We start from the raw sequence: 57671 nt of genomic DNA on the forward strand, positions 1-57671 counted from the left end.
ACCTCCAGCATATCGGGAGAGATCCCCGTACCGGTATCCGAAACCGTAAAGCTGATCTGCCCTTCTACGAATTCGATGTCGACTACAATGCCGCCTTGGTCGGTGAACCGAATGGCGTTGCTGACAAGGTTGCTGAGCACCTGCCGCAGGCGCAAGCCGTCAAGCATTGCTGTCTTTGGCAGGTCAGGAGCGATACGCGCAGTCAATGAAATCGCTTTATCCTGCACGAGCGGTTCGAACAATTGGACTATACGTTTAGCCAGCTGCTCAAGATCAACTGGCGCTTCTTTGATATCGAATTCGCCCGCTTCGATCTTGGACATGTCGAGGATGTCATTCAGCAAAGTCTGAAGGGTATTCCCGGAGTCTCTGATCAGTTCGACATAGCGCGCTTGCTGTGTGTCCAATGCGCTGTGCGCCAAAAGGTCTGTGAACCCGATCACGCCGTTCATTGGCGTGCGGATTTCATGACTCATTCTGGCTAGAAACGCACTCTTTGCGCGGGCCATAGCGTCGGCTTTGTTGCGCGCCTTTCGAAGGTCGTTCTGCATAGTCTCTTCGTCAGTTCGATCACAGAACACTCCGAAGAGCGAGATAGGTGAGCCATCCTCGCCAAACTCAACCAAAGCTGTGCTTTGCGTATGGCGTACATTGCCGTCTTCGCGAATTATGCGCGCCCGAAATTCATACGGTTTGCCGGTTTGGCGCGATTGCTCGATCGCATCCTCGACGATGCTGCGATCATCCGGGTGGAAATAGTCGATTGCCTTGTCCAGGGCGGGAGGGGTGCCGACGGGCAAGCCGTGGATAGCGAATGTGCCCGGCGACCAATAGACTTCATCATTGGCGAGGTTGAGCTTCCAGTGGCCGACATGGGCCTTGGTCTCTGTCAGCTCAAGAAGCCGGTTGGCTTCCTCCAACTCGCGCAGCTTGTCCTTCACTTCCAAATCGCTCGGTCCATCTTGCAGCTGGCAGATCGCATCGCGCAAGGCGAACGCGGCTAAGCCGAACGCAATTCCGGTGATTACCGCAGCTGGCGCAACGCTGTCGGACAAGGGATTCCCGGCAAGAGCGATGAGCCCGATGAACCCGATGCAAAGGCACCCAATGCTGGTTAGCAAGGCCCAGCGCGCCTTAGATTGCTGACATACTCCGTTCATGGGTAACGCGTAATTCGGCGCTGCTAAAAAGGCTGCTCAAAGCCGATTAGGGAATGCTACAGATTAAAGAGTTGCGTGCTCCCGCGCTTATCGCTTGCCCCGATGCGCCTTGCCCATCATATTTGTAGTGATGCTGCGCCAGTACGAACTTGTTGAAAGGGTCCTCGATTACGACCCGGACGCCGACGCGGCTGCGCTTAACCGCGCCTATGTCTACACGGTGCAAAAGCACGGAAGTCAGAAACGCGCCAGCGGTGACCCATATTTCTCGCATCCGATCGAGGTCGCAGGCTTGATGACCGACCTGCAACTGGATGAGCAGACGATCATAACCGCGCTCCTCCACGATACGGTCGAAGATACGCTGGTCACGATTGAGGATATTGAGGAGCATTTCGGCACGGACGTCGCGCGGCTGGTCGACGGCGTGACCAAGCTCTCCAAAATCGAAGCGATGCCGGAAAATGAGCGCGCGGCAGAGAACTTGCGCAAATTCCTGCTCGCCATGTCGGAAGACATCCGGGTTCTGCTGGTGAAACTTGCAGACCGTTTGCACAACATGCGCACGCTTCACTTCATCAAGAAGCCTGAGAAGCGCCAGCGTATCGCGCGTGAGACGATGGATATCTATGCGCCGCTCGCAGAGCGCGTCGGCATGTATGAATATATGCGCGAGATGCAGGCACTGGCGTTCAAGGAGTTGGAGCCGGAGGCCTATGCCACGATCACAGACCGGCTCGAAAAGCTGCGCGGATCAGACGCAGGCCAGGTCGATGCGATTGCGCTGACGATTAAGCAGGCACTGGCCGAAGCGGGCCTGAATGTTGAGGTGTCTGGCCGCGAAAAGCATCCCTATTCGATCTGGAACAAGATGTCGGAGCGCCACGTTTCGTTCGAGCAGGTCACTGACATTATGGCCTTCCGAGTGCTGACGGAGAACGAAGCGGATTGCTACGCAGCGCTCGGCGTCCTGCATACGACATGGCAGTCGCTGGGTAAGTTCAAGGACTATATCTCAACCCCCAAGACCAACGGCTATCGCTCGCTTCATACATCGCTGATGTATGAAAACTCGATGCGGGTTGAAGTGCAGATCCGCACTCATGAAATGCACCGCCGCAACGAATTCGGGCTTGCAGCGCATTGGGCCTACAAGCAGGAAGACAAAGCCGACGGGCAAGTCGGTTGGTTGCGCGATCTGATCGAGATCGTCGATGCGAGCCACGATGCCGAAGAGCTGCTCGAGCACACGCGGCTCGCTGTCTATCAGGATCGCATATTTGCCTTCACGCCTAAGGGCGCGCTGTTTCAGCTGCCGAAGGGAGCGACAGCGGTCGACTTTGCCTTTGCCGTCCACACCGACCTTGGCCTCGCGTGCCTTGGCGCGAAGATCAACGGTCGCCACATGCCGCTGCGCACGCAGCTCGCAAATGGTGATGTGGTTGAGATCATCAAAGGGCAGGCGGAAGAGCCGCAGCAAGCCTGGCTCGGATTTGCTGTCACAGGCAAAGCGCGCGCCGCGATCCGCCGTGCGGTGCGGTTGAAAGAACGCGAGGAAATCGCCGCCATCGGCGCCAAGCTGTTCGACACTATCGCTGCACGCGTCCCAGCGAAGATCGGCAAGAAGGCTCTGCGTCTGGCGGTTGAGCGGCTCGAGATGGAGGAGCCGGACGATCTGATGTTCGCCATCGGATCAGGCAAGATCACCGACCGCGAAGTCATGGAGGCTCTCGTCCCTGGCTGCACTGCCGAATTTGAAGAGGATGAGGAGTGGTCAAAGCACGAAAAGCAAATCTCGATCCGTGGCCTGACCCCGGGTGTCGCTTTTGAGCTCGCCGAATGTTGCCACCCTGTCCCCGGCGACCGGATTGTCGGTATCCGCCGCAAGGGCGAGATGGTCATCGTCCATACGATTGATTGTCTTGAGCTTGCCGACGGGGTTGATAGCGATTGGCTCGACCTCAATTGGGGGCACCGCTCGCATGGCGCGATCGGGCGCCTGACCGTCACAATCTATGACCGCCCCGGCACGCTCGCGGAAATGGCCGGCGTGTTCGCTCAGAACAAGATCAACGTGAAAAGCTTGATGCAAACGCAGCTCGACCACCCCTTTACGACCTATGAGATCGACGCAGAGGTCAATGACAAGGCGCACCTCACGCGCATCCTTTCGGCTCTGCGCGCCAGCGATGCCGTTGCTCAGGCTGACCGCATCTAGCATCTGCAATTCGCCGATCTGCGACCAATCCCGCTTGGTTAATGCCGAGTTTACGGCTCCTTAAGCTGCTGCCCCTATGACCCGTGATGGAGTTAATTTGAATCGCCACTAGTCGCGGGGGGCAGTTTCGCCATGAGTTCGCTGGAACACAATTTTGAGCCTGATCTGGCCGTCAACCATGACGACGCCTCAGATCAGGGTGCCAGCTGGCTCGATCGTCACTCGGTCAGCCAGAAGCTGAAGAGTGTGGTCCTCTTGAGCACCATGGTGCTGGTGCTGGTCTCAACCATTCTGATTGGCGGGGTCGCCTATTTCAACGCGCAAGGCGTGACTCAGAAAGCCTATGCCATTGCAGAGGTGCGCATGAACAATGCGACCATCCGCGTCAGTGAAGCGGGAGCCGGCATCTATCGAAGCATGAACGATGGCGTTACCGAAGCCAATATCGCTGCGACCGATGCGGCGATTGAGCAAGCGCAGGTCTATCTGGGCGACTCCATCACCATCGCGTCGGGTGAGCTGCCTGACGACTTTGTCACCTCGCTTCAGGGGTTCGACGACCGCCTCAGCATCATTCAAACCGACCTGGCCCGGGCAGGCACGGACGAAGTGCAGCTTGCTGATGTTGAACAAAGCCTGTTGGCGCTTGAACAGGAGATGAGCCAGTTCGTCTTCGACTTCAACGATGTCTCCTTCGCACGCGCGGACAATCTGTTTGAGCGGATCAGCACCTTCCTCGTCGCAATGAGCGTGTTCTTTGTGGCCGCCGCCATTGCTTCATTCTGGGCCTCGCGGCTCATCGTGCGCAACATCGCGGGCATGATCCGCCAGATGACCGCTGCAATGGAGCGCATCGCCAAGGGCGAAACCGACAGCGCCATTCCGGGCGGTGAACGCCAAGACGAGATCGGCGCGATGGCGCGCGCTCTCGCCGTGTTCCGTCAGTCCTCGCTTGAACTCAGCACGATCAACGAAACGCGCCGCCAAGAGGCCGAAGCGCAGCTTGAGCAGCAGCGCAAGCTGACCGAAGAAATGCAAAGCCTGCGTCAGGATAAGAGCAAGATGCTCGAAGACATGGCTAACGGTTTTGAGGTCTCTGTCGGAGACTTGATCAACGCTGTCTCCGCTGCTTCGATTCAGCTCAAAGCGACCTCTGCGCAAATGGTGTCGCTTGCCGATGGATCGAACGAGCAGGCCAATGGCGCGAGCGAAGCGATGGATCGCGCTGCTGCCAATGTCACCGCTGCGGCTGCCGCAACCGACGAATTTGCTCTGTCGATCAGCGAGATCAGCCAGCAGGCCTCGGCCTCTGCTTCTCTTGCGCGCGATGCCAGCAACCTGGTCAGCACCGCAAACACGCGGATGAGCGAGCTATCGAGCGCGGCTGATGAGATTGGAGAGATCATCGAACTCATCCAGACCATCGCTCAACGCACCAATCTGCTCGCCCTTAACGCCTCTATCGAAGCGGCGCGTGGCGGCGAGGCGGGACGCGGCTTTGCGGTGGTAGCGAGTGAGGTCAAAGAGCTCGCCATGCAGACGAGCAATGCCACCAGCTCCGTTACCGAACGGATCATGGCCATGCAGGAATCCAGCCGTTCGAGCGCAAGCGACCTTGGCTCTATTGTGGAGCGGATAGGCGAGCTTGAGAAAGCGGCTGTGATGATCGCAACGGCGGTCGATCAGCAGTCAGTTTCCGGCGATGAGCTTGCGCGCAACATCGACACTGTGGCCAATGGTTCTGCGCAAATCTCGGACCGGTTGAGCGAGCTGCGCCATGCCAGCGAGGAAACCGGTTCAGCCGCGGATGACGTGGTTGCCAGTGCAGATGCGCTCGGCCAGCACGCCGAAGAGCTACGCACGAAAGCAGGGCGCTTCATCGCCGATGTGCGCCGTTCTGCTCATGAGCTGGAGCTCGGGGACAGTTTTGCCGCTTAAAGCGGGGTGACAGAGACATTGACCGGGTCGTCAACGCCAAGGTCCTCTGCCTTCATCACCTTCTTGCTGATGAGCAGCACCCATTCGCTTTGCTTGCGTTGGGGAAAGACCGATGTCTTCCAGCTTGTCTCACCAATCGTCGCCGTGACTTTAACCGAGCCAAATCCGCGCCTGCGTCCAAACTCCAATTTGTGCATCAGCGCATGGGCGGCCAGCGCCTCGGCTTCTGCGCCCGTGAAGAGGACAAGGTGATAGGTGGCTCCGTCCCCCTGCCAGCGGGTGAGGGGGAGGGTGGCTGAGACGGTTTCCGTCACTCGTCGGCCGCATATTGAAAGGCGCGGATCGGCACGGGGATATTGCAGATATCCGCGCCGCCGGCAGGCACGATGAAGAACGGATCACGGCGATTGGCGCGCGCTTCGGCATAGCGGGCGAAGCTCTCACTTTCGGTTGAGAGATATTCGAAGAGCGGCTGCTCTCCCTCAGGCAAGTCAGAGGCGACGCGGATGCTGAGGATCGGAGTGCGCAAGTCCGCCTCTTCCTCGGTGTAGAAGCCGAGCACACCCGACCCACGTGGGAGCGAGGAGAGGTGCTCCATCCCACTGATGATCCGCCCGACAAGCGCGATGTTGCGGTCCAGATGGCGAGGCGCATGGCCGATGACGGTGTAGAGCTCTGCCCCTGTCCCTGTATCCGGCGAGTAATCGCGGCCAACGCCGACCATGCCGTAGCAGTGAACGGGCCATGCTTCGAGCATATCGCCGAAAGCGATTGGCCAACCCAAATACGAGAAGTTGAATTGGGAATAGGGGTCTTCGCCGTAGAAGTGCTCGACCCGCCGTAATCTAGCGGCCGCTTCCTCGTCTATGGGAGCGTATACCGTCCAACCGGTTGGACCATCGAGGTCTGATTCTCCATAGCGCGCCTTCATTGTTCGCAAGACGAAATCTCGCATTTCGTCGCTGATCGGAACGGTGTACTCATCCTCCCCCATCACGTTCAGCCCCTCGGGGAGAGGTTTCTGCTCCACCTCGCCGCTTTCAGGATTGTCGTAGCCGGGGTCTCCCCATTGCACGACGTAATTGTCCTGCACGCGGTTGACGCTGATCCCGTCATACCACTCGGCTCGCGCTAGAGTTCGGATGTTCTGAACCCAGCCTTGGCTGAAGGGTTCTGGCATGAGTTGGAGGATGACCTTGCGCTCGCGCCCTTTTGCATCCGGAGCCAGCGTCATGACCAGCAAATCCTCAGCCGGGATCGCGACCCATTCCTCCGCAACCGCCGCATTGACAATATCGGTCGGGCTGGGGACGTCTTGGGTCGCTTCTTCAGCCGCCTCCTGCGCAACGGCAGGAACAGCAAGAGGCGCGGCTGCAAAAGCACCAAGGGCGAGGGCGGCCATGCCGCAGAGCAGTGATTTCTTCATGCCGCCCTTAGTGCCACCACCAAGCCGCTTGCGAAAGAGGGCGCATGCCGCTATCCGCCTGCGCTCTGCCAACGGGTCAGGGCCTGAAGGTATGCGGAGACGTGGCCGAGTGGTCGAAGGCGCACGCCTGGAAAGTGTGTATACGGTAACCCCGTATCGTGGGTTCGAATCCCACCGTCTCCGCCACATTCTGTGACAAGCAAGCATGACCCGATGGCTCTCGCGAAAATCCTGGCGTGAGGAACACCGCGGCCTGCGGGATCGAGGAACCCTGCGTACAGATCGTCTGGCGCTTGTTTGCGGCAACGCATTGCGGCACTAGTCAGCGACATGATCAGCAACCAACAAACCGCCCTCCAAGCGCATTTGGACAAAGCCAGCCGCGCGCTAGAGGCGGGCGACTATAAGGCTTGCCATGAATTCTGCATCGCGGCGATCAAGCTTGACCCAAAGCACCCCGAGCCCTTTTTCCTGCTCTCAGTCCTCACTTCCGATCACCTCAATTTCGCCAAGGCGTTAGAGATCGTTGAGCGTGGGATCGCTGCAGGCGGTACGCAGGCTCGCTATCTTGCGCAACGGGCCAAGTGCCTTGCGCTGCTCAACCGCCATGCCGAGGCTGCTGAGCAAGCGGATGCGTCGGTTGAGGCATCACCGGAAGATGTCTTTTCGCTCGAAACGCTAGGCGTGGTCTTCAGTCGGATTGGGGAGCACTCGAAAGCGGTTCCCTTGTTCCAGCGAGCAAGCAAGCTGGCGCCCGGCAATGCTGAGATGTTCTACAATCTGGGGGCCTCGCTGCAATTTTCCGGTGACTTTGATGCAGCACGCGATGCTTATCAGGCGGCGATTGCGATCAAGCCTGACCATCACAAAGCGCATTATGGTGTTGCGAGCCTTCACGACCAAAAGGGTGAGGGCGAGCGGCTTGAGACGCTGAAGTCTCTGTTCGCCGATTGCGAGGCAGCCGATGAAGCGCTGCATCTGGGCCATGCGATTGCAAAGACGCTGGAAGATATGGGCGAGCACGAAGCGGCAATGGACTATCTGCTTCGCGCAAAAATGCGCAAGCGGGCGGAGCTTGGCTATGACTTCTCGCAGGATGCAAAGCTGTTTGATGCCGCTCATCAATTGGCTGGGTTTGACATTCCTCCCAAACCGCCGGGGCAGCACGGGGAGGGGCCGATCTTTATCGTCGGCATGCCGCGCACTGGCACAACACTGGTGGAACGTATCCTGTCATCTCACAGCCGCGTCACTGCGATGGGGGAGCTTGCCTATTTCGGTCTGTTCCTGAAGCAATCGGTGGGCACACCATCACCTTTTGTGCTGGATGCGCCAACGCTTGCGGGCGCTTCTGCCACCCACCTCGCGGCCGTAGGGCAAGGCTATCTGGATGCGACAAAGCGGCTGAGGGCGGACGCGCCCAATTTCATCGACAAGATGCCGCTGAATGTCTTCTATGCTCCACTGCTGCTCGCTGCATTCCCGAACGCGCGCATAATCTGTCTGAGGCGCGGAGCGATGGACACCTGCGTCAGCAATTTCAGGCAATTGTTCAGCACCAGCTACTCCTACTACAATTACTCCTATGACTTGGAGGACACAGGCCGATTCTACCTCGAATTTGAGAGGCTGGTGGAACGATGGAGTGATACTCTGTCCGCTGATCGCTTCACGACTGTAGAGTATGAAGGCGTTGTCGCCCATCTGGAGCACGAGACGCGGCGGCTGCTCGACTTTTGCGGGTTAGCGTTCGAGCCGCAGTGTATCGACTTTCATTCCAACCCTGCGCCAATTGCCACGGCTAGCTCTGTGCAGGTGCGCAAACCCATTTATGCGAGTTCTGTGAACCGCTGGAAGAAGTTCGGCGCAGCCATCGCTCCGCTTGAAGACCTCATGCGTGACGCTGGAAAGCTTTAGACGCCGCAAAGGCGGGCGGATTTCCTGGGTAGAGTGACAAGAGCGTTGCAGAATTGCCGCGCTTTGCCGCAATCGGCCCCCGCTTTGTTGCACCTGCGAAATAAATCTATAATGTGAGAAGCCTCGGGACTGCTTTCTTTCTCTTCTCCAAGGGGGCATGTAATGAAATTACATAAAACAAAAACATTCGGTCGCGCTTTGCTTTTTAGTGGCTCCGCGCTTGCTTTCACCTATGCCGCACCGGCTTTTGCTCAGGACGCCGAAAACGGTGCTGAGGAAGCGGGTACAGGCAACAATATCATCGTCACGGCGACGCGTCGTTCGGAAACGGTGCAGGACATCCCTCTCAACATCGCGGCCATCGGCGGCGAGCAGATTGAAGAGCAGGGCCTGACCGAGCTGGCTGACCTTCTGCCATTCGTGCCGGGCATCAATGTGGTCGACCGAGGCGGTCGTCAGGGTAACCCGGTCATTGTTCGCGGTCTGAACGTTGATCCGATCGGGTCGGGCGACGGCAACAATGATGGCGGCGGCACGGTTGCAACTTATATCGGCGAAATTCCCGTCTTTATCGATTTGAAGCTCAACGACCTTGAGCGTGTCGAGGTGCTGCTTGGCCCACAGGGCACGCTCTATGGCGCCGGCACGCTGGGCGGGGCGATCCGCTATATTCCGGTCAAGCCGCAATTCGGCGAGATGAGCGTGCAGGGCCGGGCAGAGGCGTATCAATACTCGCAAGCCTCCAGCATCAGCTACGAGACAGGCCTTACCGTCAACGTTGGTCTGACCGATACGCTCGCTATTCGTGGCTCGCTCGATTGGTCGGACGATTCCGGCTTTATTGATTACGTCAATGTCGTCGATACGATCGGAGTGACCAATCCGGACACGCCCGAAGGCCTCAACCGGATCAAGGATGCTGATGGAGAGCAAACGCTCTCAGGCCGCATTGCCGCCCGCTGGCAACCGACCCCGGCGCTCGATGCGACGCTGACCTATTATTACCAGAAGGCCGATATTGAAGGCCGCCGGACTTCGCATTTCCGCGGGCTTGTCCCGGGTCTGCTGGATGGCGAAGCCAGCGTTGGCCGCTATGAAAACGCCTTTCGCGTGCGTGAGCCCAATGAGATCGAGAATGATCTTCTGGCGCTTGAAGTGATCGCTGACCTTGGATTTGCAGAGCTGACCTCGGCGACCGGCTGGAGCACGTTCAGCGATGACGGTCAGCGCGACCAGTCGACGCTGCTTATTACGCTGGAATACAGCTACGAATTGTTCCCCAGCTTCACCGCCTTCACCCGCGAAGTCGGGCGCGAGGAGCGGATTAACCAGGAACTGCGGCTGGTCTCGACCCATGGCGGTCCGCTGCAATGGATCGTCGGCGGCTTTTATAACAAGCTTGAGACCGTTGGTTCCTCGTCCGAATTCGTGCCGGGCTACGTTCCTTTCGTAAACCAACCAGCGCTAGATTTCGGGCTGACCGACCGCCCGGACAATCTGGAGTATTTCTCAACGGCGTCATCGCGGCTTGAGGAAATGGCCGTGTTTGGTGAGTTGAGCTACGAGTTCTTTGACGCTGTCACTGTGACGCTCGGTGGTCGTTACTACGACTATGACCTGCAAGCGTTCTCTTCGGTTGACTTCCCGCTGTTCGAGCCGTTGAGCTTTACGCCGCAAACACTTGAAGAAATCGAGGCCAATCCCTTCGATCCCGACCTTGCGCAGCAAGATGATGGCTTCTTGTTCAAGGCCAATGTCGCTTGGGAAGTGAGCCCAGATTTGCTGGTCTATGCAACAGTCAGCGAGGGCTATCGGATTGGCGGCGTGAATGGCGTAGGCGATTGCGATCCGCTTGAGTTCGACGATCAGGGCAACATCATCAGCACGCAAGGCGCGTGCGCGTTGGCGCCAGGTGATGAGTTCGATGCCGGGAATAATCAGGTTGGCATTTCGGAACGCGACGAACGTCAGTTCACTCCGGATACGACCAGGAACTATGAGCTTGGCTTCAAGTCGACCTTTGCTGACGGTGCTGCAACGTTCAACGCTGCAATCTTCTATATTGATTGGAATGGGCCGCAGCTTTCATCGGCAACCGTGAACGCCAACATTCCGATCACTGTCAATGGTGAAGGTGCGGAGTCCAAGGGGGTCGAGCTGTCTGCCAGCTGGCAGCCGACCGATCGCCTGAACTTCCGCGGTAGCTTTAGCTATACCGACGCAGAACTCACCGCCGATGTTCCATCTCTTATTCGGACAATCACTCCTCCGGGCTTCGGAGCTGCCTTTGAAGACGGTGTTTCGGGCGACCGCCTGCCGGGCTCGCCTGAGACGCAGTTCGCGCTGTTCGGCTCATATGAGCATCCGATGAGCAATGGCGACAGCCTGATCTTCAACTCCAGCTACACGTGGCAGGGCAATGTCCTGACCCGAGCAGGGGCACGCGGGCAGAGCTTGACGCTCGACAGCTTTGGCGTCGCCAATGCAGCCATCACCTATGAGGCAGACTCATGGGCAGTGACGGCGTTTGCCAACAACCTGTTTGATGAGTTTGCAGAAACCGGCGCTGTCGGGACCGAGCTTAACAACCAGATCGTTCAGGATTTCGATGGCAACCCGGTTTACGTCCGGGGCTTTTCGACCAACATCTTGCCGCCTTTCTCGGCTGGTGTTCGGGTGACTATCGATTTCGGCGGGTAAGTCGAGATGGCGGGATGCACAGCCGATTGCCTCCCGCCCTACACATCAAAATCAGGCGGTTCGCAGGCCAGCGGGCCGCCTGATTTCGTTTGGACGTGTGGCTTGACCGGCGACGCGACTCCCCCGATGGCGGCGTCACAGCAAAGGCAAAACAGGGTGTCCTTCATGCACAGCTTCTTCCTCCGGCTCGCTGCGTTTTTCGTTGCCATCTGCGGCTTCGCAATACCGGCCCATGCGCAGAGCTTCTTTGCTGGTGAGTTCGATCCCGCAATCCCAACGGTGACGCAGGTGCTTGGGCACGAGCCGGGCACACGGATTTCCACCTCTGCGGAGACGCTTACCTACCTCGAAGCCCTGGCTGCCGCCGCTCCCAACCGGATGAAGATCGTGCAATATGGGGAAAGCTGGCAGGGCAGGCCGCTCAACTATGTGATCCTCACCAGCGCCGCAAACATGGCGCGGCTCGATGCGATCCAAGCCGATTTGGCGACCATTGCCTCAGGCAGGCCCGGCAACGGATCAGCTTTACCGGTCACTTGGCTTGCCTATTCTGTGCACGGCAACGAGGTCTCTTGCACGGACGCTGCGATCATGATGGCCTATCACCTGCTGGCCGCGCAGGATGATCCGCGCGTGCAGGAGATGATGGAGAAGTCCATCATTATCATTGATCCCGTCCAGAACCCCGACGGCCGCGATCGCTTCATTGCCAACTTCCGCTCCAATGTCGGGATTGAGCCGCGCTCCGACCGTCAGGCGGCAGAGCATGATGAAGGCTGGCCCTCTGGCCGCGTCAATCACTACATGTTCGATCTTAACCGTGACTGGTTTGCGCTGAGCCAACCAGAAACGCGGGCCAAGGTCACCGCTATGCTCGCATGGAACCCTGTTGTGGTCGCTGACGTGCACGAAATGGGTGGGGACCAGACCTACTTTTTCAACCCCGCGGCTGAACCGATTAGCCCGAATATCACGGCTGCGCAGCGCCGGGCCTATACGCTGATCGGGCGCAGTAATGCGCGGTACTTTGACGAGATGGGTGAGCCTTACTTCACCCGCGAAATCTTTGACCTCTTCTATCCCGGATATGGCGACACCTGGAACACCCACCAAGGCGCAATTGGGATGACGTTTGAGCAAGGATCGCCTCGTGGGCTCGTCTTTGAGCGACGCGATGGCAGCGTGCTCACCTACGCAGAAGCTGTGCGCAATCACTTCGTGGCGAGCTTCTCGACTGCTGATGTTGTGGCGAAGAATGCAGATGGTCTTCTTTCAGACTACGCCTCCTACCGCCGTGAAAACGCGCAAGGGGCAGCCGGCCGTGGCGCCTATGTGATCGACCTGGCAACGCGTCGCTGGAATGCCGAAGCGCTTGGTCGGCGGCTGGTGTCTCAGGGTGTTACGGTGCTGCGCTCTGACAACGCGGCCACCATCTGCGGACGCTCTTATCCGCAAGGCTATCTCGCCGTCCCGCAGGCGCAACCCGCTGCCCGTTTGGTGCGCGCCTTGCTCGATCGCAACACCGAGCTCCCCCGCGAATTCGTTGAGGAGCAAGAGCGTCGGCGCTCGCAAGATCTCGAGCATGAGCTCTATGATGTCACCGCGTGGTCAGTGGGTCTGATGTCGGGTGTCGACGTTACACTGTGCGGGTCGACGCCGCGAGGAACCGCGCTGGACGGTGCAACGCCCATAGCTTCGGTTTCAAGCGGTGCAGGAGAGTTCGCCATCGCAGTGCCTTGGACCGATAGCGGTCAGGCGCGCCTGGTCACTCTGGCAGTCCGCGAAGGCCTTGTCGGACGCGTTACTGACGAAGCCTTCACCACGGCGGGACGGACCTTCCCGCGCGGCACCGTGATCTTCGCTGCCGGCGCCAATCAAGAGGGCGCTTTGGCACAGTTGGAAGCTATCTCAGCCAAGGTCGGGGGTGAAACGGTCCGTTTGGGATCAAGCTGGGTTGAAGAGGGCCCCAATCTTGGCTCCAGCGCATTCCGCACACTCGACCTGCCCAATGTTGCGATTGCCTGGGACGAAGGCGTCTCGCAGCTCAGCGCGGGCTCCTTGCGCTTCGTGCTGGAGCAGCGATTTGGTCTGCCAGTGACACCGATCCGAACCAACCGGCTGCGCAGTGCAGACCTGTCGGATTACGACGTTGTGCTCCTGCCCGAAGGCTCACCGGCTCGCATTCTTGGTGAGAGCGGCATGACGAACCTGCGCGAATTCGTGGAACGTGGCGGGGTGCTGGTGGCAGTAGGCAGCAGCCTCAATTCCCTCATCAGCGGCGATGATCCATTGCTTGCCGTCAAGCGCGAAGCGGCCTTGGGCGCGGAACCCTCGGACGGTGAGGACAAGGATGAAAGCGCGCTTGCGAAGGCGAGCGAAGTGGAAAGTGCAGACGATTATCGTGCTTTGATCCAAGACGCAGATGCGCTGCCTGATACTCTGCCAGGAGCACTGCTCAATGTTGTTGCCGATACCAATTCGTTCCTGTCGGCAGGGTATGATGATGGCGCAGTGGTCAATGCGACGGGTTCAGCGGTCTACACTCCGCTGAACCTCGCGGATGGGGTCAACGCTTTACGCTTTGCTTCTGCCGATGATCTGATCGCGAGTGGGTATGTCTGGTCCGAGAACCAGCGCCAACTCGCTTTCAAGCCCTATCTTATGGCGCAGCGTTCTGGCTCAGGACTGACCATTGCATTCGCCCACGATCCCACAACGCGCGGTTATTTGGATGGACTTGACCTGCTCCTGGCCAACGCGGTTCTGATCGCGCCAGCGCGGGTTCGGTAAAAGCCATAGCCAGGAAGATCTGCGGAGACAGGGAAAACGGCGGGGCATCCTGAGGGCGAATACCGAGCGAGCCGCTTATCCAAACAGCCGCATCGATTGGAACAGGTGAATGGGATCATGTCCCTTACGTTTGATTGAGAAGAGTTTGTGTTGGACTATTTCTTCCGCCAGATAGTGTGACAGAACTAATTGGCGCGATGTATTTTGCCAATACATTCGAGTGAATTTCTGGAATGATCGTCTAGGCTGTATTGATAGATATATAGATACGGGAGATATTTTTTGTCACCCAATCATTTTTCGGTGGCGATATTGAATTTTTATTTGCCAGTATCAGTTTTGATTTTGTGATGAATCGTAAAATCATGTTTCGGCTCTTTATATAGAAAGACTTCTGTGAAAATACTCATGGCGTGAGGTTTTTCGTGAAGGGGCCCGATGAGTAACGGCAGAGCTCAGTTTGACGCAGACCAGGTGTTGGTGATTCTTGAGAGGTTGAGTGCGCGCTGCCTACCCAGCTTTTCGCCTAGCGCGTCGCCAAGCCGTGTCATGGGAATTTTGTGACATCGATATTGAGAAGGGTTTCAGCGCTTAGCCCACTCAGACTCCGGATTGGATTGTGATCACCCCTTTTGCATCCAAAACAGAGCCTGAGTGGGCGCCTATTGAGAGACGTTTTGACAAACGGACGTTCAAAAATCGCACCACGCTTGTTTGGGCCTAAGCGCCAGAATGATCTTACATTGCTGCCATCGCTCGTCCCGACGGATTGGACAGGCAATATAATGAGCGTATTGGCAGCCGAGCGAAGAAGGGAACAGGGAACCTAAGATGCGTGTCGCTCTGGCTGATGATGAGCAAGAATTGCGCGACCAAGTCGCTGGAATTGTTGTGCGCGCAGGACATCATGTGGACGCGTTCCGTGATGGGGTAAGCCTGCAAAACGCCCTTAAGCGGGAAACATATGATGTTGTTCTGCTGGATTGGAACATGCCTGGGCTCGACGGGTTGGCGGTTTTGCAGTGGGCCAATGAGAACATGGAGAGCCCGCCTCCCTTCATCATGGTCACAAGTCGCAGCGAGACAGACGACGTGGTTAGAGCTCTTGAGGCCGGTGCCGTCGACTACATTATCAAGCCCGAGGAAGATGAGATCATCCGCGCCCGGCTTCAGGCTGCGGGTCGCAGATTTGGCGGCAAAGAGATCGAGCCTCACGTGCAGTTCGGCAAATACAAGCTTGACCGCAAGGCAAGGACGGTGACATTCTCCGACAAGGAAATCACATTGACAGCAAAGGAATTCGACCTTGCCGACCTGTTGTTCCAGAATATCGATAAACCGCTGTCGAGGCGATATTTGTTCTCAAGAGTATGGGGCGGGGAAGTGGACCTCGAAACGCGTACCATAGACGTCCACATTTCACGCTTGAGATCCAAACTAGAATTGCAACCGGGCAATGGCTTTGTTGTGCGAACGGTGTTCGGTTTCGGCTACCGGATGGACAAGTACATTGAACCGGATTTCGCATCGGAGTAACCAGCAGGCGTGGCTAGGTTCCTCAACTTGCATGTCGCGATTGCTCGCATCCTCCAGCTTGGAAGCTGTGCGTGCTTGATGGGGTGTGCTGTCACGTCGCCCCTTGCGACAACACAGATCAACGGCACGCGCGTCGCTGCGGTTTCTGAAGTCGACTTTCCTGAGCCCGAGGCCGAGCAGACTGAGGCCAGCCAACTTCGCATGGCACTTGTGCAAGAGCTTGGTCGGCGAGATGTTTCTGTCACGTCCGATGCCAACATACTGGCTCAAATGTCCTATTCAGCCAGCCCAAGCTCGATCGGCATCTACGCGAACCAGTCAGACAATTCTGACAGTGAGGCGGTGCCAATGACCGATACGCGAACATCGCGTTGGTATGACCGCTGCAAGACAGTGCGCGTGCGTGCTTCGCTTGCTCTGTTTGAAAAGGACAGCGGGGAGTTGCGGAGCTCCAGTACTGTGCAAGCGACGATCTGCGACGGCGATACCGCAGATCATGACGAAGTCGCGCAGCAGCTAATCGACAATGTGCTAGCGCGCTGACTTCAGCTTGACGGGTTCGCGTTCAAGATAATCTGAAAGCAAGTACCCTCACCAGCGATGGATCGCGCCGAAATCTGGGCTCCATGTTCGTCAATGACCCGCTTTACGTAGGCAAGCCCCAGCCCCGCGCTTACACCAGAGCTGGACTGACGAGAGCCAAACCGCGCGAAAGTGTCTTCCAATCGGTCTTTGGAGAGACCCGGGCCAAAGTCTTCTACCTCAATCTGCAAATGAGTACCGCCGATCCTTTCTAGCGATAAGCGGACTTTGCCACCCTCCGGCGAGAACTTGATGGCATTGTCGAGCAGGTTGTCGATCGCCCTTGCCATGGATGACGGCTCGATCTGGCAGAATTCCGGCTCCTCGGGGATGGTGCTGAGGATTGCTATGCCCTTTCGGCTCGCAGCCGCATAGGCTCTGTCAACCGCCTCCAGCAGCTGAGCGCAAAGGTCACAATCCTGCGGTTTGATACCGTCATGTTCCAGCCTTGCGATCTGGACGAAATCATCCGCTAATTTGAGCGTTCGCCGCGCCAACCTGCCAATCCTGGTCAATCGCTCTTCATTGGCAAGCGCCTGTCCCGCCGAGCCTGTAAGCCCAACAATCGCGGCCTGGGGAGTGCGCATGTCGTGCGATAGGAACTCTAGCGCTTCACGTCTTTGTCGTTCCTTTTCGCGCAGGATCGATATGTCTCGAAGCGAGATGACTTCGTGCCCGTCGAGCATCGCGACCTTTGACCGTGCGACCAAAAAGGTGCGTGTATCTTTCAGCGCAAGCTCTTCTGAGTTGCTGCTCAAATTGGCGTCTATTGCCGACACGAGCTCAGGAAACGATTGCCCCACAATGCTTTCCTCGCTCCCAAACAGGGCTTCGGCTCGCGCGTTGAGCATGACCAACCCGCCAGTTGCATCGAAGACCAGGATTGCATCAGGAGAAGCGGCAAATGTGTAGCGCAAGAATGACAGGCGCTCTCTCGTCTCGCCCATCAATCCGCGAACGGCGGAGACTTGGCGTGCCACCGTGTCGAAGCCCAGTTTGGGCTCACTGCCAGGCAGGGTCACAAGGTCCGTCAGAGTATGAGCTTCGCGTTCCAGGAAGCGACTGACCGCGCTGAGGCGTCTCCACCCCCAAATCGGATAGGCGAGCAAAAGGCCGACCACGGCGGGGAATACCGGGAATGATAGCTTCAAGACCACGACAGATCCCAGCGACAGCAAGATGAGCCCAAAAATGAGCGCGAGCGCTATGCCGAGCGTTCGATTTGGAGAGGCGCGCCAGAAACAGAGGAAAAGCAACAGGATGGGCAGGATCAAGAGTGGTGCCACAAGTCCTGCGGGCGCCTCACGGATCATGCGGCGTTCTACAATGGCATTGAGCAGATTGGCCTGAATCTCGACACCAGGCATAATCCGGCCGCCATAGGCAGAAACCGCATAGCGATCTCCCAGGCCCTGCGCGGTCGATCCTATCAAAACCAGCTTGCCTTCGATGAAGTCTCCGCTGACCCGCTGCGCTATGATGTCGGCGGCAGAGATTGTTCGAAACGAACCGGAAGGCAGCATCGGGACGATCTCGCCAGTGATATCCTCACTGCTTCCGCCTGAGGCAAGGTGGGCGACTTTGGCCAAGTGGCTGTACGATTGACCGCTCGCTTCAAATTCCAGGTCGAAACGGCGTACCACCCCGTCTGGATCCGGGATGACCGCCGCATGTCCAGTGGCTGTCGCAGCAGACGCGAAGTTTGGGTAAGGATAAATCGGTTGGAGCTCTCCGATTGTTCCGGGGGCGGGGCCAAATGTATAAGGCAGTACGACCTTGCCAGCTCGCTCTATGGCGCTGGTAAGTTGCGTGTCGCCGGGCTCACCTGCTGGCTCAAGGAACAAGATGTCGAACACGATGAGAGCAGGATCATCTGAGGCCAGCTTATCGACAAGGTCCGCGTGCTTGGCTCTGTCCCATGGCCAATTGCCAACCTCAGCAAGGCTGCGATCATCAATCGCGACCACCACAATGTCTTCCGATGCATCGTTCGGCATCAGCCTTGACGAGAAATCAAGCCACGTCGCATCGAGGCGCTGGGTCCATTGCTGTTGCCAAGCGCCTGCTACCAGCAGAAGCGTGGCTAAGAGCAACACGCTCCATTCGATGAAGAGGCGACTTTTCTTCATGCTAGATATTAGCGCGATGTATCGCCGAGCGCTACTAGTCGGCGGAGAACTCCAGAACTGGACCCCAGGTTTTTATGACATCGCCTTCATCAATGACGAGGCTTGCGACCCTCCAGCGGTATTTGCCTGAAGAGAGGTTGGAAACCAGGAGTGTATTTTGTGTCAGGGCCAACTCATCCACGATCAGAACACCGGGTTGATCAGCAGACCAAAGCTGAAATGCATAGGTGATCTCTGGTTCCGCCATCCGGTTCCAGGAAAACTTGAACGCGTCCGCAAGCTCCGAGCGTTCGACTTTTGCCTCGACGGAAATCTGCTTGCGGCGAAACGAATATATCCGTGCCGCCCCTTCGAGCCCTGACGGCGAAATGCTGCGCAAGCCAACGAAGTATCGACCATCCGGAATGTTCTCGAACGAAGGTTCAATGCTAGCGCCCACTACCTCGGCAATCACTTCCTCAAAGCCGCCATCCGGGGATATTTGCGTACGGTAACCAGCCGCCCCATCGACCGGATCGATGCCGAAACTAACCTGTTCATCGACCTTGATTGTGCCGTGGTTAAGCAGCTCCGGTCCAGGCAGAAGCGCTTCAACTTCGCCTAACCCTTCGCTTGTGGCTGATATCCCAAACCCAGCAGCCGTATCGACATCGCCTGCGCCGCTGGCGACGTTGACTGACCCTTCAATCACTTCCGACAGGCCAACGTTTTGACCTTCATCGAAGGCGACTCTGAACTCAGTTCCGCGCACCGCGGTCACCGTTACCGGCGTCCCAACCCGGTATCTGCCATTGCCAACGACCTCCGGCGCGACAAACTCGCCGCGGCCTTGCAACACCCTGAGTTCCACATCGATCTCATCGCTGATCAAATAGCGCCGGGCATCGACAATGATCGCGCGCGAGTTTGAAGGGATTGCAATGCGGGCCGCGCCATCTCCGGAAATGGAGACAAAACTGTTCGATCCGGTGGATATTTGTGTGCCTTCGCCCAGCTCGAGCCCAAGTCGAGGCTGCAATGCGGCTGTGCCCCTAGAAAGGCTGACATCGCCCGAAAAGCTCTGCAACACCAATCGAACTGGGCGGTGTTTTAAGAGCGATCTTGGGATGACAAGCTCGCTACCGATTTGGAGTCGGCGAGGATTGGATATCCTGTTTAGCTCCTGCACCTTTCGCGCCGCAGCGAGATCCACAAAATAGTCTAAAGCCAATTCGTATAGCGTATCGTTCGGCTTGACTGAGTACCTAATGGCATCATCACCTGCAGCATGAGATTGCACGCTGCACACAGCAAGTGCGAGTGCGAAGAATGCGTTTAGCCAGCGAATACTCATTGTGGTCCCCGTCGTTACATCTCTGGCAAACGCTTAAAATTGTTAACAATTCTCACGGCCACTTGGTTTCGGTTGCTTCGCGTTGCCTTGGCCCGTGCATATGAAAGCAAGCCTCGAAATACTTGGCAAGGACGTTGGTGTGCCTGATGGTCAGAAGCCCGCCGGCCTCTTCGTAACAAGAACCCGGGACGCTTGTGCTGCCTCATGTTTCAGCGCCCCAGGCTCTATCGCAAACTCTGTATTTGGTCAGCTGACTTCAGAGAGCAGAGCGCCCCGCGTTCCGCTCTGAAGACCTGCGCGACAATCCGCGCGCGCGGCACTGTTTAGCTGAGCCAACCTCAATACGAAGTTTTACCTAATGACGGGCCGCGATCAATCTAACCCTTGTAAAAGGTTGTTGCGCAGCGACGCGCTTTTGCGGAGGCTGGCGCCTAAGGTGCTGGACAAGTCTCCCTTGGCAATTTCTTGTACTATGAGTTCCAATCCCGCATCATTTATCACATAGTGAGAACTTACGGGCGAGAGCCACGGACTTTGCAGGCCTTCGCTGCCGAAGGTATCCAGATCGAGAAGAGAGTTCCCCTGTTCGGCTGTGAGCAGGCTGTGAACTTCATACTGCTTTGATCGCACAATGTCTGAACGATGTTGAGGCCGAGCCCCTGTCCATCGGCCCCGTCGCGGCGCTGTCCGCTTTCCAAGGCATTGGACAGGGCTTGTTCAGTCATTCCACACCCGTTGTCGTAGACGTCTAACCGCAGCTTGCTCTCAATGCGACGGCAGCCAACCAAGATGCTATCAGCGTTAGAGTGGTTTATCGCGTTGACCACCAGATTGCTCGCCATTCTCATTACGGCGATGGGATTGGCTGTCACATTTTGCGAGCAGGGTACGCAGCTCAAAACACATCCCTTGGTAGCGGCATCTTCAGCAAACATGCGCAGTATGTTCTCTAGCACGATCTGGATTGGGAAGGTCTCTGCTTCACCAATTGATTGCGGCGCGCCGGCGAGAGACGGATCGTCGCCCGGAGCCGCATCGTCACGCCTCGCAATCCCCTCAATTAGAGTGAGCGCCGCCTTCAGCCGTTTCTCTTCATCGGCATCCATGTGCTGCCGATTGTCGATCGCATTGCGCAATGCGCCCAGCGGCTGCATCAGATCGTGTCCCATTGCAGCGATTTCGCGCCGTGAGTGCTCGGCATCGCGCCGTGCCCGATCAAAGCGCAAACGGCTGGTCTCCAGATCGCGGCTGAGGCGCAGCGATTCCTGCGCTGCGGCCAATTGCTGCTTCAGCGCCACATCGCGGTCGCGTTGCAGGAGGAACACTTTGAGCACGATAGCGATCGCGAAAAAGACGCTTTCAGCGAGGAACGCTGAGTGAATCAGATCAAGCGAAAAATGCCGGTCCGTTGCTCCGGCAATCAACTTGTTGATCTGATCGAAAAACCCGCTTGCGAGAATCGTGGCTGTGCCCAGCAACACAGGAATTGATCCGTGCCAACCACTGCGGGCCGCGCGGATTGCTATGCTTGCTTGAAGCCCCAGCATTAACACTACCAAGACCTGCGTAATGAGCCTTCCTGTCATCCCCGGATAAAGCGCTATGGGAATGAGTGTGAACACCGAAGCAAGAAGGATAAATTTCAGAACAGCGTCACTTTTGGGAAAGTTCTGGCGCGTTTCGAAGAACTCGCGGCAGAACAGGACTTGGAAGATCAGCCCTACTTGCAGCCCGAAATCTTCGGCAAAGGGGATGAAGGCGCCATCCGGAATGATTGGCATGCTGCCTTCGGCAAGGCCCACAAGAAAGAAGCCCGTTATGCCATAGGCGGCATAGGCTCCCGCCAAACGCCAGCCGATGACATTGCCCATGACCAATGCAATGACGATGATTGTGAACCAGATTCCGTTCATCATCCACTGCCACGAATTGCGTTCGTTGAGCCATGTGGCAAAGGCTTCGGGCGTTGAAATGCTGATTGGCGACTGAGAGCTGAAGCGCGGCGCTTGACGGACCAGGATATCCGCGATCTCTCCCGGCTGAAGCGAAATTCTACTCGCGACATAGGGGCTGATGGAATTGCGCGGGCATAGCTCTTCGTCGCAGCGAAAGATCAGGACCGCCGCGCCTGACTGATCCAGCTGATAGCCGCGCAGATCTATCGTTCCAACCGGTCGGCCTGTATCGATGACCCATTCGCCAGCTATGTCTGAGGCGTTGGTGACACGAAAGTGAAACCAGACATCAGGCTCCCCCGGTTGAACAGCTTCAAAACCCAGATTCTTGGTCGTCACAAGCGAGAATTCATCAAGCCGCCCGGCAATCTCATTCACGCTAAGCTCGCGCGAATAATCGAGGAAGTAGCGTGCCTTACCTCTCGCAGGTTCAACCAGAAACTGACCGCGCTCTAGGTCAATGGTGGGTGCGCTTTGCGCTCTGACGGGAGAGCCGTATGTGGCGATTAGACCCAGGCAGAACAGAGCAAGCAGCGCGGCGGAAATCGCGCGCTGCAGCGCTGTCAAAAGGCTCTGACGGCGAGGCTCACTCATCCTGCAACGATAAAGCTGCCAGAGGGCTGTGGATATGGGGTGAGCAACCCGTTCATCATCACAGCTGCTGAAATTCGTCGAGCAGACCCTGACGCAGCGCATAAATCATCAAGCCCGAAATAGAGCGCACATTCAGCTTTGCCATCAGGCTTCCGCGATGTTTCTCCACCGTTTTAACGCTGATGCTGAGGCGGTCGGCGATCTCGGGATTAGTGTTGCCCTGCGTGATCAGTGACAGAACTTCGCGCTCACGCGCAGTCAGGGGTTGGCGCTCGGTCGCGCTTTCAAGGATCTTGGCTGCTTCAAGCGAGATGTATCGGCCCCCTGAAAGGATCGTTTCAAGGCCCTTGATCATCTCTTCAGACGGCTCGCTTTTCAGGAACAGCCCTTCAACCCCCGCATCGACCCAGCTCGCCAGCAATTGGGAGGATGTGAAGCCGGTGAGCACTGCGACCTTCACATCGGGCAGCCAGCGTTTGACTTCGGTGTAAACCTCGATCCCGCGGGCATAGGGCATGGCGGCGTCCAAGATTATCAGATCAGGCTTGAGCGTCTTGGCCGTCCCAATCGCCTCCATCCCGTCGCTAGCTTCGCCAACCACTTCCCAGCCTTCGACGGCTTTGAACTGTTCGCGCAGGCCTTGGCGGACGAATTCATGATCGTCGCAAATCAGAATGCGATGTTGTGACAAAAAGCCCCCTGTTGTTGCGGCATTGCCCCCCGCTTCGAAACAAGCATAGGTTCAAGTGCCTGCAAAGGTCCACCAATTCGTTGTGAATGCTGGGCGCTGCTGCTCCCGTCGCAGAGTCAACGAAGTGCATGGAAAATGGGGTATTCACCCGATAGCTCCTACGTAGGAGCCCTCATAAACCCTCGCTCAATGTCGCGGATTTTCAGCCGCGTTTGACAATTGGGGGTTTTAAGATGGCGAGCATTCTTCAGGCAAAACGCACTGGCAAGCAAGGCAAGACCGGCAAGCGGTCAAAGTGCAGTCTGAAGGCCGAATTGTTCACCCGCACATCGCATGTGACGCGATCCATTCTGGGCGCAGCGGCTCTGGCAGCTGTGCCCTTGCTGACGCTGACCGCTCCGGAGATCGCTCACGCCCAGACGACTGATGCGCAGGCGGGTGTCGGCGACACGGTACAAGACCCCGCTACCGGTGACGCGCTGACGATTATCGCGGTGTTCGATGGCGCGGTGCTGGTTGAAGATTACCGCCTGGTCCTGATCGACCCGCAGGTCGGCGCAATGGTTCCTGATCCCAATGATGCGAGCCAGTTCCTTGACGTCACGGCGGTCACCAACAACGCCACCACCGGCCTTCCAGAAACGGTCACGCTGAGCGACGGGCGCACGATCTCCGTCGCGCGCGAAGTGTCGGGGCAGGTCGTCCGCGATGCGACGCCAGATGCAGGCTCCAGTCTGACAGCGACGCCGCTGCCTAGGCCATCCGCGACCGTCAATCGTGTCTCTGTGTCCCGCAATGGCGGCGATGGCGCCAACGGCGAGGATGCGAGTATCGGCAACCTCAACACTCCTTCTCCCGGATCGACCGGGAACACGCGCACTCCAGTAATTCGGACATCGTTAGCCAACATCACTTCAGATGGTGGCATATTCGGTCGATTGTCGGGCGTCGCGGTCTATGCCAATGGCGGCGATGGAGGCGATGGAGGCGACGGAGGCTCTTTCCTTGGCTTTACGAGTGCGGGCCGCAATGGCGGATCAGGTGCTGTGGGGCCAGCTTTTACCTTCACCAATTCAGGCACTATCGCGCTTTCGGAGAACGGCCTTTTCGGGATTATCGTCTCCAGCACTGGCGGCAATGGCGGTCGCGGTGGCGATGGCGCCTTTGGCTTCACCTCTAACGCAGGCAATGGCGGGACTGCCGGTGTGGGCGGAAGAGTAGCTGTGATTAACACAGCTACTGGCAATATCACGACCTATGGACGATCCAGTCACGGCATTTATGTTCGCAGTCGTGCGGGCACAGGCGGTTCGGGCGGTGACGCAGATCTGTCGTTCGATTCCGAGGCAGGGGATGCAGGCCGCGGAGCAAATGGCAGCACGGCCCAAGCCACGAATTTAGGCGCAATCTTCACCTTTGGCGACAACGCCCATGGCATTCTGGGCCAATCCATCGGCGGTTCGGGTGGCGGAGGCGGTGACGCAACCGGCCTTGTCTCCTTCGCCGGTTCTGCGGCGGCTGGCGGCAACGGTGGCTTTGTTGAGCTCGACAATCGCGGCTTGATTGTCACTGAAGGTGTCAATGCAGTCGGGATGCTCGCTCAGAGTCTTGGCGGCGGCGGGGGCGATTCCGGCAATTCCGGCGGATTTGTTGCCATTGGTGCGTCAGGTGGCTCCGGCAGCAATGGCGGCATTGTCTCTACCTTCAACATCGGGGGATCAATTCTGACCTCTGGTGACCGCTCGCATGGCGTTTTGGCGCAATCGGTTGGTGGAGGAGGCGGCTCTGGCGGTATCGCAGGCGGAGTCGTTTCGATTGGCTCTCGTGGCTCCGGCGGCGGATCAGGTGGCGGCGTTACCTTCTTCAACAGTTCAGGAGCTTTGATCTCAACCCAAGGAGACGCGGCCCACGGCGTGCTGGCACAATCGCTTGGCGGCGGCGGGGGAAGCGGCGGTTCTGCCGGTGGCGTTGTCGCAATCGGTGGGTCGGGCGGCAGTGGCGGATCGGCGAGCACTGTTGGCATCACGAATGATGCAACGATTTTGACCAGTGGAGACGATTCCAAAGCGATCCTTGCGCAATCCATTGGCGGCGGCGGCGGTGATGGGGCGAGCGCTGGAGGCGTCGTTGGCATCGGCGGAAGTGGCTCCGGTGCAGGCAATGGCAGCACCGTAACCGTCACAATGGGGACGAACGGCCTGATCCAGACGTCGGGCGCTTCCTCCGATGGTATTCTGGCTCAATCCATCGGCGGCGGAGGCGGCAATGGTGCATCCTCGGGCGGCTTGGTTTCTGTCGGCGGTAGTGGATCGCGGGCGGGCAGCGGCTCAAGAGTCACCATTAGCAATGGTGGCCGGATTGAGACGCAAGGCGCGTTCTCGCGCGGTATTCTGGCGCAGAGCATTGGTGGCGGCGGCGGCGCTGGCGGGGCGTCGGGCGGTCTTGTCAGTATCGGTGGAGCATCCTCACGCGGGGGCACTGGCAGCACGGTGAGCATCGCCAATAGCGGATTGGTCGCAACCGAGGGCGTGTTCTCAAACTCTGTGCAAGGACAAAGCATCGGCGGTGGCGGCGGAACCGGTGGCTCATCTGGTGGCGTACTGGTCGTAATTGGGGGCAGAGGTAGCGGCGCAGGCAGCGCTGGCACAGTGAACATCACCAATCGCGGCCAATTGGAGACCACCGGAGACTTCTCCAACGGCATCTTCGCTCAAAGTGTCGGCGGCGGCGGTGGTGAAGGCGGTCAAGCGACCTCTGGATCGGCCTTTGTTGGCGTCGCTATAGGGGGACGCGGATCGGGCGGCGGCAATGGCGGGACAGTCACTGTCACAGGTGAAAGCTCGACTGAGACGATTGACGGCGTTGACCGCGACCTTCTGCCCTTGATCCGCACAATGGGCGATTTCTCCAACGGCATCTTTGCCCAAAGCGTTGGCGGAGGCGGCGGCAATGGCGGCGCGTCGGTCCAAGGTACAGTGGGCGCATTCGTCGGCGTATCGGTTTCAATCGGAGGCACTTCAGGAGGCGGTGGCACTGGCGGCAGTGTCAACGTGCTGGGCGATCACATCATCCTTACAGATGGCAGTTTCTCTCACGGTATTCTGGCTCAAAGCGTTGGCGGCGGAGGCGGCAATGGGGGGAGCGCGATCTCCGCCGCCGCATCAGGTGGAGCGGGCATCTCCGGCTCTGTCTCGGTCGCGGTGGGCGGCTCCGGCGGCTCTGGCGGAGCGGGCGGCGTCGTCAATCTGGATGCAGGAGGGTTTAGCGGCACCAGCGGTGCATTTTCTCACGCATTGCTCGCACAAAGCGTTGGCGGCGGCGGCGGCAATGGCGGCTTCAGCATCTCGGCAGCATTGGCCGGGAGCGATTCCTTTGCGGTTGCGATCCCTGTCGGCGTGGGCGGCTCTGGCGGCAGCGGTGGCACTGGCGGCGAAGTGCGGATCAACTATGCGGGCGATCTGCTGACCGAGGGCGCATTCTCTCACGCTCAATTGGCGCAAAGCGTTGGCGGCGGCGGCGGCAATGGCGGCTTCAACGTTAGCGCGGGTGTAACCGCTTCGGGTGCGGTCAATGGCAGCGTCGCAGTGGGCGTCGGCGGTATTGGCGGCAATGGCGGCAATGGCGGCCTTGTAGATAGCGATATCACTGGCGATGCTGCCACGACGGGAGACTTTGCGACGGCTCTGGTCACGCAATCGGTTGGCGGAAGCGGCGGTACAGGCGGCCTCAATGTCAGCGGCACGATAACCATTGGCGGCGGCGGCTCTGGCGGTATCGCCGTGGGCGTCGGTGGCGGTGGAGGCGGCGCAGGCTCAGGCGGCACCGCGAACAGCGCGCTGACGGGCAACGTCCTGACCATGGGTGATTTCGCCAGCGCTATCCTGACGCAGAGCGTTGGCGGAGGCGGCGGTAATGGCGGCCTCAATGTCTCAGGCACGATCGCCGCGGGAGGTTCTTTTGGCCTCGGCATCAATGTCGGCATCGGCGGTGCTGGCGGCAGCGGAGGTAATGGCGGCGCTGTCACAGCAAGTGTGGATGGCGATATCGAGACCACCGGCCAAGGCTCGACCGCGTTTCTTGCGCAATCACTGGGCGGCGGGGGCGGTAATGGCGCTCTGAATGTCTCTGGCGGTATTAGCGCGGCTGGCACAGGTGCAGGCACGATCTCGGTTGGCATTGGCGGCAGCGGCGGCAGCGCGGGCACAGGCGGAACGGTCGCTGCGACAATCAACGGCACGACCATTACCAGCGGCGAGAATGCCGAGGCGATCATCGCGCAAAGCATCGGAGGCAGCGGCGGTAACGGCGCGATCAATGTCAGCGCTGGGCTCACACTCACGTCTTTGGGCGGCAATCTGGGGGTCGGTATCGGCGGATCAGGCGGCACTGGCGGATCAGGCGGCGCTGCATCACTGACCGTGACCGGCGACACGCAAACGCTGGGTTCTGACTCCACCGCAGTGTTGGTGCAAAGTCTTGGCGGCGGAGGCGGCAATGGCGGCCTCAACGTGACCGGCGGCGTGACGCTTTCAACCGGCTTCTCCGGCTCGATCGGCGTAGGCGTGGGCGGCAAAGGCGGCGGCGGCGGAGCGGGTGGCAGCGCCACGCTCAATCTGGATGGCATGGTCCTTACCACTGGCGATCAATCCGCTGGTGTGATCGCACAATCGCTTGGTGGAGGCGGCGGTAATGGCGGCCTGAACGTCACCGGAAATCTCTCAGCATCAAGCGCTGGCACGGGCTCTCTGGCAGTGGGCGTTGGTGGCTTTGGCGGCACGGGCGGCACAGGCGGCTCGGCAAATGCCGATGTCGAAGGCCTTGTCCAAACCTCGGGCGAGGAATCCGCAGGCGTCCTGGTGCAGAGCCTTGGCGGCGGAGGCGGCAATGGCGCGCTCAACGTCTCTGGCGCGGTGGCGCTTTCCAGCAGCACCGCCATCGGGCCGAGCGTGGGCATTGGCGGCTTTGGCGGCAGTGGAGGCAATGGTGCAGGTGCGACCCTTACTCGCATTGGCGACACGGTCACTCGCGGCGCACTTTCCAACGCGATCACCGTGCAGAGCATCGGTGGCGGGGGCGGCAATGGCGGCGCGAATATTGCCGCTGGGCTGACTTTTGGCGGCACGGGATCTTACTCAGGAGCCGTTGGCATTGGTGGCTTTGGTTCCTCGGCTGGCAATGGCGGAGAGGTCACAACAGACATCAACGGCAGCGCGGTGGCGACCGGCTTCCTCGACAGCGCTGACGCTTTCGACTTTGGCGTAGGCGGCCTCCTTCTGAACCTTCGTGCCGGCGGCTCGCACGGTGTCTTTGCGCAAAGCGTTGGCGGAGCAGGCGGAACCGGCGGTATCAACATCTCAGGCGGCATCGCTCTGGGCGGCGGAGGCGCGAAGTCGCTCTCTGTTGGGATCGGTGGCTTCGGCGCTGGCGGCGGCGATGGCGGCACAGTCAACGTGACCGCGCGCGGAGATATGTTTGCAGGCACTGGCGATGCGATGTCGGCTGTGACCGGGCAGAGCATTGGCGGCGGCGGCGGCGACGGAGCGCTCAACATTGCTGGCGGCATTGCCATGAACGGCACGCTCAGCGTTGGCGTTGGCGGGTTTGGCAGCGCAGGCGGGGAGGGCGGCGAGGTAACCGTCCTTGTCGAAGGCGACATGATGGCGTCTGGCCTTTCCGCAGCGGGCTTGCGCGCACAAAGCGTTGGCGGCGGAGGCGGCAATGGCGGCACCAATATCTCTGGTGGGATCGGCATCAGCGGCGCGACCAGTGTGCCCGCGCTTGCCTTTGGTCTGGGCGGATCGGGCGGCGATGGCAGCGCGGGCGGCAGCGTCACCGCGTCACATGCAGGCATCATCTCGGTCTCAGGAGCAGGCAGCTCAGGCATCGATGCCCAAAGCGTTGGCGGCGGCGGTGGCAATGGCGGCCTGAATGTCGCAGCAGCCGCAGGCGGCGCGCGAAGCTTCAACCTTGGGATTGGCGTCGGCGGCAGCGGAGGCAATGGCTCCACTGGCGGTTCTGTCACAGTCGACAGCGATGGCGACATCTTTGTCGATGCGGATGGCGATGACACCTCCATCGCGCGCGGAAATGGGCGCGGCATCTCTGCGCAATCCATCGGCGGAGGCGGCGGCAATGCCGGCTTCAACATTGCAGGCGCGGGCACCAATCGCGGGGCTCCGCTCACGCTGGGAATTGGCGGATCTGGCGGCGATGGCGGAGCGGCAGGAGCTGTCGTGGTCAATCGCGGCGCCAATGCGGCAAGCGTTATCAATGTCACGGGCGACAACGCCATCGGCTTGCTTGCACAAAGCATCGGCGGCGGCGGCGGCAATGCCGGAGGCAACCTGCTGCTCTCCGGCAGCTTGCGCGCGCGCTTTGACGTGCAACTGGCCATCGGAGGCGCTGGCGGAAGCGGTGCGGATGGCGGCGCAGTCACTGTCAATCACACAGGCAATATCGCGCTGGCGGGCGACGATTCTCGCGCAATTATGGCGCAGAGCATCGGCGGCGGTGGCGGCAACGCTGCGGTCAATATCAACGCATCGCTGGTCGGCGATCGAGAGGTGCGCGCAGGCGAGGCCGCGGGAACCAAAACCCTCGACCTGCAAATCGGCGGCGGTCCGGGAGCGGGCAGCGCTGGCGGCAACGTCATCGTCAATCACGATGGAAACCTTGGCACGACGGGCGCTCGCTCGGTTGCGATCATGGCGCAAAGCATTGGCGGCGGCGGCGGTAACGCGGCTGAGGCCTACACGCAGAACTTCAACGATGCGGGACAGCTCTCAATCCAGATAGGCCGGATCGGCGGCACGGGCGGCGTGGGCGGAGCGGTCACCGTCGACGCAGCGGGCTTTATCGCGACTTCGGGCGAAGATGCGCATGGCATTCACGCTCAGAGCATCGGCGGGGGTGGAGGTAACTCCGAAACAATCGCGATCAGCCTCGAAGGCGACCGCTCTTCGCAATCGGGCAGCAATCAGGAAAGCGCGACACAGTCGTTCAACGTCGAGTTTGCGCTGGGTCTTGAAGGCGGTGTTGGCGCGTCCTCTGGCATTGTCACGGTCGAGAATGCGGCCACGATCCAAACTGCAGGACTGGGTGCTCACGGCATTTATGCGCAGTCGATTGGCGGCGGTGGCGGCAATGGCGGTGCGGCGATCATCGATCGCTTCTCCGAAATCCCGCTGCCGCTTCCCGGCGATGAAGATGCCGAAGGAGAGTACTCTATCGGCGTCCAGATTGGCGGCGATGGCGGATCGGGGTCGTTCGGTGGTGCGGTCAACGTTATCAATGCAGGCACGATCCTGACCCAGGGAGATAGCGCAAATGCGATCCGCGCGATCTCCACTGGCGGTGGCGGCGGTGATGCTGGAGCCGCGTTCAATGTCGACACGCCGGGCGGCGGAGACAGCATTTCGCTCGCTTTTGCTCTGGGCGGGACGGGCGGTCCGGGCTCCGACGGCGGAGCCGTGACAGTCACCAATCTGGGCATCCTCCAGACCGAGGGTGAAGCTGCATCCGCAATCTTTGCGCAGAGCATTGGCGGGGGCGGCGGCAATGCTGGCCTTGGCGGGAACTTCTCCAACCTTAGCCCTGACACTTCCAACACGGCGACAGTGATCGCGCTGAACATTGGTGGCGAAGGCGGCACCGGCGGTTCCGGTGGCAGCGTCAATGTCTCCAACGGATCGGCCGACGATACCTCCGCCAGCATCCTCACAACCGGGGACCAGTCCCACGGCATCTTTGCGCAGAGTATTGGCGGCGGAGGCGGCAATGGCGGCTCTACCCTGTCAGGCAATTTCGCCAACAGTTCGAGCGCCTATCAGTTGGCAGTCAACATTGGCGGGATTGGTGGCTCTGGCGGGATTGGCGGCGATGTCGTGGTCTCCAACTTCGGGGCGATTGAGACCCGGGGCGAGGAAGCCCATGGCATCTTCGCACAGAGCATTGGCGGCGGTGGCGGCAATGGCGGGCTCAGCCTGTCATCTGGCAACCTTTACGCCAAGCGCGCTTTCCCGCGGCAGGCGCTGATCGCCATCGGCGGCGGCGGCGGTGAAGGCAATGATGCGGGCGATGTCACGGTCACCAATAGCGGAACGATCATGACGTCAGGCGCGAATGCCAACGGCATTTTCGCTCAGTCGCTGGGCGGCGGTGGGGGCAATATGAGCCTTGGCCTTGGCGTAACCTTTGATCCGCGCGTTAACGTGCCCGTGAACCTGCTGGCCAATACAGTCGGCTTCCTGCTGGGCGCTGATCCGGGCGATGGCGGCCAAGGAGGCCGTGTCACGGTGAACCAGCTTGGCGACGTTTTCGTCTCTGGCGAAGGCGCGCGCGGCGTTGTTGGTGAGAGCATCAATGGCGGCGGAGGCGGCTTTACGATCGACCTCAGCGACATTGCAGGATTCCTGTCGGGCGACTTGCTTCCCGGCGCGCTCGAAATTGAGCCGGTTAGCGATCTGCCCGCTCTCACCTTGTTCGGCGGCGCTGCGGGGCAAGGCGATGCGAATGCAGAGCTCGTGACCCTCAATCTGGTCGGCAATGTGCAGGTTCTGGGCGACAATGGCGCTGGCCTGTTCCAGCAGTCTGTCGGCGGCGGTGGAGGCCAATTTGACCTCACCGCCAGCTTTGCTGAGGTCGATGATCCGCAGGCGGTTGCTCTGCCGGTGACTTCGGGTCTTGGCGGGCGCGACAGCTCCAATGTGAATGGCGGCGATGTTGCCAGCAATCAGGCCGGCAATGCGATCACGGACGGTGTAAACACGCCTGCAGTCTTCTTGCAATCGGTTGGTGGCGGCGGCGGCCGCGCGGTGCTCGACTTTACTGGCCAAGCCGACCAGATCGGCGCGATCAAACTGATGCTGGGCGGCACGGGTCAAACCAACGCAGCAGGCGGCAATGTCAGCCACGTTCATGAAGGCATCATTGGCACTATGGGCGCCAATTCGGTCGGCTTGCTTGTGCAGAGCATTGGTGGCGGCGGCGGCGTCACGCAGTTTGCCTTTGCTGCGCCAGTGCCTGAGGACACCACCAGCACGACAATGTCGCAGGACACCGCGCGCACTCTGGCCGCTGTGGGCGATATGCCCGAGGCAGCTCTGACGCTTGGCGCTGCGGGTGGCTCTGGCCTTGATGGCGGCGACATCGCGATCACGCAAAGCGGCGACAACATGACGATGGGCGATGCATCGCCAGCGATCCTGCTTCAATCCATCGGTGCAGGTGGCGGTCAGATTGCCACAGACGGCGTGCACATCGCTGACGTGACGCTAGGCGGCAGCGACGGCGCGAGCGGAGATGGCGGAGCGGTTGCGTTCACGATTGACGGCATGGTCGCGACCCAAGGCGATCGCTCTGACGGTGTGGTCCTGCAATCCATCGGCGGCGGCGGCGGTATCGTCAGCGGCGCGGATGCAGCCACTCAAGTTACGCTGTCAGCTGACAATAGCGGCTCAGGCGGAGCCATCGCGCTCAACCTCAACGGCGACATCATCGTCGAAGGCGCTGGCGGGCGAGCCATTGTCGCTCAGTCGCTGGGCGGCGGGGGCGGTCTTGTCACCGGTCTGTTTGCTGGCACCGCCGGTGGAACCGGCGCAGGCGGCACGATCGACCTGTTGCTCAACGGCAATATCAGCGTCACTTCTGCTGGCGAGACTGCGGTCCTTGCGCAAAGCCTTGGCACCGACGGTGGCGGCGATATCACGGTCGAGTTGACCGAGGACAATGCGATCATCGTGGGAGAAGACGGGGTTGCCATCGCCTTTGAAGGCGGCGCGCAAAACACCTTCATCAATCGCGGAATGGTTGTCTCCCCCGATGGATTGGACAGCCTGATCATGACCGGCACGACCGGCGATGACCGGATTGTGAACTTCGCTACGCTGATCGGCGGTGTTGCCCTGGGCGGCGGGATCAACGCTTTCGACAACCGCGAAGGGGCTATCGCTCTGACCGGGGCAAGCTTTGACCTGGGCGGTCCGGACAGCCAGTTCACCAATGCCGGAACTCTGGCAGCGGGCGGTACGGACACGATTGTGCAGACCCAGCTAGGTGGCGGTTTTGCGCAAACGGACACGGGCATCAGCTTTTTCGAGGTTGATCTGGCAGATGATACGCATGACGCGATCAACGCAACCGGCGCCGTGAGTGTGGCAGGAGGGCTCGATGCGCGGCTGCTCAACATTTCCGACTTCACGCCGGGGATGAAAGCGTTCCAGATCATCACAGGAGACAGCGGAGCCAGCATCGATAGTGCCGATCTACGCGCTGACTCCTCGGTCGTGTTCAACCTGCTGGGTGTTGAAGCAAACGGGACGGCTGTCGAGCTGCTCTACGACATGACCTTTGCGCCTGCTGAGGCGCTCGGCAATCAGGGTGATTTCGGGCAATATCTTGACCGGGTCCAGACCGAAGGCGTGCCTACCGATTTGGCACCGACTTTCAACCAGCTAATCGCGGTGCAGGAAGTTGCCGAATACACCGATCTGCTCACTCAGCTGGGCGGCGATTTCTTCGCCCAGCAAGACGTTCTGACGGTCGGCATGTCTCAGGACTTTGCGAGCGAGATCGCCAATTGCGGCGGAACCGGCTTTGCCTCTGTCTCAACCGACAAGACAACCTGTGTCTGGGTCGAAGCGGATCTGAGTGACGCGACGCTCGACCCTGTTCCAGGATCGCCGGGCAGTACGGCAGATATCCTCTCCTTCTCTGGCGGGGCGCATTACGCAGTGTCAGACAAGGTCAGTCTTGCTCTGGGTGTTGGGTATGACGATCTCGACATGGTCGGCTACGACACCAATTGGGGAGCAACCGGATCGGTGTTCCACGCCGGGATTGGAGCGACCTACGATCTGGGCGCAACCCGGTTCGGAGCCTTTGCGACTTACACGCAATCAGGGTTTGATAGTGTCCGGATGCAACCTGGCTTCGGAGTTGCGGCCAGCAGTTCACGCGATGTGACAGCCTTTGGCGCCCAGCTGAACGTGTCGCATCAGCTCGATCTCGGCGGTCTGGAAGTGCTTCCTCTGTTGAGCGCCGGTATCACCAGCCTCAGCGGCGGGGACACGGTCGAAACCGGAGCAACAGCCAATAACCTCTCCATCGAGCAGAGCAGCGGGACCTACAGCTGGGTCATGCCTCAGCTGCGTGTGGGCTACGCCGCCAGCCTGTCGGAAGAGTGGAGTATCCGACCGTTTATCGGAGGGGCACTGCGCTACAACCTGTCTGATCCAACAGTCGCGGCCGTAGGACGTTTCGCGCTGGATACGAGCGGCGTTGCCCCGTTCATGGCGACAAGGACGCTCGATCGCAGCGTCTTGGAAGGAGAAGCGGGGCTGGAGCTGTTCAACACAGGCGGGGTCCGCGCGGCGGTTTCGTACCGGCTTCAGCAATCGAGCACGCGCGATGCGAGCAGCGCACAAGTCAGCCTCGTGGTACCGTTCTGAAGTCAGCTCGCACGTGTTTGGCTGGGTTGGCCCTCCCGTTCCAGCCTATCCAAACACCTTTTGCCCGAAGGTGACCCGGTCGGCCATCGCCATGGTTGTCATCTGAGCGTTCACTCGGATGCAACTGGGCATGACGCTGGCGTCGGTGACAAGCACGTTAGTGGTGCCATGAACCCTCTGGTCGAGGTCTACCACGCCTTTGGCCGGGTCAGAGTTGATTGCGTTCCCGCCATGCGGGTGGCTGGATGACAGCACCACATCGTCAGGCTCACGGATGTGATCACGGTAGAAGGCGTCGATGTCCGCGTCGCTCATGCCGGGAGCTAGGGTTTCGCCATGCAGCAGAGCTGGATAGACCTCTTCAGCCCCACCAGCGAAATGGATCTTGGTGAGAGCGGATAGCGCCCTGCGCAGGGTTGCAAGATCACTCTCTTGCAACTTGAAGCTCAGCTTGCCTTTCTTGATCTCACCCAATCGGTCGGCGGGAAACAGCGCGCCTGCCGACGCCAAACGGTTGTAATTTCGCATGCGACGGAAGTGCTCATCGAACCAGCCCGGCACTAGGGTCGCCATGCTCATGGGCGGCTGGAAGTGGCTCTCGATCAGAAAGTCGCCGCGATCGATGTAGGTCGCCATCTGGTCCTCGTCCCATGCATTCACAGGGTCGGGCATCAGAGCAGGGACAGGGCAAGCGATGTTGAGTGAAATGCCCTTGCCGGTTCCCGCAATTCCGCTTGCAGATAGGATATTGGTCGAAGCGATAGCACCTGCAGCGACAACTACACCCTTGGTCACGCGGACCGTTTTGGCGCGGTAGTCTGGCAGCACAATTTGCACCGATGATGCCACACGCCGACCATCAGCGGCGGGCGCTCCCCAATTGATCTTGGCGACCTCTCCACCGGCAAAGATGCGTGCCTTTCGATTGGCAAAGAGTGTGGCGTGATGGAGGAAGCTTTCCGGCATGGCGCGCTTGCGACCATAGGGGCAGCCGGTGTTGCAATAGCCGCAGGAGATGCAAGCATTATGCTCGCCTTTCGCACCCCAATTCTTGCGGAACCATCCTGAGGTCGCGCGCTGGTCAAAAGGGTCGCTTGAACCCGCGCGATAGGCTTCCCAACCTTCGAGCAACCGTGTCCCGTTGTTCAGCCCAAGCCGCCGGTCAATTTCGTGCACGCCCAGCCGCGTCTCGACGCGTGTATAGGACGTATCGAGAGCTGCGGCATCAATGCCAGCTCCCAAGGACGCCCAGGTTTCCAGCACCTTGTTAGCGTCCGGATGGGTTTCGCCTTCGCGCTCAAGCCGCAGGCAAATGCCGTTATTGATGACCGTAGAGCCGCCCACAGTGCGGCCTTGGAACAGCACAATATCCCGGTCTCGCGTGGTCTGGATTGCGCCGTCTTTGTAAAGGCCCGATGACATGCGCGCTTCATGCGGGCTTATCTGAGTGCTGGGCAGATACGCCCCCGCCTCGACAATCAGCACCTCATAGCCCTGATCTGCGAGGTTAGCCGCCGCCACCGCGCCGCCTGCGCCCGAGCCAATTACAACCACTTCAACGCTGTCTGGTATCGCGTCTTCGCTCACGAATACCGAGCCTGGCAGGTCGTTGTCGGAGTGCTGTTCAATCGCTGGATCGTCCGGTGTGCCCGCCCGTTCGCGGTGGCGCGGCAGGGTGAAGCCAATCGAGTCCAGCACTGGATTTGAACGGTTCGCATCTTCGCCGTGAGGATCGTTGGGATCGGGTCTCGCCGCGTCCTCCCAATGACCGTAATAGCCAGCATAGACGATGCCTCTGACACGAGCCATGTCCTGAAAGATGTCGACGCGGCTGTTCTTCAAGCGCCGCTCAATCCGCCAAATGCGAAGCCGTCGTGGTGCGAAGTGCCAGAAAGGCCCTCCCAGCACGACCCAGGTTGCCAGCACGGAAAGTCCGGTTTCGAACGGCGTTCGCCCCGCCATATTGGCGAACATGTCCTGGAGATTGTCGACGACCTGCCGTGATGTGATCGCCATGTCGCGCGGTTCAACCAGCATGGTTTCCGCCAACCTTTTCCAGATCGCAGCGATAAGTGGATTGAACGGTTTGGCTTGAATCATGCGAGAACCCCCTGTCGGCTTGCTACCGGCAATCAGCATGACCGGATTGTAGGCTTTCGTCGATATCAGCGTCTTTGAGGGCACAGCGGTGCATTCGACGTAGGGCCACGGCTACTTTGCTAACTCTCTGCGAACATGGCGAAAGCTGTTGCACTTTGTACGGGGTTGGTCGATGCTCCTGCGCGAGGGTCTTTCACAAACAGGGTTGTTCTGTGTTGAAAGAGCAGGTCGTATGATTTTGGAACTCGCCGCTATCCCAGATGCGGAGGCGCTGATCGCATTGACCCGCAAGGTTGAGGCGCTTGAATGGCGCGATGGTGGCAGCACGGCTGGCGCAGTTGCAAAGGCGGTCAAGCGCAACAATCAGGCGGTGCTGGACGGCGAGGCTGGCGAGGCCGTGCGCGCCGCGATCATGCCTAGCATCACCTCGAACCCAGCGCTCAAAATGGCGGCGCGTCCGCGGCGTTTTTCGCGCATTATGATTAGCAAGACGGCTGTGGGCGATCACTATGGTCCGCATGTCGACAACGCTCTGATGGGGCAGGGCGATGCAAGGATGCGCTCTGATCTGTCCTTCACCCTGTTTCTGACTCCACCGGATCAGTATGACGGAGGCGAGTTGGTCATTCACGGACAGTCGCACTCGACCAGTGTCAAGGCGCAGGCGGGGCATCTGGTTCTTTATCCCTCTTCCAGCATCCATGAAGTCACCCCGGTCACTCGGGGAGAGCGGACCGTCGCCGTTGGATGGATTGAGAGCCTGATCGCAGACCCCACCCAGCGCGAATTGCTGTTCGATCTGGAAAGTGCGCGCTCGGCCTTGCGTCAGTCGCTGCCGCAAGATGCGCGCGGGCTGCTCAAGCTCGACAAGGCCATTGCCAATCTCAACCGGATGTGGAGCCTGCCGTGACCCGCCATTGCCTCTCACAATCCTCGCGGAGATTGTAAGCCGTCATGTCGCTGAACATCATCACCTTTGGCGGGCTGACCCTCACGCAGGATGGAGAGGAGGTCGCGCTTCCCTCTTCGCGCAAGACCCGCGCTTTGCTGGCCTATCTGATCGCAGAAGGGGGACGCCCTTCGCGCCAGTCTTTGTGCGAGCTGTTCTGGGATGCGCCCGATGATCCGCTCGCCTCGCTACGCTGGTCGCTCTCTAAATTGCGCAGCGCCGTCAACTCAGGCGACGCTGAGCGATTGAGTGCTGATCGCAAGGCTGCGTGGTTTGCGCCTGTCGATGCGGATGTGGACGTCAGTCGCCTGAAGGAGATGGCTGCCACCGCAACATGCAGCGAGGAAGAGGCCGATGCGATCTGGGCGGCGACGACTGGGGTTTGGCTGGAGGATTGTGAACTGCCCAACCAGCCCGAGTTTGGCATATGGCTCGATGGGCAGCGCAGCGAACTTGTCCGCACTCGCGCTCTTCTGGCGCGACGCTTTGCCCGAGATCACGGTCTGGCCTGGCAGATGCGTGACAAGTGGGCCGAGCGGTGGCTGAGCCTAACGCCCTATTCGCGCGATGCTGCGACCAGTGCGTTTGAAGCCAAGCACTTTTCCTCAGGACAGGCCGCTGCTGTCGCGTTGGCAGACTATCTGCGCCGTACGTTTGAAGAAGCGGGGATCACCCCGCCCGATTTCGAGATCGATCCATCGGCCGATACGCGCGGGGCAACTGCGCCAGCGGGGCAACGCATCCGCTTGATTGAGGGCAAGGACAAAGTCTGTATCGCTTGGGCAAGTGTGGGCGAGGCCAGTCATCCGCCGCTGGTTAAAGCGGCCAACTGGCTCAACCACCTCGAACTCGACTGGGACGCCCCGATCTGGAGCCCTCTCTTCCGCGAACTCTCCCGCACCCACCGCGTCATTCGCTATGATGAGCGCGGTTGCGGACTGTCGGATTGGGACGTGGAAACGCTGACCTTTGACGATTTTGTCGAGGATCTAGAGCAGGTTGTTGAAGCTGCGGGGCTTGAGCGCTTTCCCCTGCTCGGCATTAGCCAGGGCGCAGCGGTATCCATCGAATATGCAGCGCGCCATCCAGAGCGTGTGTCCAAGCTGATTCTGTTCGGTGCCTATGATTGCGGGTGGCGTCACACCGCGCCGGAGGACGAAGTGCGCGCGCGCGAAGCGGTGATGGTCCTTACCGAAACCGGGTGGGGCAGCGACAATCCTGCGTATCGCCATCTTTTCTCACAGACCTTTATGCCCGATGCGAGCGCGGAAGAGCTCGACTGGTTCGACGAGTTTCAGCGCCAGACGACCTCTCCGCAAAATGCCGTCCGCTTTCTTGAAGCGTTCTCGACGATTGACGTGCGAGACCGCCTGAAAGACGTCCAATGCCCGACACTTGTGGTGCATTCGCGCGGAGATCAACGCATTCCTTTTGCGACCGCCCGGTCGATTGCCGCGCGCATTCCGGATGCAGAGATCGCGGGAGTGGACAGCAATAACCACTTGTTGTTGGGGCGTGAAAAGGCCTCCCAGCAATTCACGGACATTGTGCGAAGCTTCCTCGCTCAAACGTAATTTTGCGTAGATTCCACGCTTTTGAGCGGGGATTCCAACGCTGGCTACAACGTTCGCTACCACGCTTCTTTGAGACAGTGATCCTCGGTTTTGGAGGTCTGCATTCCGCAGGCTCCACCAAAGAGGGTCTTATCATGGAAACGAAACAGGCAGTCTCGCCTGAGCAATCGTCGCAATCTGCTCAAAATTCTAAACCACAAGCTACTGCTGGGCAGCCTGCCCAACAGCCCGCACAGCGCCATCGCGTTGCGCCCAGCCAAGCAACGGCGACCGCGCCCAAGGCGGATTTCTCGCTTTCGGGCGGGCTGATCCAATTGCTGGGCAAGCTCAACGCCTCGCTGGCGTTCACGTCCTACCAGTCTGGCTATCTTTATATGCTGGGTATGGGGCCGCAGGGCGGGGCGCAGCTCCACCAGTCGGGTATGCCAAAACCGATGGGTCTGGCAGCGGACGGCGAAGGCGCTTTGGTGCTCTCAACCGGCGCGCAGATCATGCGGCTCGCCAATGTGCTGGAGCCCGATCAGCGCATCAACCAGCTCTACGACGGCTGCTTCATGCCGCGCATGAACTACGTCACCGGACAGCTTGATGCGCATGATGTCGGCGTGGCCAGCGACGGGGAGATCATCTTCGTCAACACCGCCTTCAACTGCCTTGCCAAGCCATCTTTGCGCCATTCGTTTGAAGTGGTGTGGAAGCCCGATTTCATCAGCGACATCGTTAAGGAAGATCGCTGCCACCTGAACGGGCTCGCCATGCGTGATGGCAAGCCGGCCTTCGTCACCGCTGTCTCTAAGTCAGACACGATTGACGGCTGGCGCGACCGCCGCGCGGATGGCGGGGTTGTCATCGACGTCGAGAGCGGCGCGGTCATTTGCGAAGGGCTCTCCATGCCGCATTCGCCGCGTTGGCATGATGGAAAATTGTGGCTGCTCAATTCGGGCACGGGTGAGCTTGGCTATGTAGAGATGCCCAAGGCCACCAAATCCAAGAAGCCGAAGATGGGCACGTTCAAGCCGGTTGCCTTTTGCCCTGGCTTCCTGCGCGGCCTGTCCTTCCACGATGGCCTCGCCTTCGTCGGCCTGTCGCGCCCGCGCTACAAACGCTTCGAAGGCCTCGCGCTCGATCAGCGGCTGAAGGATGCAGATAGCGAGCCATGGTGCGGTGTGCAGGTCATCGACCTTGCCAAAGGCACTTGCGTCGAATGGTTCCGCATCGATGGCGACATTGGCGAGCTTTACGATGTCGAGCTGGTCCACGGGCACCGCTGCCCGATGACGGTCTCGCCCACTTCGGTCGATGCCGCGACGCTCATCACTTTTGATCAGACCGGTTCTCCAGACGGTCAAGAGCAGCCTGCCTAATCCTCCGGCGCAAAGGCTGCGGTCCAGCTCGCTCCGGTGTGTGCCCCTGCGCCGGGGCGGGCTGAACCCAAATCCAAATACTCCCAATCAAACCCATCTAATCCGAGAGTTCCAATGGCCAAGAAAATCCAATCGCAAGCCCATTCACTTTCTCTGACCTCGATCAATCGGGGGGCGGAGAATGTCTTGCGTTGGAGCCGTTCCGCCGTGCTTCGCGGTGGCCGTATGACCAAGCATAAGGGGGTGGTCGCAAGCTACTCGCCTGAGCTGGGTCTGGTCACATACGGAGCAGGGCAAACCCTCGTAGCAGGCGGTGAGCCGGCCACCTTGACCCTCGGTTTGGCTCGCCGTCTGTTGCGTTGGGGCGCCGCGCCTGTCGCCTTGTTGGCGGCGGGCGCGCCCGTCCTAGCGCCCTCCAGCGCGCAAGCGCAGGCAGAGGATGCGTGTGTCGAGGTCAATCCGGGCGAGTTCGTGTGCGAGGACAACGGCGATCCGGCGACGGTTGAGCAAGATTTTTTTCCAAATGGCGATGATCTGACCATTACGATCCAGGATGGGTTCGAAGTGGATGGAGCCGCGCCCGATGGTTTCAATATTGTCGGTGCCGGCGATCTGGTGATCGTACAGGAAAGCGGATCAAGCACTATTCGCGGTGCAACATATGGCATCGACATACACGACAGCTATGGGAGCATTGATGTCACAACTGGGGGCGATGTTACCGGCGTCTCAAGCGACGGGATTTATGCCTCGAACAACTTCGGTGCCGGGAACGACTCCTTCATCAGTCTAGACACGACTGCTGGCACTGTAACTGGCGGTAGAACTGGAATTTACGCCAAACATTTTGGCACTGGCGATCTGTCAGTTATAACGGCAGATGTTGACGGCGAGAACGGCTACGGCGTCGTCGCGGTCAACGCAGTGAGCGCTGGCAACATTACCGTCGACACATCGGCGGGCGCGGTCACGTCAGGCGATCGCGGGGTTGTGGTCTTTAACAATGGCACCGGCGCGATTTCGGTAACGACGGGTGATGTGACATCCGGGCTAGGCGCGGTGCGCGCGATCAACCGCGGCGGCGGTACAGATCTGTCGGTCGACACCACCGCAGGCCTGATCAATGCGACCACCAACGGAATTCTAGCGGTCAACGAAGGCAGCGGCTCTTTGAGCATTGTGTCGGGCGCAATCGAGGCGGGTGGCCGCGGCATTTTTGCCGATAGTGATGGAACTGACCTCACGATTGACAGCACTGCCGGCGCGATAAGAGCCTCCACTACCGGCATCGAAGCCCGGAACAATGGTACAGGCGCAACCACCATCACCACCGGCGATGTCGATGGCGAAGGTATTGACGGCATTGAAGTGATCAACGCGGCTGGTTCTGGCGATATTGAGATCGACACCACCGCTGGCACTGTGTTCGGTCAATATGGCGGCATCGTCACTCAGAACCAAGGCGATGGCGCGACCACGATTATCACTGCCGATGTGGACACGGGCGCTGGTGAAGGCGGCATCGTTGACGGGATCAATGCAGTAAATGGCAGCACTGCAACCGATCTGACGATCGACAGCAGCGCGGGGACGGTGACGGGCCAAGACCGGGGCATTTTCGCCCTCAACAATGGTACCGGCGATACCACAATCACCACCGGCGATGTCGATGGTGAAAACGGCAATGGCATTCAGGCGATCAACGCTGCTGACGGTGAAAACCTCACCATCGACAGTAGCGCTGGCGCTGTTATCGGCGCCGATCGCGGCATCTTTGCACGTCAGAATGGCACTGGCGAAACAACTATAATTACCGGTGATGTAACTGGCACGGGCCGATACGGCATTGATGTTCAGAACCAATACAGGTCCGGTGACATCACCGTGGATAGCAGCGGCGGCTCTGTATTTGGTCAATCCAGAGGCATCTTCGTGCTCAACGATGGCTCGGGCAACGCCTCGGTCACAACGGGCGATGTAAGCAGTATTACCCGAGACGGCATCTTTGTTCAAAACAGTACGGCAACGAACAACATCACCATCGATAGCAGCGCTGGCACAGTCAGCAGCGCTTCAGACAATGGTATAGCGGCACGGAATTTTGGCACCGGCGATACTTCGATCACTACGGCTGACGTTGATGGCGAGGGCGGCAATGGCATTGATGCTGTGAACAGCGCCAGCGCGGGCGATTTGACAATTGACAGCAGCGCGGGCGCAGTCGTTGGCGCTTACACTGGGGTCAGAGCCATCAACCAGGGCACGGGCGCGACGACCGTCATCACCGCGGGCGTTGATAGCGAATATGGCGAAACCGGCGATCGTGATGGTATTTTTGTCAGCAATTACGCGAACACCACCGGCCTGACCGTCGACAGCTCTGCAGGCCGCGTAGCCGGTCAAACATACGGCATCCGCACGATCAATGACGGCACCGGCGACACTTCTATCACTACGGCCAATGTCGTTGGCGGCGCGCGTGATGGAATTTATGCCATCAATGCTTTCAATGCTGGCAACCTTACCATCGATAGCAGCGCAGGAAATGTGCGCGGCAGTTCTATAGGCATCGAGGCGCTCAATTACGGGAACGGCGATGTCTCGATCACGACCGGGAATGTCACGGGCACCAACTCGGATGGGATCTATGTTTACAATGCCTTTGCAACGGGTTCTGTGACAGTTGACACCAGTGCCGGTGCAGTGTCCGGCGGTGATGACGGGATCCAGGTCATTCACTCTGGCTATGGCGATCTTACGATCACGACTGCCGATGTTAGCGGCTCGGGCGATGATGGTATCTTCGTGCGCAGCGATTATGGTGATATCAGCATCGACAGCACCGCAGGCTCGGTTTCCGGCGCGCGAAATGGCATCGATGTCGCGCAACATGATCCGTCTTTTGGAGGCTACTCTATTGCCATCACGACCGCTGATGTGACCGCAGCATCTGGAGTGGGCATCAGCGCGCTGAACGATTACGGCTCTGGCGACATCAGTATCGATTCAAGCGCTGGCGCAGTTACTGGCAGCAATATCGGTATCTTCACGTCTAATCGCGGCTATGGATCCACCACCATCACCACAGGCGATGTGACGAGCGAGGGCAGTTCGGGTATTATCGCTGATACATTTGGCCTAGATGGTTTTGGCGCTGGCGGAATTGCAATTGACAGCTCTGCAGGCAGCGTCACGGGAGCGGTTGCTGGCATTGTGGCCGACAACGCAGGCTTCGGCGATCTTTCGATCACCACTGCGGATGTCACCGGCCAGGCAGCAACTGGTATTTTTGCAAGAAACGTCCACGCATCGACGGGCGACCTCACCATCAACTCCAGCGCAGGTGCGGTGTCTGGCATTTACGGCGGAATTGATGCGCAAAACAATGGAGCCGGCTCCACCAACATCACCACAGGCGATGTAAGCTCCTATGGCGAGAATGGTGACGCCATCGCTGTCAGCAATTCAGGCACCAATCTTACTCTCGATACAACGGGCGGACGAGTTTACACCTACTACGGCAATGCCATTGATGCGACCAATTCAGGCACGGGTTCAACAACAATCACGACAGCTGATGTTGTTTCCATTACCGGGAGCACAGCTCTAACGGTCACGAACTACGGAACTGATGTTACGGTTGATACCTCGGCGGGCTCAGTTGCCGGAAACGGACAGAATTCTAGCGGCATCGCCGTGACAAACCGGGGGACGGGCGCTGCCACGATTACCACAGCGGATGTGACCGGCGACACAGCTGGCGGCACCGGGCACGGCGTTGACATTTACAACGGGATTGATGGCGGTGAGCTGATCCTCGATACAAGCGCGGGCGCGGTTGTGGGCGCGCAAAACGGCATCCGCGTGCGCCATTATGGCGATGATGAGAACGCGACCATCACAACAGCCGATGTCACAGGTCTGGGCGCCGACGGCATCAATGTGCGCGATGATGGTGAAGCCGGCAACGGCGCGGATATCACGATCAACACCACTCTTGGCACTGTCACCGGCGCTGAGGATGGGATTGATGCGTTCAACTTCGACACTGGCGATCTGTCCATCACAACCGCCAATGTCGACGGCGAAGCGGGTGATGGCATCCGAGCTATCAATCAAGGCTTGGCAACGGGCGATCTCACCATCGACAGCAGCGCGGGAAGCGTCACCGGTGGCAATGACGGGATTGTTGCGCGCAACAATGGCGGCGGCGATACCACTATCACAACCGCCGATGTAACCAGTGTCATAGGCTACGGCATCGAGGTCGAGACTGACAGCAATGCAGGTGACCTCACCATCAATACGCTCGCTGGCACCGTCATTGGCGGCGATGACGGCATTTATGTGCAGCACGAAGGAACGGGCGCGCTCTCCATCACTACGGCTGATGTGACCGGCTATGGTGAGCATGGTATTCGGGCTTATGGCTATGGCACTGATCTGGTCATAGACACCACTGCGGGCACAATCGTTGGGACCACCGACGATGCTATTTACGCCAGAAACTATGGTACCGGTGAGCTCATCGTCACCACGGGCGATCTGAATGGCGATGACTATGGCGTCTATGCTTATAATTCAGAGGATGGCACCAATCTCACTGTCGATACCAGCGCTGGCTCCGTTATCGGAAATTTTGAAGGCATCGAGATCGACAATGACGGCACGGGCTCTGCGACGCTGATCACAGCCGATGTGACCGGGGTTCGCGATGAGGGTATTGAGGCATTTAACGACGGCACGGACCTTACGATCAACACCGCAGCTGGCAGCGTCTTTGGCCAAGGCTCTGCTTTGCGCGCCCGTAACACGGGTTCCGGGGTTCTCTCCATAACGACAGCCGACGCGACCGGCGCCACTCAAGTCGCGCTTGAAGTTGAGAATTATGGCACCGATTTGCTGATCAACACCACAGCAGGCACAGTAACCGGCGGTCAGAACGGAATCTCCGCCCGCAACGACGGCACGGGCGATACCACTATCACGACTGGCGATGTGACCGGCGAAACCGGCAACGGTATTAGAGCGACCAATGGCGCAAGCACAGGCGATCTGACCATCGACAGCAGCGCGGGCGACGTGACCGGCCAAGAGTCCGGCATTCTGGCGACGGGCAACGGCATTTCGGGTTCAATCTCGGTCGTTGCAGGGAATGTTACCGGTCAAACGGACTATGGCATCCGGGCTGAAAACCAGAGCGGCGCTGAGGCGATTACCATCGATAGCAGCGCGGGCAGTGTAACCGGCTCGCGAGCTGGCATTCTTGTTCGAAGCCTCGGCTCTGGCGAGGTCTCGATCACCAGTGGTGATGTCGAAAGTCTAAACGCTGACGCGATCAATCTTGTCCAGTCCGGCAGCGCTGATGTCAGTATTGATACATCAGCAGGCGCCGTTCGCGGCCAGCAAGACGGTATCCAAGCCAGCATTTATGGTGGCGGAGGCGTGTCGATCACGGCTGGCGATGTCGTGAGCGAGACTGGATATGGCATTGACGTTGCGGTAGGCGAAGGCGGCGGCGGTGTTGAAATCGATACCAGTGCGGGATCGGTTGTCGCCGGGCCCAACTCCTATTCCGCCGGTGTTCGCGTGTTGAATGCGGGTCTCGAAGACACCAGCATCATCACTGGCGATGTGACTTCCGGCGACGGCTCGGGCGAGGGCGGTGCTGGCATCTTTGTGGCGAATTTTGGATTTACGGGCAGCCTTACCATCGACAGCAGCGCTGGCACAGTGACCGGCGATACCTCGGGTGTTTTAGCAATCCATAATGGCACTGGCTCGGCGAGCGTCACAACCGCCAATGTGGTTGGCCTGACCGGAGATGGTGTGGAGTTTGTGACAGGCACCGATTCCGGCACGCTCGACATCGACACCAGCGATGGTGCGACCATCGGTGCAAATCGCGGTATCTATGCATACCACGGCGGCTCGGGCGATCTGACCATCACGGTCGGCAATGTGACGGGCCAGGGCGCGGAAGGCATTCTCGCGACCACCAACCAAGCGACAGCCGCTATCTTTGTGAGCGGAGGCGAGGGCGTAGACAGCAATGTTGTCGGCGCGACGCACGGAATCCGTCTTGAGACGACAAACATTACAGCGGTGGTTGCAATTGACGCGGATGGCAATTTTACCGACTTCCAAACAGCTGACATCACCGTAAGCGGCCTTGATAGCGTTACCGGGCAAAACGGCGATGCGCTCAATCTGACCACAGCTGCTGGAAATATCTTTGTCAGCGATATCGGCACCATTACCGGGATTGGCGGGAACGGTATCTTCGCCAGCTCCACCCTGGGCGGCAACATCACCATCGACAATGTTGGCTTCGATGGCGGGATCACCGCGACCGATGGCATCGGGATTGCGGCCTATTCCACCGGTGGCACGATCACTATCGGCACTTCGGGGCCGGTGACCGGAGACACATATGGTGTCGAGGGAGATGCCGACTTAGCTGGCGACATCATCATCAACACCACCAATTACGATGTGACCGCAGCGGTGGGTATCCGCGCGGTCAATGAAGGTGACGGCGATGTGCAGATCACCACCGCCAATGTCACCGGTACAGCCGGAGACGGGATCGAGGCTTCGACTGCTAATGGCAGCGTTGCAATCGACTCCACCGCCGGGACCGTCTCGGGCCTTACCAACGGTATCTTTGTCTCGGCCAACAATGCTGAGACTGTGAGTGTTACCACCGGTGACGTCACGGCCACGACCGGGGGCGGCATCAACGTCCAAGGCTATGGCGATACGGAAACGATCCAGATCGACACCAGCGCGGGCGCTGTGAATGCGGGCGGCTCAGGCATTGAGGCGGGCGGCTTCAATGCGACGATTGCGGTTACCACAGCGGACGTAACCGCGCAGACGGGCTCTGGCGTTGTTGTGAACACTGGCACCGGTTCTGAAGGTGTGTCCATCGATAGCACCGCTGGCGCCGTTTCGGCCGGACAGGACGGCATTATTGCTTTGCATGGCGGAAGCGGCGACGTGTCCGTCGTGACCGGTGATGTGACAGGCACCTCCGGTAACGCAATTGATGTGGCTCATGATGCGTCCGGCGATATTCTGATCGATAGCTCCGCAGGCGCTGTCAGCGGCGGCGCTAGCGGCATCGCCGTGCTGGCAACGGGCAATCCCCTGCTGGGATCAGGCGGTCCGCAAACTATCGCGATCACAACCGCAGATGTGTCAGCGGGGAGCGGGGATGGAATCTACCTGAACAATGCCACTGTTGCTGGGGCAGTTACTATCGACACCAGCGCTGGCGATGTCATTGCGGGCGACAATGGTATCCGCGTCATTGGAGGTGCATCGAGTATCTCGATCATCGCTGCCAATGTGACGGCGGATATTGGCGATGGCGTTTCGCTGAACGACTATTTCGATGAAGTCGATATCGACACCAGCGCAGGCGCGATCTCTGGCGGCAATCGCGGGATTTCGGTCACCAACCGCTCTGGCACGGATATCACAATCACCACCGCTGATGTCACAGGTATCGCTGCCGAAGGCATCTTCGCATCAGACGATGTAGATGGTCCCGGCGAAGGTGGCAGCGTGCGCATCGATAGCTCGGCAGGCGCTGTCAGCGGCGGAACGACGGGCATTCGCGCAATCAATGCGGATGCGGGTGACCTGACGATCATCGCAGGAGATGTGACAGGCACCGGTGGAGACGGGATCTACGCCCTCAACCGCGATGCGACCAGCGGCGATCTCGCCATCGACAGCTCTGCAGGCAGCGTCGAAGGGGGCGCGAACGGCATAGCCGCGTTCAACCAAGGATCCGGCGATGTCAGCATCGTGACCGGCGATGTGACCGGCGGCGAATACGGCATCATAGCCTTCGCCAGCGCGCAAGCGGGTGATGTCATTATCGACACCACCGCTGGCGCGGTTGAGGCCGGGGAAAGCGGGATCAGCTCTTTCAATTATGGTTTGGGCGATACTGTTATCGTCACCGCAGACGTCACTGCGACACAAGATGGAGACGCCGGCGTCTTTGCTTTGCACCTGAGCGACACAGGTGAGGCGAACGTCACAATCGATACGACCCTTGGTACGGTAACCGCGCAAGGCTACGGCGTGGCCGGGGCAGTACTGTCAAATGATGGTGGTACTCTTGCGATTACGACCGGCGATGTAAATGCGCTTGGCGCGTCGAATTACGGCTATGACGCGGGCGTACTGGGGATCACGAATGCCGCAGACCTGGTGATCGATACCACCGCTGGGCAGGTAAACTCCGGTGGCGCGGGTGTGATTGGATCCAGCGGAACTGGCTCGATTTCCATCACGACGGGCGATGTCACAGCCGAAACAGGAGACGCCATCCAGGCTACCTCAACTGACGGCGGCGGCGTCACCATCGACAGTACAGCAGGCGCAGTCTCAGGCGGCAGCGATGGCGTATATGCTGAGATCGAAGACGGCGGAAATGTCTCGGTCGTCGTCGCAGATGTGACGGGCGTTTCCGGCAGCGGCATCGACATCGACGTTGCTGGTGCCAGTGATGTGACGGTCAACAGCGCGGCAGGCGCTGTGTCTGGCGGAGCTGCTGGTATTGCAGTGGACCACAACGGTGCTGGCTCTGCCACAATCACCACCGCTGATGTCACAGGTGGAACAGGCTCCGGCATCTTTGTGCTCGCCGGTTCAGACACTTCGGGCGTTGCTATCGATAGTTCCGCAGGGTCCGTATCGGGCGGGGGTGAAGGTATTACCGCGATCAATTCGGGCAGCGGCGATATGGTGATCAGCACCGCTGACGTGACGGGTGCGGGAAACGGTATCTTCGCCAACAACCTAACGGCTGATGGCGGTGATCTGACCATCAACAGCTCAGCCGGAACGGTTCTGGGCGAGGCAGGCTCCGGTATTGTTGCGCTCAGCAGCGGGGCGGGGACTATCAGTGTCACCACCACCGATGTGAGCGGTGATGTTACTGGGATACTCGCGCAAAATCTCGGTGCAGCGAGCGGTGATCTCGTGATCGACAGCAGCGCTGGCGCTGTGTTCGGCGGCGAAGACGGCATCATCGTCGATCACTTGGGCACAGGCACTTTGTCCATCACCACGGCCGATGTGACGGGTGAGAGCGATAACGGCATCAATGCCGATAGCCGCGGCAATGGCTTCTTCATCGACACCAGCGCAGGCTCCATCATCGCAGGTGATGAAGGGATTGAGGCCTATCACAACGGCAGCGGAGACCTCTCAATTGTCACCGCTGATGTCACTGGCGCGGGCGCTTATGGCATCTATGCCTTTAGCGCGGGCTCCACGACGAACCTCACCATCAACACGACCTTGGGTGCGGTTTTCGGAGGCGAGGAAGGGATTGACGTTGATAACAACGGCTCTGGCCTTTTGTCGATCACCACCGGCGATGTGACCGGGGGTATCGAAGAAGGGATCGACGCGGAAGCGGGCGGCGCAGGTCTTGTCATCGACACCAGCCTTGGCACAGTGAGCGGTGGGCGCAACGGCATCCGCGCTGAAAATGAGGGCTCAGGCGTTCTGTCCATTACCACGGCGGATGTCACAGGCTCAGGTCTTGATGGCATTGCGGCCTATCAAGAGTCCGGCACGGACCTGCTGATCGATACAGTCGCTGGCACTGTCAGCGGCGTGCGCAGCGGCATCCGGGCGCGCACCTTTGGTGGCGAGGGTGTTCTCAGCATCACCTCTGGCGATGTGAACGCGTCGGACGGCAAGGGCATTGATGTCGCCAACTTCGAAGGCGACACGATCATCGACAGCAGCGCTGGCCTTGTCTCGGGCGGCACGGATGGCGTCTATTCACGCCATCTTGGAACCGGCTCAACCACCATCACCACCGGCAATGTTGGCGGTGAAACTGGCGCTGGCATCATGGCGCTAGTCGACGCTGGCGCTGCCGGCCTGACCATCGACAGCACCGCTGGAAGCGTCAGCGGCGGCACTGCAGGCGTTGCGGCTCTCAACGAAGGCGTTGGCGCAGTCGCGATCTCTACAGGAGATGTCGACGGTGGCATGGTAGGCATCTACGTCCAAAACGGCGATGCGAGCACGGGTCTCACTATCGACAGCCTCGCAGGTTCTGTCGAAGGCGGTGTGAGCGGTGTCTTTGTTCGCGGGACAGGTGCTGGCGCAACTAGCATTACCACGGCTGATGTGACCGGCGCAGGCGGCGCAGGTGTTGATGCAGAAGTGACTGGCACGGACCTCACCGTCGACACGAGCGCGGGCTCGGTCATCGGCGCAGGCAATGGTGTGAGAGCGCGCAACAATGGCTCTGGCATCTTGTCTGTCACGACTGGTGATGTGACGGCCATGGGCGACCGCGGCATCCGGGCCTTTGGCGGCGGGACTGACGTGATTGTCGACAGCAGCGCAGGCAGCGTCATGGCGGCAGATATTGGGATTAGAGCGGTCAATTATGGCTCTGGTGCAACGACTGTCACCACCGGCGATGTCGGTTCGGTCAATGCGGAAGGCATCTCCGTCACCACGCAAGGCGCGACGAGCGGCCTTGCCATCGACAGCTCCGCGGGTAGCGCGGTTGGCGCGACCTCAGGCATTGAGGCTGAACATGGCGGTTCGGGCGATCTGACGATTGCGACGGGCGCTGTGACGGGCGTTGGCGCGGATGGCATCTTTGCCTCTTCGCGCGGCGCTTCGATGGTGATCTCCACGACTGGAGGCACTGTATTTGGCGGCGACGATGGCATTGATGCTCGCAACAATGGCACCGGCGCCCTCGCCATCGTCACCGCTGATGTGCAAGGCACAGGCGATGCCGGGATCAAGGCGGTCAGCGATGCGGGTGCTGTCAGCATCGACAGCTCGGCTGGCACCGTGATCGGCAACAGCGCCGGTATCTTTGCCGACCAGCAGGCCGATGCGGACCTTACTCTCTTCGTCAACGAAGTGATGGGCGCGGTCGGCATCGACACGCAGGCCACGACTGGCGCGACGTCTATCACCTTGTCCTCCACAGCGATCGTGATGAGCACGACCGGCTTTGGCATCGACGCACGCTCGGCCGGAGGCGCGATCACCATCGAGGGCTCTTCGGGCACGATCTCTGGAGCTACGGACGGCGCTTATGTCCGCTCCGGCGGCGGCGCGGTTGTCATCGACGATATCGACGTCGTGCAGGGCCTCGCCGGAGATGGCCTCGACCTTGGCTCAGCAGGCGGCGCGATCAGCGTCACCGCGCTCGACATGGTTGTGGGTGTTACGGGCAACGGCATCCTCGCCAATGCGGCGGGCGGAGACATTTCTGTTTCCGGCAATGGCGACATCATGGGCACCCTGTCCGGTATCGATGCGGCCACCACGGGCGATGGGACGATCACCTTTGACCTGACGGCGACCACCTTCGGCGAGGGCAATGGCGTTGCGGTTGCGACCGAAGGCGGAGCGGTCTCCATCACCAATAGCGGCACTCTTTCAGGCGGCGACTTCGCGGTCTTCGCCAGCACCGAGGCAACCGGACCGATTGCGCTGTTAAACGACGGCACATTGGGCGAGGCGATCAGCTTCGCAGGCAGCGCGGACAGTTTTGCCAATAACGATCTGTTCGTGGCAGCAGGCGTGAGCGACTTTGGCGAGGGCGTTGATGCTCTGGTCAATGCGGGCACTGTCTCGGTCGCTGACACAGCCGACTTCCAGCGGCTTGAAAGCTTCACCAATGCAGGGCTCGTCACTCTGGTGAATGACACGGTTGGCGGGTCGATAATGACCTCGGGCAACTTCATCGGAGAAGGCGGCACGGTCGCACTCGACGTCGACTTTGCTGATGGCGCTTCGGATGCAATCATCATTGGCGGAGCCGCGACTGGCCAGACAGAGCTTGCGCTTAACCTGCTCAATACGCAGGCGACGCTCGCCAATGACATCGTGCTGGTCAATGCAGGTGCGGGGACGTCGGCGGATGCCTTCTCCATCTCTGCTCAGCAGCAGGCGGTTACGCCGTTCCTGTCCTTCCAGCTCGATTTCGATGCGGCAACCAACGACTTCCTGTTCGGTCTGTCGCTGGAGCCGCGCGTGTTCGAAGCCGGCAAGCTGGTCGAGGGCGCGCAGTCGCTTTCATATCGCAGCAGCGATGCGTGGTCAGACCACCGTGCGGGTGCGCGCTTCTCATCTGCTGAGGATACGCCTGCCTGGATGGTGCTCTACGCCATCGACGCTAGCCGGGATGAGGCATTCGCCGATCCGACCGGTGTGGCCACGGGCGATGAAGTGCTCGATTATTCGCAGGACTACTTCGGTATCCAAGCGGGTAAGGAGAAACGCATCAGCGACACGCTGACATTCGGTCTGACCGGCGGTTATCTGAACTCTCAGCTCGCGATCGCCAACAGCCCGACGCGGGTCGAATACGAAGCGATCAACTTTGGTCTTGCGCTGTCGTATGAGAAAGGCGGTCTGTTTGCCGAGGCGTTGGCCAAGTATGACGACTTTAGCGGCGACGTCACCGACCGTTTGGCGGGCGGCCTCAATGGGCGGCTCAACGGATCGGCTCTGGGTGGCCGGTTCGAGCTGGGTTATCGCACGCAAGGCACCGGCATCTACATCGAACCGAGCGTCAGCGTCGACTATCAGGATACCAGTCTCGATAGCCTCGACCTTGGCGGCCAGTTGTTCGACTTCGACGGATTTGAAGGCTTGCGCGGTTCGGCAGGGCTTCGCATTGGCGGAGAAGGCCAGCTGGGTGAGCGCGCGACAATCGAGTACTTCCTCGATGGCCGAGCAGTGCACGAATTTGAAGGCGACGGGATCACTCGTTTCGACTTCGCAACCGACGGCACCGCATTCCAGAACGAAGCGATCGACACATACGCTCAAGTCGAAGCAGGCGTGAATCTGAATACAGACGGGCCGGTCTCTGGCTTCTTCCAGGTCGAGGCGGATTTCTCCTCCGACTACACTGCCTTTGGCGGCAGCATGGGAGTGAGGATACGGTTCTAGAGGAAGGTGGCGGGCGCTTGTTCAGCGATCCGGTCCCTGTGATGGAGTATGCTCCACTCTCCGGCCAAGAGCGGCACGACCGGCCGGACGCACCGAGCGGCGGTTTCCTGGCAGGGCTGGGCGTGCCGGGTCTTGTCTCTGTCATTGTCCCGGCCTTCAATCGTGAAAAGCTGGTGGTGGGCACGCTCAATTCGTTGAAGCAGCAATCCTACGCGCCGCTACAGATCATTGTGGTCGATGACGGATCGAGCGACCGAACCAGCGACGTCGTTCGCGGATGGCACAGCGCAAACGAGCACCTTTGGCTTGATCTCATCCGTCAGCCCAACCGCGGGGTCGCCGCCGCGCGCAATGCTGGCTTGAGAGCGGCCAAGGGCGCATTTCTATACTTCCTCGATTCCGATGACGTGGTTGAGCCCAAGGCATTGTCCACGCTTATGCGGGCGCTTGAAAGCGCGCGGCAGGCTCCTTTTGCGCTGGGGCGCGTAACCAACACCGACCTGGAAGGGCAGCCTATACCCGGTGACTTTTCAGGTATCACCCACATGCGCGACGGCAATATTCTACGCAATCACTGGCTTTTGTTTGCTGCCCTTTACCGGCGCGAGACCATTCGGCGTGCCGGACCCTTCAACGAAAGCCTAATCATGGGCGAGGATACCGAGCTCAATTGGCGGGTGGTGTTCGAAAGCGGCGTAGGCGTGCGGTGCGATATCGTCACCGGCCAGCGCCGCCATCATGGCCAAGGGCACCTGTATCTCGACAGCAGCGTTGACGAAAGAATGCGCCGCAGTCTTGAGATGCACGAAGCACTGGCGGACTGGATTGGAGAACGGCCCGATCTGCAACGCCAGGTGACGATCAATGGCCTGTTCGGAATGAACAATTTCTACCACCGTTTGGGCCGTGATGAAAGCGATGCGCTGTGGCAGCGGGTTGAGAAGCTGTTTGCGCAGCTGTCGCCGCAAAACCCGCGTGCGACTGCCGTTTTCCAATGGTTCGCCCGGCCGGAAAACCGCCCGAAGTTCCGCTTTCTCTATCGCCTCTACCGAATGCCGAGGCGCGCCCTTGTCCTGACGGTTAAGCCGTGTTTGCAATGGCTCGTCACTCGCCCATCGGTAGAAAAGGCGCTTGCGGGAAACTGGTTGGTCACTTGGGCCAAGGGGCAGGGGCCGCTGTTCAAATGAGCCGGCTGCTTGCCTTTGGCGGTATCCTGCCAGAGATACGCTCGCTGATCGCCACCCTACCGGTAGCGCATCGGCGCGGCGCGGCTACCATTGTCATCTTGGCCGTGGTCGCAGGGGTTAGCGAAGTGTTCGCTATCGGCGCTCTGATCCCGTTTCTTGCCGCGGTAGCGCAAAGCCAGGGCTCTGCTGCTATCGGTTCACTGGGAGCTGCGAGCATGATGGCGCAGGCCTTGCCAGAGGAATTCCATCTGCTTGCTCTGGGCGCGCTTGTCGCGGGCATGGCGGTGATTGCAGCAATCACGCGCTCCATCCTGATCTGGCTTTCAGAGAGCTTCTGCGCGCGGCTTGGCCAGCATATGGTGGCTAACATCTTCCACCGCGTCATGACGGAAGACGCCGCGGCGAGCGAGCAGCGAAACAGCGCTGAAATTCAGGCGGCGGTCGACAAGGTTCAAGCACTCACGCACGGCTTTGTTCGACCGCTTCTTGCAGCGTCGACCGCTTTGATCATTGCTGCTTGCCTCATCGCTTTGTCGCTGGCCTTGGCGCCGCTCGTTACCCTGGCAGCCCTGCTTGGTCTGGCCAGTCTCTATGCGATTGCCTCTCGCAGTGCCGTGCCGACCATCAGAAAGCTGTCCCGCGATATGGCGAGTGGGTGGGATAGGCGCACGCAGCATGTTCGTGAGAGCCTGTCCGCAAAACGGGAAATCACTCTTGCTGGCCGGTTGGCGTATTTCGAGCGGAAAGTCAGCGAGGCCGACGCGCGCTACAGACAGGCTGAAGCGCGCAACCAGATGATCGCTCAGGTGCCTCGTGCCCTGTTTCAGCCGAGCATCATGATCCTGATCGTAGTTTTGCTTTGCGCTGTGATTTGGCTTGGCGGAGACTTGGTCGCCATCGTCCCCTATCTGATCGCAGCGGCTTTGATCTTACAACGGCTTTTGCCGCTGGTTCAGACCGTGTGGAGCGGCAGCGTCCAAGCCAGCGGCAATCGCGCATCCGTTGGTGACGTCTTGCGCCTTGCAACAGGCGGCGTATCGGGCGGAGACAAAGCTCCGGACCGTCAGAGCAAGGCTCCACAGACGCGCCAAGCTCTAGCACGGTTCGAGGGATTGGAGGCAACCGACCTAGACTTTGCCTATGATCCGGCGAAACCGATCCTCAGCGGCGTGCAATTCATGCTTTTGAGGGGCGAATGGGTCGCGGTGACCGGAGTATCGGGAGCGGGGAAGAGCACGCTGGTCGACCTCATCGCAGGCTTTCGAAAACCCTCAAACGGTGAGATCAAAGTCAACAATCATAGGCTTGAGGGACAACACCTCAGAAATTGGCAAGCTTCGATTGCGCTGGTCAGGGAAGCCAGTTTTCTGTTCGACACCAGCCTTTTGGACAATATCTGCTTCGGCGAAGACCCCGAAGACCATAGCGCTGAAAGGCTGGAAGTCGCGATTAAGGCGTCGGGCGTCGAGGATTTATTAAAGGCGCTACCGAGCGGTCTCGCGTCACAACTGGGAGAGAACGGGGTCAAGCTCTCAAACGGTCAACGCCAACGCGTGGCATTGGCCCGAGCTCTGTACCAGCGCCCACAGGTTCTGCTGCTGGACGAAGCAACCAGTGCGATCGACCTTGCGCTAGAAGCTGATATTCTTGCTAGCATTGCGCACAGCTATCCCGATATGGCGCTCGTGCTCGTCTCGCACCGTTTGGAAAGCTTGCGGCATTGCGCAAGGCGGATCGATTTCACTAGCGGCAATGCGCAAGCCGCTTGAATTGTCTCCGCCAGATGGAGAATTGACCACGGGGCTTCCCGGATTGAGCTTTGGCGGCCTAATCTGCTTTCCAGAAGGTGCCCATGACCCCAAAACCGTTCAGCAAGCTTTCCACTATTCTGGCTCTCGGCTCGCTGTTTGCAACGGCAGCTTGTGTCTCGTCTGATGGAAGATCAGTCGCGGCTTCAGAGACTGCAATTGGTGAGGCTGGACGATACTCCGAGGCGGATGAGGCCCTGTATCTGGCTCGCTTTCAGCAGCTCGCAGAAGGTGGAAGTGGAGGCGCGGGGCTGGGTGCCTATGACCCGCTTGAAGCGGTATCAGGTGCCAAAGATGTCACACGTTTTCCCGACGCTCGTGCACCCACTCTCTCGCAGTCGGCGCTGGACCAAGCGACGGAATATGCTGCCCAGCGTAATTCTTCTGCGTTCATCATTTGGCGCGATGGCGTAATCGAACAAGAAGTCTATTTCGGCGATTTCAGCGAAGCGTCGCCTTTGGTGTCCAAGTCGCTCTCGAAGCCCGTGACAGCTCTGATCGTCGGGCGGGCTTTGCAGCAAGGATACATCCAATCAGTCGACCAGCCGGTCGCCGATTTCATCACCGAATGGCAGGGCGACCCTGAGCGGGAAAAAATCCTCATCCGGCATCTGCTCGATATGCGGACTGGACTGTTGCGCCAAGGTTTTGTGCGCGATCCAGATGATGTGCTCAACCGCGCCTATCTCCACCCGCGCCATGATGAGGTGATCATTCACGATTACCCGCTGACCCATGAACCGGGAACGCGTTACGAATACTCCAATGCGACATCTGAATTGATTGCCCCGCTGATCGAGCGCGCCACGGGTATGCGCTATTCCGAATATGTCAGCGCCGCCTTGCTTGAGCCGTTGGGCGCGGCGGGAGGATCGGTTTGGGTCAACCGCGAAGGTGGGATGGCGCATTCGGGGTGCTGCATGCTGATCCCAGCTCGCAGCTTCCTGAAGATGGGCGTGCTGTTGTTGCAAGATGGCGTGTGGGAGGGGGAGCGTCTGCTGCCCGATGGCTACGTCGCTGAAATGCGCACCGGAACGGCTGAGAACCCGCATTACGGCCTCGGCCTGTGGCTCGCCGGTCCATATCTTGAACGCCGGGGATTTGCCAATCCGTCGGTGCCGTTTGGCAAGGTGCTGCACTCTGAGCCCTATGCTGACCGCGACATCTATCTTTTCGATGGCAACGGCAACCAGACCGTGGTGATGATACCGTCCAAGAATATGGTTGTCCTGCGCCTGGGCGGGCGTCCGCCTGCCGAGGCTGAATGGGACAACAGCTTCCTACCCAACCTCCTGATCCGC

At 59.5% G+C, this 57671-nt stretch carries 23 protein-coding genes and 1 tRNA gene (2 of these 24 only partly in view); 16 read left to right on the forward strand and 8 right to left on the reverse strand.

Translation table 11 applies throughout. The features are described from left to right. Positions 1-1121: the 5' portion of an ATP-binding protein gene (locus tag AC0V6X_RS01100; RefSeq protein ID WP_486182748.1), read on the reverse strand. The gene continues 664 nt to the left of window position 1, outside the view; only the first 1121 of its 1785 coding nucleotides appear in the window; it begins with the start codon at positions 1119-1121; its stop codon lies off the left edge, out of view. A 169-nt stretch (positions 1122-1290) separates the two neighbouring features. On the opposite strand from AC0V6X_RS01100, the gene AC0V6X_RS01105 reads away from it, so the two are divergent. Beyond that, positions 1291-3378: a RelA/SpoT family protein gene (locus tag AC0V6X_RS01105; protein WP_486185493.1), complete on the forward strand. Its 2088-nt coding sequence runs from the start codon at positions 1291-1293 to the stop codon at positions 3376-3378. Between the two features lie 132 nt (positions 3379-3510). Beyond that, positions 3511-5316 carry a methyl-accepting chemotaxis protein gene (locus tag AC0V6X_RS01110; RefSeq protein ID WP_486182749.1) on the forward strand — a complete coding sequence of 602 codons (1806 nt, stop codon included), beginning with the start codon at positions 3511-3513 and terminating at the stop codon, positions 5314-5316. On the opposite strand, the gene AC0V6X_RS01115 is transcribed toward AC0V6X_RS01110, so the two are convergent. Further along, positions 5313-5630: a DUF1905 domain-containing protein gene (locus AC0V6X_RS01115; protein WP_486182750.1), complete on the reverse strand. Its 318-nt coding sequence runs from the start codon at positions 5628-5630 to the stop codon at positions 5313-5315. The two genes, AC0V6X_RS01110 and AC0V6X_RS01115, sit on opposite strands and share 4 nt — an antisense overlap. After that, on the reverse strand, positions 5627-6742 hold the full coding sequence (locus tag AC0V6X_RS01120) for a peptidylprolyl isomerase (RefSeq protein ID WP_486182751.1): 1116 nt from the start codon (positions 6740-6742) through the stop codon (positions 5627-5629). Before AC0V6X_RS01120 ends, AC0V6X_RS01115 begins: the two co-directional genes overlap by 4 nt. A gap of 95 nt (positions 6743-6837) precedes the next feature. Here AC0V6X_RS01120 and AC0V6X_RS01125 point away from each other — a divergent pair. The 6 genes from AC0V6X_RS01125 (at position 6838) to AC0V6X_RS01150 (ending at position 16228) form a co-directional block, all read left to right on the forward strand. After that, positions 6838-6928 (forward strand) — tRNA-Ser (locus AC0V6X_RS01125). A gap of 144 nt (positions 6929-7072) precedes the next feature. Continuing rightward, positions 7073-8659 (forward strand): tetratricopeptide repeat-containing sulfotransferase family protein, encoded by a 1587-nt coding sequence (locus AC0V6X_RS01130; protein ID WP_486182752.1) that lies wholly within the window; start codon positions 7073-7075, stop codon positions 8657-8659. A gap of 162 nt (positions 8660-8821) precedes the next feature. Then, positions 8822-11359 (forward strand): TonB-dependent receptor, encoded by a 2538-nt coding sequence (locus AC0V6X_RS01135; RefSeq protein WP_486182753.1) that lies wholly within the window; start codon positions 8822-8824, stop codon positions 11357-11359. Positions 11360-11524: 165 nt separating this feature from the next. Further along, positions 11525-14149 carry a M14 family metallopeptidase gene (locus AC0V6X_RS01140; protein ID WP_486185494.1) on the forward strand — a complete coding sequence of 875 codons (2625 nt, stop codon included), beginning with the start codon at positions 11525-11527 and terminating at the stop codon, positions 14147-14149. A gap of 831 nt (positions 14150-14980) precedes the next feature. Then, a complete protein-coding gene (locus tag AC0V6X_RS01145; protein WP_486182754.1) occupies positions 14981-15685 on the forward strand; it encodes a response regulator transcription factor in 705 nt (234 codons plus the stop codon). A gap of 78 nt (positions 15686-15763) precedes the next feature. Next, the gene (locus AC0V6X_RS01150; protein WP_486182755.1) at positions 15764-16228 is read left to right on the forward strand and encodes a hypothetical protein; all 465 of its coding nucleotides are present in this window, start codon (positions 15764-15766) and stop codon (positions 16226-16228) included. Positions 16229-16230: 2 nt separating this feature from the next. Here the strand turns inward: AC0V6X_RS01150 and AC0V6X_RS01155 are convergent, their stop codons facing one another. The 4 genes from AC0V6X_RS01155 to AC0V6X_RS01170 all read right to left on the reverse strand — a co-directional run bounded on the left by AC0V6X_RS01155 (position 16231) and on the right by AC0V6X_RS01170 (position 22969). Then, entirely contained in the window at positions 16231-18396 is a 2166-nt protein-coding gene (locus AC0V6X_RS01155) for a CHASE2 domain-containing protein (RefSeq protein ID WP_486182756.1), read from the reverse strand. A 34-nt stretch (positions 18397-18430) separates the two neighbouring features. Continuing rightward, positions 18431-19729 (reverse strand): FecR domain-containing protein, encoded by a 1299-nt coding sequence (locus tag AC0V6X_RS01160; protein ID WP_486182757.1) that lies wholly within the window; start codon positions 19727-19729, stop codon positions 18431-18433. Positions 19730-20241: 512 nt separating this feature from the next. Then, entirely contained in the window at positions 20242-22278 is a 2037-nt protein-coding gene (locus AC0V6X_RS01165; RefSeq protein ID WP_486182758.1) for a sensor histidine kinase, read from the reverse strand. A gap of 58 nt (positions 22279-22336) precedes the next feature. Then, on the reverse strand, positions 22337-22969 hold the full coding sequence (locus tag AC0V6X_RS01170; RefSeq protein ID WP_486182759.1) for a response regulator: 633 nt from the start codon (positions 22967-22969) through the stop codon (positions 22337-22339). 233 nt (positions 22970-23202) lie between these two features. On the opposite strand from AC0V6X_RS01170, the gene AC0V6X_RS01175 reads away from it, so the two are divergent. Beyond that, entirely contained in the window at positions 23203-34416 is an 11214-nt protein-coding gene (locus AC0V6X_RS01175) for a hypothetical protein (RefSeq protein WP_486182760.1), read from the forward strand. A gap of 45 nt (positions 34417-34461) precedes the next feature. On the opposite strand, the gene AC0V6X_RS01180 is transcribed toward AC0V6X_RS01175, so the two are convergent. Further along, a complete protein-coding gene (locus tag AC0V6X_RS01180; RefSeq protein WP_486182761.1) occupies positions 34462-36516 on the reverse strand; it encodes a GMC family oxidoreductase N-terminal domain-containing protein in 2055 nt (684 codons plus the stop codon). A gap of 232 nt (positions 36517-36748) precedes the next feature. Here AC0V6X_RS01180 and AC0V6X_RS01185 point away from each other — a divergent pair, with 232 nt between their 5' ends. The 7 genes from AC0V6X_RS01185 to AC0V6X_RS01215 all read left to right on the forward strand — a co-directional run. After that, a complete protein-coding gene (locus AC0V6X_RS01185; RefSeq protein ID WP_486182762.1) occupies positions 36749-37426 on the forward strand; it encodes a Fe2+-dependent dioxygenase in 678 nt (225 codons plus the stop codon). 44 nt (positions 37427-37470) lie between these two features. Next, entirely contained in the window at positions 37471-39039 is a 1569-nt protein-coding gene (locus AC0V6X_RS01190; RefSeq protein ID WP_486182763.1) for a bifunctional AfsR/SARP family transcriptional regulator/alpha/beta hydrolase, read from the forward strand. Between the two features lie 134 nt (positions 39040-39173). Next, positions 39174-40403: a TIGR03032 family protein gene (locus AC0V6X_RS01195; RefSeq protein ID WP_486182764.1), complete on the forward strand. Its 1230-nt coding sequence runs from the start codon at positions 39174-39176 to the stop codon at positions 40401-40403. A 114-nt stretch (positions 40404-40517) separates the two neighbouring features. Beyond that, entirely contained in the window at positions 40518-53375 is a 12858-nt protein-coding gene (locus AC0V6X_RS01200) for a hypothetical protein (protein WP_486182765.1), read from the forward strand. Between the two features lie 17 nt (positions 53376-53392). Next, the gene (locus AC0V6X_RS01205; protein ID WP_486182766.1) at positions 53393-54562 is read left to right on the forward strand and encodes a glycosyltransferase family A protein; all 1170 of its coding nucleotides are present in this window, start codon (positions 53393-53395) and stop codon (positions 54560-54562) included. Continuing rightward, the gene (locus AC0V6X_RS01210) at positions 54559-56331 is read left to right on the forward strand and encodes an ATP-binding cassette domain-containing protein (RefSeq protein ID WP_486182767.1); all 1773 of its coding nucleotides are present in this window, start codon (positions 54559-54561) and stop codon (positions 56329-56331) included. The genes AC0V6X_RS01205 and AC0V6X_RS01210 overlap by 4 nt, the downstream gene beginning before the upstream one ends. Positions 56332-56414: 83 nt before the next feature. Beyond that, a protein-coding gene (locus AC0V6X_RS01215) for a serine hydrolase domain-containing protein (protein WP_486182768.1) crosses the window boundary here: on the forward strand, positions 56415-57671 show its 5' portion. It continues 51 nt past the right edge of the window; the window shows 1257 of its 1308 coding nt (coding positions 1-1257); the start codon lies at positions 56415-56417; its stop codon lies beyond the right edge, outside the window.

The sequence above is a fragment of the Erythrobacter sp. S267 genome, from assembly GCF_057365045.1.

Bases quoted from the DNA above. Each gene is read 5' to 3' on its own strand.
- AC0V6X_RS01105 (WP_486185493.1), top strand. From the start codon at position 1,291: ATGCTGCGCCAGTACGAACTTGTTGAAAGGGTCCTCGATTACGACCCG.
- AC0V6X_RS01210 (WP_486182767.1), top strand. From the start codon at position 54,559: ATGAGCCGGCTGCTTGCCTTTGGCGGTATCCTGCCAGAGATACGCTCG.
- AC0V6X_RS01185 (WP_486182762.1), top strand. From the start codon at position 36,749: ATGATTTTGGAACTCGCCGCTATCCCAGATGCGGAGGCGCTGATCGCA.
- AC0V6X_RS01190 (WP_486182763.1), top strand. From the start codon at position 37,471: ATGTCGCTGAACATCATCACCTTTGGCGGGCTGACCCTCACGCAGGAT.
- AC0V6X_RS01175 (WP_486182760.1), top strand. From the start codon at position 23,203: ATGGCGAGCATTCTTCAGGCAAAACGCACTGGCAAGCAAGGCAAGACC.
- AC0V6X_RS01120 (WP_486182751.1), bottom strand. From the start codon at position 6,742: ATGAAGAAATCACTGCTCTGCGGCATGGCCGCCCTCGCCCTTGGTGCT.
- AC0V6X_RS01130 (WP_486182752.1), top strand. From the start codon at position 7,073: ATGATCAGCAACCAACAAACCGCCCTCCAAGCGCATTTGGACAAAGCC.
- AC0V6X_RS01150 (WP_486182755.1), top strand. From the start codon at position 15,764: ATGGGGTGTGCTGTCACGTCGCCCCTTGCGACAACACAGATCAACGGC.
- AC0V6X_RS01145 (WP_486182754.1), top strand. From the start codon at position 14,981: ATGCGTGTCGCTCTGGCTGATGATGAGCAAGAATTGCGCGACCAAGTC.
- AC0V6X_RS01140 (WP_486185494.1), top strand. From the start codon at position 11,525: ATGCACAGCTTCTTCCTCCGGCTCGCTGCGTTTTTCGTTGCCATCTGC.
- AC0V6X_RS01195 (WP_486182764.1), top strand. From the start codon at position 39,174: ATGGAAACGAAACAGGCAGTCTCGCCTGAGCAATCGTCGCAATCTGCT.
- AC0V6X_RS01135 (WP_486182753.1), top strand. From the start codon at position 8,822: ATGAAATTACATAAAACAAAAACATTCGGTCGCGCTTTGCTTTTTAGT.
- AC0V6X_RS01155 (WP_486182756.1), bottom strand. From the start codon at position 18,396: ATGAAGAAAAGTCGCCTCTTCATCGAATGGAGCGTGTTGCTCTTAGCC.
- AC0V6X_RS01110 (WP_486182749.1), top strand. From the start codon at position 3,511: ATGAGTTCGCTGGAACACAATTTTGAGCCTGATCTGGCCGTCAACCAT.
- AC0V6X_RS01160 (WP_486182757.1), bottom strand. From the start codon at position 19,729: ATGAGTATTCGCTGGCTAAACGCATTCTTCGCACTCGCACTTGCTGTG.
- AC0V6X_RS01180 (WP_486182761.1), bottom strand. From the start codon at position 36,516: ATGATTCAAGCCAAACCGTTCAATCCACTTATCGCTGCGATCTGGAAA.
- AC0V6X_RS01165 (WP_486182758.1), bottom strand. From the start codon at position 22,278: ATGAGTGAGCCTCGCCGTCAGAGCCTTTTGACAGCGCTGCAGCGCGCG.
- AC0V6X_RS01200 (WP_486182765.1), top strand. From the start codon at position 40,518: ATGGCCAAGAAAATCCAATCGCAAGCCCATTCACTTTCTCTGACCTCG.